51 protein-coding genes, 1 tRNA gene and 1 pseudogene (1 of these 53 running past the window's edge) are annotated in these 57,671 nt (G+C 50.5%); 20 read left to right on the forward strand and 33 right to left on the reverse strand.

Annotated elements, in window-relative coordinates:
* Positions 1 to 93 precede the first annotated feature (93 nt).
* From B4923_RS16395 to B4923_RS21365, 7 genes and pseudogenes are all read right to left on the reverse strand, one after another.
* Entirely contained in the window at positions 94 to 1,503 is a 1,410-nt protein-coding gene (locus B4923_RS16395) for an EmmdR/YeeO family multidrug/toxin efflux MATE transporter (RefSeq protein ID WP_109055559.1), read from the reverse strand.
* Positions 1,504 to 1,857: 354 nt separating this feature from the next.
* On the reverse strand, positions 1,858 to 2,292 hold the full coding sequence (locus tag B4923_RS16400) for a type II toxin-antitoxin system HicB family antitoxin (RefSeq protein ID WP_109055450.1): 435 nt from the start codon (positions 2,290 to 2,292) through the stop codon (positions 1,858 to 1,860).
* 300 nt (positions 2,293 to 2,592) lie between these two features.
* A complete protein-coding gene (locus tag B4923_RS16405; RefSeq protein ID WP_109055451.1) occupies positions 2,593 to 3,444 on the reverse strand; it encodes a hypothetical protein in 852 nt (283 codons plus the stop codon).
* Positions 3,445 to 3,711: 267 nt separating this feature from the next.
* A complete protein-coding gene (locus tag B4923_RS16410) occupies positions 3,712 to 3,975 on the reverse strand; it encodes a hypothetical protein (RefSeq protein ID WP_245929637.1) in 264 nt (87 codons plus the stop codon).
* Positions 3,976 to 4,082: 107 nt separating this feature from the next.
* Positions 4,083 to 4,367 carry a type II toxin-antitoxin system RelE/ParE family toxin gene (locus B4923_RS16415; RefSeq protein ID WP_012822666.1) on the reverse strand — a complete coding sequence of 95 codons (285 nt, stop codon included), beginning with the start codon at positions 4,365 to 4,367 and terminating at the stop codon, positions 4,083 to 4,085.
* Complete coding sequence (gene relB / locus B4923_RS16420) at positions 4,357 to 4,602, reverse strand: type II toxin-antitoxin system RelB family antitoxin (RefSeq protein WP_010286544.1); 246 nt, start codon at positions 4,600 to 4,602, stop codon at positions 4,357 to 4,359. Before relB ends, B4923_RS16415 begins: the two co-directional genes overlap by 11 nt.
* 195 nt (positions 4,603 to 4,797) lie before the next feature.
* Positions 4,798 to 5,020: pseudogene (locus B4923_RS21365) on the reverse strand (DNA primase); the annotation flags it as partial.
* 278 nt (positions 5,021 to 5,298) lie between these two features.
* Between B4923_RS21365 and B4923_RS16430 the strand changes: the two are divergent.
* The gene (locus tag B4923_RS16430) at positions 5,299 to 5,865 is read left to right on the forward strand and encodes a lipoprotein (RefSeq protein ID WP_109055452.1); all 567 of its coding nucleotides are present in this window, start codon (positions 5,299 to 5,301) and stop codon (positions 5,863 to 5,865) included.
* Between the two features lie 98 nt (positions 5,866 to 5,963).
* On the opposite strand, the gene B4923_RS16435 is transcribed toward B4923_RS16430, so the two are convergent.
* From B4923_RS16435 to B4923_RS16445, 3 genes are all read right to left on the reverse strand, one after another.
* Positions 5,964 to 6,040, reverse strand: a tRNA-Pro gene (locus B4923_RS16435).
* Positions 6,041 to 6,118: 78 nt separating this feature from the next.
* The gene (gene yejM / locus B4923_RS16440) at positions 6,119 to 7,879 is read right to left on the reverse strand and encodes an LPS biosynthesis-modulating metalloenzyme YejM (RefSeq protein WP_109055453.1); all 1,761 of its coding nucleotides are present in this window, start codon (positions 7,877 to 7,879) and stop codon (positions 6,119 to 6,121) included.
* Between the two features lie 14 nt (positions 7,880 to 7,893).
* Positions 7,894 to 8,124 carry a YejL family protein gene (locus tag B4923_RS16445; protein WP_109055454.1) on the reverse strand — a complete coding sequence of 77 codons (231 nt, stop codon included), beginning with the start codon at positions 8,122 to 8,124 and terminating at the stop codon, positions 7,894 to 7,896.
* 184 nt (positions 8,125 to 8,308) lie between these two features.
* On the opposite strand from B4923_RS16445, the gene yejK reads away from it, so the two are divergent.
* Positions 8,309 to 9,319, forward strand: a complete 1,011-nt coding sequence (gene yejK / locus B4923_RS16450) for a nucleoid-associated protein YejK (RefSeq protein WP_109055455.1) — start codon at positions 8,309 to 8,311, stop codon at positions 9,317 to 9,319.
* A gap of 116 nt (positions 9,320 to 9,435) precedes the next feature.
* Here the strand turns inward: yejK and rplY are convergent, their stop codons facing one another.
* The 3 genes from rplY to B4923_RS16465 all read right to left on the reverse strand — a co-directional run bounded on the left by rplY (position 9,436) and on the right by B4923_RS16465 (position 11,950).
* Positions 9,436 to 9,720 (reverse strand): 50S ribosomal protein L25, encoded by a 285-nt coding sequence (rplY, locus tag B4923_RS16455; RefSeq protein ID WP_109055456.1) that lies wholly within the window; start codon positions 9,718 to 9,720, stop codon positions 9,436 to 9,438.
* Positions 9,721 to 9,946: 226 nt separating this feature from the next.
* Positions 9,947 to 11,707, reverse strand: coding sequence for a DNA repair helicase RadD (gene radD / locus B4923_RS16460; RefSeq protein ID WP_109055457.1), 1,761 nt, complete (start codon positions 11,705 to 11,707; stop codon positions 9,947 to 9,949).
* Between the two features lie 3 nt (positions 11,708 to 11,710).
* On the reverse strand, positions 11,711 to 11,950 hold the full coding sequence (locus tag B4923_RS16465) for a YecH family metal-binding protein (protein WP_109055458.1): 240 nt from the start codon (positions 11,948 to 11,950) through the stop codon (positions 11,711 to 11,713).
* A 262-nt stretch (positions 11,951 to 12,212) separates the two neighbouring features.
* Between B4923_RS16465 and rsuA the strand changes: the two genes are divergently transcribed.
* From rsuA to B4923_RS16480, 3 genes are all read left to right on the forward strand, one after another.
* The gene (gene rsuA, locus B4923_RS16470) at positions 12,213 to 12,911 is read left to right on the forward strand and encodes a 16S rRNA pseudouridine(516) synthase RsuA (RefSeq protein WP_109055459.1); all 699 of its coding nucleotides are present in this window, start codon (positions 12,213 to 12,215) and stop codon (positions 12,909 to 12,911) included.
* A gap of 161 nt (positions 12,912 to 13,072) precedes the next feature.
* On the forward strand, positions 13,073 to 14,257 hold the full coding sequence (locus tag B4923_RS16475; RefSeq protein WP_109055460.1) for a Bcr/CflA family multidrug efflux MFS transporter: 1,185 nt from the start codon (positions 13,073 to 13,075) through the stop codon (positions 14,255 to 14,257).
* A gap of 419 nt (positions 14,258 to 14,676) precedes the next feature.
* Positions 14,677 to 15,021, forward strand: coding sequence for a YejG family protein (locus B4923_RS16480; RefSeq protein ID WP_109055461.1), 345 nt, complete (start codon positions 14,677 to 14,679; stop codon positions 15,019 to 15,021).
* A 111-nt stretch (positions 15,022 to 15,132) separates the two neighbouring features.
* Here the strand turns inward: B4923_RS16480 and yejF are convergent, their stop codons facing one another.
* From yejF to yeiP, 8 genes are all read right to left on the reverse strand, one after another.
* Positions 15,133 to 16,725 (reverse strand): microcin C ABC transporter ATP-binding protein YejF, encoded by a 1,593-nt coding sequence (gene yejF / locus B4923_RS16485; RefSeq protein ID WP_109055462.1) that lies wholly within the window; start codon positions 16,723 to 16,725, stop codon positions 15,133 to 15,135.
* A 1-nt stretch (position 16,726) separates the two neighbouring features.
* Positions 16,727 to 17,752 (reverse strand): ABC transporter permease, encoded by a 1,026-nt coding sequence (locus B4923_RS16490; RefSeq protein WP_109055463.1) that lies wholly within the window; start codon positions 17,750 to 17,752, stop codon positions 16,727 to 16,729.
* Positions 17,749 to 18,846: a microcin C ABC transporter permease YejB gene (locus tag B4923_RS16495; RefSeq protein ID WP_109055464.1), complete on the reverse strand. Its 1,098-nt coding sequence runs from the start codon at positions 18,844 to 18,846 to the stop codon at positions 17,749 to 17,751. The genes B4923_RS16490 and B4923_RS16495 overlap by 4 nt, the downstream gene beginning before the upstream one ends.
* A gap of 9 nt (positions 18,847 to 18,855) precedes the next feature.
* Positions 18,856 to 20,664: an extracellular solute-binding protein gene (locus B4923_RS16500; protein WP_109055465.1), complete on the reverse strand. Its 1,809-nt coding sequence runs from the start codon at positions 20,662 to 20,664 to the stop codon at positions 18,856 to 18,858.
* 487 nt (positions 20,665 to 21,151) lie between these two features.
* Complete coding sequence (gene mepS / locus B4923_RS16505; protein WP_109055466.1) at positions 21,152 to 21,733, reverse strand: bifunctional murein DD-endopeptidase/murein LD-carboxypeptidase; 582 nt, start codon at positions 21,731 to 21,733, stop codon at positions 21,152 to 21,154.
* A 561-nt stretch (positions 21,734 to 22,294) separates the two neighbouring features.
* The gene (locus B4923_RS16510) at positions 22,295 to 23,014 is read right to left on the reverse strand and encodes a phosphatase PAP2 family protein (protein WP_109055467.1); all 720 of its coding nucleotides are present in this window, start codon (positions 23,012 to 23,014) and stop codon (positions 22,295 to 22,297) included.
* Between the two features lie 41 nt (positions 23,015 to 23,055).
* On the reverse strand, positions 23,056 to 24,042 hold the full coding sequence (locus B4923_RS16515; protein ID WP_109055560.1) for a CobW family GTP-binding protein: 987 nt from the start codon (positions 24,040 to 24,042) through the stop codon (positions 23,056 to 23,058).
* 153 nt (positions 24,043 to 24,195) lie between these two features.
* Positions 24,196 to 24,768 (reverse strand): elongation factor P-like protein YeiP, encoded by a 573-nt coding sequence (yeiP, locus tag B4923_RS16520; protein WP_109055468.1) that lies wholly within the window; start codon positions 24,766 to 24,768, stop codon positions 24,196 to 24,198.
* A gap of 177 nt (positions 24,769 to 24,945) precedes the next feature.
* Here yeiP and B4923_RS16525 point away from each other — a divergent pair, with 177 nt between their 5' ends.
* Positions 24,946 to 25,200 carry a YkgJ family cysteine cluster protein gene (locus B4923_RS16525; RefSeq protein WP_109055561.1) on the forward strand — a complete coding sequence of 85 codons (255 nt, stop codon included), beginning with the start codon at positions 24,946 to 24,948 and terminating at the stop codon, positions 25,198 to 25,200.
* A gap of 18 nt (positions 25,201 to 25,218) precedes the next feature.
* Here the strand turns inward: B4923_RS16525 and B4923_RS16530 are convergent, their stop codons facing one another.
* Positions 25,219 to 26,397 carry a sugar efflux transporter gene (locus B4923_RS16530; protein ID WP_109055469.1) on the reverse strand — a complete coding sequence of 393 codons (1,179 nt, stop codon included), beginning with the start codon at positions 26,395 to 26,397 and terminating at the stop codon, positions 25,219 to 25,221.
* A gap of 336 nt (positions 26,398 to 26,733) precedes the next feature.
* Here B4923_RS16530 and fruB point away from each other — a divergent pair, with 336 nt between their 5' ends.
* The 3 genes from fruB to fruA are packed head-to-tail and all read left to right on the forward strand — an operon-like array spanning position 26,734 to position 30,504.
* Positions 26,734 to 27,867 (forward strand): fused PTS fructose transporter subunit IIA/HPr protein, encoded by a 1,134-nt coding sequence (gene fruB, locus B4923_RS16535; protein ID WP_109055470.1) that lies wholly within the window; start codon positions 26,734 to 26,736, stop codon positions 27,865 to 27,867.
* Entirely contained in the window at positions 27,864 to 28,802 is a 939-nt protein-coding gene (gene fruK / locus B4923_RS16540; protein ID WP_109055471.1) for a 1-phosphofructokinase, read from the forward strand. Before fruB ends, fruK begins: the two co-directional genes overlap by 4 nt.
* A gap of 16 nt (positions 28,803 to 28,818) precedes the next feature.
* Positions 28,819 to 30,504, forward strand: coding sequence for a PTS fructose transporter subunit IIBC (gene fruA / locus B4923_RS16545; protein ID WP_109055472.1), 1,686 nt, complete (start codon positions 28,819 to 28,821; stop codon positions 30,502 to 30,504).
* 92 nt (positions 30,505 to 30,596) lie between these two features.
* Here the strand turns inward: fruA and nfo are convergent, their stop codons facing one another.
* Positions 30,597 to 31,436, reverse strand: coding sequence for a deoxyribonuclease IV (gene nfo / locus B4923_RS16550; protein WP_109055473.1), 840 nt, complete (start codon positions 31,434 to 31,436; stop codon positions 30,597 to 30,599).
* A gap of 80 nt (positions 31,437 to 31,516) precedes the next feature.
* Entirely contained in the window at positions 31,517 to 32,593 is a 1,077-nt protein-coding gene (locus tag B4923_RS16555) for a YeiH family protein (protein WP_109055474.1), read from the reverse strand.
* Positions 32,594 to 32,913: 320 nt separating this feature from the next.
* Between B4923_RS16555 and yieE the strand changes: the two genes are divergently transcribed.
* From yieE to B4923_RS16570, 3 genes are all read left to right on the forward strand, one after another.
* Positions 32,914 to 33,786, forward strand: a complete 873-nt coding sequence (yieE, locus tag B4923_RS16560) for a DNA-binding transcriptional regulator YeiE (protein ID WP_109055562.1) — start codon at positions 32,914 to 32,916, stop codon at positions 33,784 to 33,786.
* A gap of 137 nt (positions 33,787 to 33,923) precedes the next feature.
* Positions 33,924 to 35,393: an amino acid permease gene (locus B4923_RS16565; RefSeq protein WP_109055475.1), complete on the forward strand. Its 1,470-nt coding sequence runs from the start codon at positions 33,924 to 33,926 to the stop codon at positions 35,391 to 35,393.
* Between the two features lie 596 nt (positions 35,394 to 35,989).
* Positions 35,990 to 36,985 (forward strand): 2-hydroxyacid dehydrogenase, encoded by a 996-nt coding sequence (locus B4923_RS16570; protein WP_109055476.1) that lies wholly within the window; start codon positions 35,990 to 35,992, stop codon positions 36,983 to 36,985.
* A 323-nt stretch (positions 36,986 to 37,308) separates the two neighbouring features.
* Here the strand turns inward: B4923_RS16570 and B4923_RS16575 are convergent, their stop codons facing one another.
* The gene (locus B4923_RS16575) at positions 37,309 to 38,229 is read right to left on the reverse strand and encodes an ABC transporter permease (protein WP_245929641.1); all 921 of its coding nucleotides are present in this window, start codon (positions 38,227 to 38,229) and stop codon (positions 37,309 to 37,311) included.
* A gap of 71 nt (positions 38,230 to 38,300) precedes the next feature.
* Positions 38,301 to 39,815 (reverse strand): sugar ABC transporter ATP-binding protein, encoded by a 1,515-nt coding sequence (locus B4923_RS16580; RefSeq protein ID WP_109055478.1) that lies wholly within the window; start codon positions 39,813 to 39,815, stop codon positions 38,301 to 38,303.
* 263 nt (positions 39,816 to 40,078) lie between these two features.
* On the opposite strand from B4923_RS16580, the gene B4923_RS16585 reads away from it, so the two are divergent.
* A complete protein-coding gene (locus B4923_RS16585) occupies positions 40,079 to 41,167 on the forward strand; it encodes an oxidoreductase (RefSeq protein ID WP_109055479.1) in 1,089 nt (362 codons plus the stop codon).
* 119 nt (positions 41,168 to 41,286) lie between these two features.
* Here B4923_RS16585 and B4923_RS16590 read toward each other — a convergent pair whose 3' ends face one another.
* The 4 genes from B4923_RS16590 to ptrR all read right to left on the reverse strand — a co-directional run bounded on the left by B4923_RS16590 (position 41,287) and on the right by ptrR (position 45,136).
* Positions 41,287 to 41,499: a KTSC domain-containing protein gene (locus tag B4923_RS16590; RefSeq protein ID WP_109055563.1), complete on the reverse strand. Its 213-nt coding sequence runs from the start codon at positions 41,497 to 41,499 to the stop codon at positions 41,287 to 41,289.
* A gap of 556 nt (positions 41,500 to 42,055) precedes the next feature.
* Positions 42,056 to 42,922: an S-formylglutathione hydrolase gene (gene fghA / locus B4923_RS16595; RefSeq protein WP_109055480.1), complete on the reverse strand. Its 867-nt coding sequence runs from the start codon at positions 42,920 to 42,922 to the stop codon at positions 42,056 to 42,058.
* Positions 42,923 to 43,071: 149 nt separating this feature from the next.
* A complete protein-coding gene (locus B4923_RS16600; protein ID WP_170116080.1) occupies positions 43,072 to 44,193 on the reverse strand; it encodes an S-(hydroxymethyl)glutathione dehydrogenase/class III alcohol dehydrogenase in 1,122 nt (373 codons plus the stop codon).
* A 76-nt stretch (positions 44,194 to 44,269) separates the two neighbouring features.
* Positions 44,270 to 45,136 (reverse strand): putrescine utilization regulator PtrR, encoded by an 867-nt coding sequence (gene ptrR, locus B4923_RS16605; RefSeq protein WP_109055481.1) that lies wholly within the window; start codon positions 45,134 to 45,136, stop codon positions 44,270 to 44,272.
* Positions 45,137 to 45,241: 105 nt separating this feature from the next.
* On the opposite strand from ptrR, the gene B4923_RS16610 reads away from it, so the two are divergent.
* The 4 genes from B4923_RS16610 (at position 45,242) to yeiB (ending at position 51,276) form a co-directional block, all read left to right on the forward strand.
* On the forward strand, positions 45,242 to 46,384 hold the full coding sequence (locus tag B4923_RS16610; RefSeq protein ID WP_109055482.1) for a YbfB/YjiJ family MFS transporter: 1,143 nt from the start codon (positions 45,242 to 45,244) through the stop codon (positions 46,382 to 46,384).
* Positions 46,385 to 47,239: 855 nt separating this feature from the next.
* Positions 47,240 to 48,931: a methyl-accepting chemotaxis protein gene (locus tag B4923_RS16615; RefSeq protein ID WP_109055483.1), complete on the forward strand. Its 1,692-nt coding sequence runs from the start codon at positions 47,240 to 47,242 to the stop codon at positions 48,929 to 48,931.
* Positions 48,932 to 49,222: 291 nt separating this feature from the next.
* The gene (folE, locus tag B4923_RS16620) at positions 49,223 to 49,885 is read left to right on the forward strand and encodes a GTP cyclohydrolase I FolE (RefSeq protein ID WP_109055484.1); all 663 of its coding nucleotides are present in this window, start codon (positions 49,223 to 49,225) and stop codon (positions 49,883 to 49,885) included.
* 230 nt (positions 49,886 to 50,115) lie between these two features.
* A complete protein-coding gene (gene yeiB / locus B4923_RS16625) occupies positions 50,116 to 51,276 on the forward strand; it encodes a DUF418 domain-containing protein YeiB (RefSeq protein ID WP_109055485.1) in 1,161 nt (386 codons plus the stop codon).
* A 37-nt stretch (positions 51,277 to 51,313) separates the two neighbouring features.
* Here the strand turns inward: yeiB and sanA are convergent, their stop codons facing one another.
* Positions 51,314 to 52,084: an outer membrane permeability protein SanA gene (sanA, locus tag B4923_RS16630; RefSeq protein ID WP_109055486.1), complete on the reverse strand. Its 771-nt coding sequence runs from the start codon at positions 52,082 to 52,084 to the stop codon at positions 51,314 to 51,316.
* Between the two features lie 228 nt (positions 52,085 to 52,312).
* The gene (rimO, locus tag B4923_RS16635) at positions 52,313 to 53,626 is read right to left on the reverse strand and encodes a 30S ribosomal protein S12 methylthiotransferase RimO (RefSeq protein ID WP_245929639.1); all 1,314 of its coding nucleotides are present in this window, start codon (positions 53,624 to 53,626) and stop codon (positions 52,313 to 52,315) included.
* Positions 53,627 to 53,886: 260 nt separating this feature from the next.
* Here rimO and B4923_RS16640 point away from each other — a divergent pair, with 260 nt between their 5' ends.
* Positions 53,887 to 55,056 carry a PQQ-dependent sugar dehydrogenase gene (locus tag B4923_RS16640; RefSeq protein ID WP_109055488.1) on the forward strand — a complete coding sequence of 390 codons (1,170 nt, stop codon included), beginning with the start codon at positions 53,887 to 53,889 and terminating at the stop codon, positions 55,054 to 55,056.
* A gap of 41 nt (positions 55,057 to 55,097) precedes the next feature.
* Here B4923_RS16640 and B4923_RS16645 read toward each other — a convergent pair whose 3' ends face one another.
* Positions 55,098 to 55,715, reverse strand: a complete 618-nt coding sequence (locus B4923_RS16645; RefSeq protein WP_109055489.1) for a glutathione S-transferase family protein — start codon at positions 55,713 to 55,715, stop codon at positions 55,098 to 55,100.
* A 165-nt stretch (positions 55,716 to 55,880) separates the two neighbouring features.
* On the opposite strand from B4923_RS16645, the gene B4923_RS16650 reads away from it, so the two are divergent.
* Complete coding sequence (locus tag B4923_RS16650) at positions 55,881 to 56,720, forward strand: MetQ/NlpA family ABC transporter substrate-binding protein (RefSeq protein ID WP_109055490.1); 840 nt, start codon at positions 55,881 to 55,883, stop codon at positions 56,718 to 56,720.
* 99 nt (positions 56,721 to 56,819) lie between these two features.
* Positions 56,820 to 57,671: the 5' portion of a methionine ABC transporter ATP-binding protein gene (locus B4923_RS16655; protein WP_109055491.1), read on the forward strand. 165 nt of this gene lie beyond the right edge of the window; 852 of the gene's 1,017 nt are visible here — the first part of the coding sequence; it begins with the start codon at positions 56,820 to 56,822; its stop codon lies off the right edge, out of view.

A 57,671-nucleotide genomic window follows, 5' to 3' on the forward strand; every position in this document is an offset into this window, starting at 1 on the left:
ATGGGGCGAAATCAATGCCACCTGCTATGCAGGTGGTTTTTTACGGCGGATATTGCGTCCGGTGGTGGGTGAACAGCGGCGCTGCGAGTTCGCTTAAGTCTGCGGTGGTTGCTGGGGACGGTAACGCCACAGCCAACGTCCGCTCGTCATACGACGATAGTAAAAAAAGCCGCGAACAATCCAGTCCAGAAACATCCCCATCCAGACGCCGATGACGCCAAATCCGAGCATGACGCCCAGGATATAACCGGCAATGATACGGCATCCCCACATGCCAGCCATGGCGATCCACATGGTATAGCTGGCGTCTTTTGCGCCCTTCAACCCCGCAGGCAGAACCCAGGATGCTGCCCAGATCGGCATAAAAAGCGCATTCAGCCAAATGAGATGTTGAACCACCTCGATCACGTCGGGTTCATTGGTATAAAACGCCGCCATATAGCGCGCGCCGGGGATGGACAGGATCGCAAGTATGCAAAGGCCGACATTGGAGAGCCAGAAGATATAGTTCAACTGTCGGGTAGATTGCATAATCTGCCCCTTGCCTAATCGCGTACCGACAATAATGGTTGCAGCAGAGCCAAGCGAGTTGCCGGGAAGATTTATCAGTGTCGCAATCGAAAAGGCAATAAAGTTACCGGCGATCACTTCGGTGCCCATGCCGGCGACAAAACGTTGAGTGATCAGCTTACCGACATTGAACATGACGGATTCAATACTGGCGGGGATACCGATGCTAAGCACTTCATACAAAATCGAGATGGTAAAAGGTGCGAAATAGGATTTAAACGGTATTCTCAGCGCGCCTTTAAAACCGTGCATCAGCGTCAGGATGACAAACAACGCACCAATATAGCGGGAGATGGTAATCCCGATGCCTGCGCCGATAAATCCAATACCATTCCAGGAGAATACGCCATAAATCAGCAAGCTACTGATAGCAATATTGAGGATATTCATACCGATGTTAATGACCATCGGTAGTTTGGTATTGCCCGCGCCGCGTAAGGCCCCGCATCCTACCAGCGTGATGGCTAATGCAGGGTAACCCCAGACGGTCCAGCGCAGGAAGGTTAACGCGAGACTTTTGACGTATTCGTCGGCCTGTGCAGCGATCAGGTCAATAATCGGTTCGCCGGCAAACTCAACCAGCACAACCAGCAGGAATGATACGAGAACGAGCAGAGAGATGGATTGGCGTGATGCCGAGCGCGCCTGTTTTCTGTTTCGCTGCCCCAGACTGAAGGCGACGACGACGGCGGTACCTAATGCCACCGCCGTAAAAAAGGCGATAATCAGCATGTTGAAACTGTCTGCCAGACCAACAGCAGCCATTGCTTCTTTGCCCAGCCAGCTCACCAGCAAGGTGCTGAACACCCCCATCAGGACAACACACAGTCCTTCGATGAAAATAGGGAAAGCCAGCGGTGCGATTTCTCGCCAGAATAGCACTCGATTTGAATATCGTTTTTTATACCAGTCTGTATCTTTAAGTTTGCTCATAAAACGAGCTTGGTGATATCCCAACGTTTCCCCGCTGAATTCAATAGAAAGCAGAACGATGCGCCAATCATCTGGTGCAATCCCCCGGTGCAAAGGGGGATTGGTGGCAATGGACAGTTAACAGAGTACCAGCAGCAGGATCGATGCTCCAGTGCATATTTACAGGCTATGACGGAAATTGATTGTTACAGTCTGGAGGTTATTTTATATTTTTCTTAATTTAGGCTAATCTATAATTTAAAATAATATACGCTATGGCCTTAGATGTTTGCCGGACTCAGCGACTATGGCGGAATGACTAAATTACGGATGAAAATGTCATGGAATACCGCGGTAAGCATTGAGTCCGATAAATTAAGAATCGACTTTTGCAATAGAAACAGCAACCTCATAACCGAGTAAATATAAAGCCTGCTCTAATGTTTCAATTTTTGACGCATGATTCACGTCTAATAGTCGGTCTATCTGCGGCCCTTTCTGATTAAGTTTGCGAGCCAGATCTGCTTTTCGTGTACCTGTCTGAATCATTGCGTTATGCAAAGCCGCCTTCAGGTTGACAAGCACCGGCAGGTGAATGCGTACTTCGTTGGGCTGCAACTCTGATGGCTTGGGAATCGGTATCCTTGCATCAATGTATTCTCCAATAATCCCCGTCAACCAACTGGCCGCTTCCAGGTCAATATCCTCTTCGGTGAATGCGGTGGATGTTAAGTTTTTGAAATCTCTATAGAGAATTTCATACTGTCCTGAATCTTCATTAAAACTCACTGATGCCGGGTAGGTGAACATGTAACGCCTCCGATTTATTGAAATCGATAACAGAATAGCATGAAAGTTATGTAATACAACATTTATGTTGTTTTTTTGATTGACAGTGAAGGGAGATTACAGTTTGGAATGTTATAACTGCGAGCTACGCCGTGCCCGGCACACGGCTAAATCTACCCATTGCGGGTTGTTCCGGTTAGTGGTGCTGAACTTCAGATTGAGAACCCAGTCCGATCGGTGATGTCGGATATTCTGCGATTGCTCCGATCGCACAATTCGGACTGAGTTATCCTTCAGATAATCATTATCTTGTGAAGTTATTTATCCTCGACCGTAGAGGACAAAATCGATGAGGTTGCCAAATTGGACGGGAAAGCTGTACTCAAACCACATGAAGAATTTCCCAGAAATAAAGTAGTAGGCAATCACTGATAGCAAGGTCACGTAGAGTATGTTTTTATTGGGATTCGCATACTTATTCGTTCTTCTTACAATCCAGGATTCTCCGGTGCTTTCAGACAGGAGGGCTTTCCTCGCCGCCAGAAAATAGATTGAAAAAAGTGTCACTCTGATTTCAACCAGAAATAACAAGAATACCCCCGCCAGATGAAAAACAAACCAGAGAGCATCTTGTTTATTGAAATAGTTGGGGAGTCCGTTGACGCCATATCTATTTATTATTTCCTGACTATACTGGAAATACCGTGGCGCATAATCTGGTGAGAATGCTTTGTTAACGAGAAACAAGTTAACCGCATAAAAGGCTGAAGCAAAAACCAATGAAACAAACCATGCGCTCCCACGGAGATATCCTTTATATAGGCCGTGCAACGTTCCTCCTGCCCATAGAGAAATAGAAAATATCGTTATGGATGAAAGCACATATAGCACTTCGCTTCTGAGGAACAAATATATAATTCCCAGGATAATAGAAAGAAAGCAAACGAAAAGAACAAGTTCCCGCTCATCCTGAGGGCGATAAGAGGGATGACTGGTTAGGTTTATTACATTGTTTACGGTAAGGATAACGACATTTCCTTGTTGATTTGTTATCGATGGGTTTTTATTTCTTATGGAATCGACCATAACGCCTAGTCCAAGCCCCAGCAGGGTAAAAAACAAAGATATATATATGTCCAATTCCTTTGACTGGATTGCCTCTAACAGACTCATATCTCCAGATACTCCTTTTTGTGGTTTAATCGCTATCAGCTGATATCCATATTATTATATTTTTAGAATGAGAGAAATTGAATTTATTGTTTAACGTATTATATTTTAATTGAATGTGTATTTTATTTTGTTGGTTGTATGCCTATATGTATGCCTAAAAAAGTCACTGAGTTTTAGAGCCATTTTGTCTTTGTAGTGTGAGGCGTAACTTTGCCTGACGATCTTCCAAGACCATCGTTTTTCGGGTGTATTGCCATGGAATCCCACCTAGCAACATAAACCCACTGTACCCAAAGAAAGAGATCTGTGCATCAACTCGCCGACACGTTCGGCCAGGAGCAGGTTTCTTGCACGTAGCAATTGCAGCGGTGTGAATTGTCCATTGTCAACAGCCAAAGGAAAGAATGCCTGGCGGCTGCGTTCTCCATGTTTCACCGTATTGTTGTTATTAACTGGTGCACCTGCGCCGGTTCGTTTGCCGCCCCAGCCGGACAATCTTGATTGTTGGCTATGTTTTTTCTTATCTTTCATTGCGAGTGGCGGTTAGTTGGTGGATGTACGTTCGTCCAAATCCAGAAAGTACGACGTTAAAGATATTCACCTGTGTATTTAGGCTTACTTTTGTGAAGTCTTATTGTTCACCATTTTGATGGTAAACGCCTGTGCGTATGAAAGACGCGCAGAATCTGGAGCATATTATCTTTCACACGGTAGGGGATGATGTAGGGATAGTGCGTTAACACAAGTTCACGCGTTCCGGGCACACGACCAGGTCTTCCCATTGCTGGCTGTTGCGGTAGTAATTCCGTTAACCTTTGTACTTCATCCACAAACTGGCTGGCAGCTTGTGGATCGTCTTGCGCAATATAGAGGTACTCGGCTTCCAAATTGGCTGCGGCTTTACGCAGCCATTTAATTTCCATGTCTTGCCGTACCTAATTTTTTAAATAGGTTGTTCATCTCATCTGACGAGACAAAATCACCCGCATCGGCTTCTTTTATGGCTTGCTCTATCTCTGCAATCTGCCAGGCTTCTCGCGCAAGATAGTCTTCAATGGCTTGTCCGGCCAGAAAAGAGCGGGTACGTCCCGTGGCTTTAGCCAGCGCATCAAGCTGCGCGGTTGTTTCATCATTCAATCGAACGGACATGACACCCATGCTACTACTCACTACATTGTGTATTTTGTATACATTATAGTTCTTCGGGTTAAGTGAGGCAAGTTATTACAAAACGATGTCTGGCCTTAATTCTCCGTCGTTCCGACCGCGCAAAAAACCTTAACATTTCTATACATGCAAACTAGCCAAAAAATTGATTTTAATTTGAATAAAATCAGGTATGGCGCGGCTGATATCGGCCAATACCAGAGCAAACGCAGCGGCATTGGCACCAGCGGCAATCTTGTCATTGAATATGGCGGGAAGGTGTGAAACACCAACGTATTGGTTCCTGGTTTTTTTACTCGGTAACCGGCCCGATTCTTGATTGGTAGATCGCGTTGGTCAGGATTGGGATGTGGTAAATAACGGATGTAGCCAAACTGATGCAAAAAGCATCGGCCCATGCTTTGGCTTCACACGATTGACAGCACATTCAGCCGATCATCGCATTTATGCGCTGCCACCGGGGATATGCATTCCAGTGGATAAGCCCGTTATCTGAGTTAGGGTTGTCCTGATGGATTCAACGTTACGGCGTTGAGTAAAAACAGCCGCGGCGTTTAAGTGTTCCAATTAACAGCAACTTTTGTCACTGCATATCAACCATAGGAATTCTCAACGGTAGCGGACAGTGACCTTTATTTGGGCTGATGATAGGATATTTCCGAATGTAACTACACACGGACGCAGTATATGAAAAAAATAATCTTTGCTTTAATTGGTGTAACTTTATTAACGGGATGTACAGTCAATCTCCCGTTCAACAATCGATTAGGATTTGAATCAGTAAAAGAAACACAGTCGGCGGTTCGACTTGAAAAACGGCCAAATGTGCATATCAAATGGGAACCAAACACTTTCCCGACGCGAATTGATATTCAGGGGGCTGACGGTTTTGTTGGTAGTGGCTCCCGCACAAGGGTTCCAACCGGAGTCGCGCTATCCGCTCGAATAGAAGAGGCTATATCTACGTTTGCAGATATATCAACGAGTGGTAAGCCACTAACTATAACGGTTATTGAAGCTAAGTCAGGATTCGAGTATTCAGCTGGTATGTTTAATATTACACCCGCAATTGATGTTGGAACTGTCTATTTGAAAGCGACTTTTGATCTTGATGGACTTACATGGTCCAATGAATATAGAGCGCAAAAGAAAGATCCAATTATTGGTGGGACAAGTCAGACCGGTATCCTTGAGGCTGCGTGGGATGATGTCGCAGTTCAAGTGGCTAAGGATGTGGCCAGTAAAATCAAGTAAAAGTACCGTTATTATCCTTTTATGCCCAGCCACCGAGCTGGGTTTTCTGTATACAAATAAAAAACCAACCGTAAAAGGTTGGTTTTCTTGGGGAAATTTGGTCGGCACGAGAGGATTTGAACCTCCGACCCCCGACACCCCATGACGGTGCGCTACCAGGCTGCGCTACGTGCCGATGCTATGGGCGCTTATACTACCTTTTCTTCCCTTGATTGCAATAGCTACATCGAACGACTGCTTTAGATTTAGGCAGTTAGTTCGCAATAAAGCGTCTTTCGTTGGTCAGAACCTGCAAAAGCAAGGCCAACTGGGGTTTTTCATCGTTCAGCCTGTTTCCATCCTGATCGTAAGCCCGATAGTTACCGTTACTCTCCAGCATGATGATTTTTTCTGGCGTGGTGATCATCAGCGATCCGCCATTACCGTTTGCCAGCCAGTTATTGCGTCGTTGGGCAGCGAACAGATCCTCGCCCTGAGAGTAATCATCGGTGGCGTTTTTAACGTGCAATAGGCGTTGCATCAGCGTGGTCATGACGTCCTTATGGTCTGTCATTTTGGTGATCGTTTGGGCCGGCGTGTTGGGCCAGTGAACGATCAGTGGTATTTGCCATTGTGAGCGACGGAAGATGTTTTTCTTGTCATCGTCAGGATGATTACTTTGCGTCGTAGTAATGACAATAACCGTTTTTTCCAGTTTGTTCTGTTCCTGTAGTGTGCGGATAATTTTACCAATCTGCAGGTCAACATCCTGATTGTCTGCCTGACTTCGCCGCGACCGCTCTGCGGTTGAAGCCTTGCCGGCATTGGCAGGTCCAGTGCTGTTCAGTTCAATATAAGCGAACCAGGGCGCAGAGTTATCATCACGGCTTAACCAATCCTGCCACTGCATGGTAATCGTGTTATCGCTCTGTTCTTGCGGGGCGGGCAGGGAGAAGTCGGACAGCAATGCCTGACGATAAAGGGCATTATTGAAACCGCTGGCCGAGAACAAACCAAACTGATAGCCCTGTTGACTTAAGGCGGTCATCAATGCTGAAGGTTTACGGGCGATTAACACCCCATCCATATAGGTCGTTGAAATACCATAAAAGAGATTAAACAACCCGGCATTGGGCTGTGTTCCCGAATCATAATGATCGCTAAAACGGATATTCTGCTCCGCGAAGCGCGACAGATTCGGCATGTCGTTAGGTATGCCGTTAATCTGTTCATTATTGATGATGACCATCAGCAAGTTGTAGCCACTGCCGCTGTCGTGGAACGTAATATCATTTAGCGGATATTCTACGGTCATCGCTTCAGGATTGCCTTGTTGGGACAATCGGCGCTGATATTCCTGCGCATCCAGCAAGCCATGTTTCTCCAGAAAGCGGCGGGCTGTCATAGGATAAGAGAGTGGCAGATTGGCGCGCTGCATGGTAATCGGGCGATAGAAATTGGCGTCGGCCCAGATGTACATCAGGTGTGAGGCGAAGAACGCCGAAATAAATACGCCAGCCAGCGGTTTGCCAAAGCTGCGGCGGTTCAGGCTGCGCAGTTTTTGCCAGCACCAGGTGCCAAACAACATTTCCACCATGAAAATCAGTGGAATACCGATAAACATCAATTGCCAGTCGCGCGCCAGTTCGCTTTGGTCCGGATTAACGACCAGTTCCCAGACAATGGCGTTAAGGTGCAGATGGAAACGAGTGAAAACCTCGATATCGACCAGAAGCAGCGTCAGTCCGGCGGTTGCCAGCGCGGCAGAAAGAAATCGCAGCAGGCGCTGCGACATAACAATAAACGTCAGCGGGAAAATAATCAGCAGGTAAGCGGCAAAGCCGATAAAGCTGAAGTGTCCCAGCCAGCTTACCAACGCATAAATTCGGCCAAACAAGGAAGAGGGCCAATCGACAACAAACAGATAGCGGCTACCCAGCCCCAGACTGAGCACAATATTAAACAAAGCGAACCAGTGTCCCCAACTGATCATCTGGGAAACTTTTTCACGGTAGCGCTGACGGTTGGTTACCATAATTTGGTCAAAAATTAATGAGCTTTATCTGCTTTTTTAATCGAAGCCTGTAATGCTTCGGCGAAAGAACGGGCCAGAACCTGACGTTGCTCAGGTGCGACGCTGGTATTGATCAGGTTGGTCACCATATTACCCAGTACCATCAAAGCAAGATCGGTTGGAGCATGGTGCTTTTCCAGAATATTGACCATCTCAGAAAGCAGTTGTTCAACGTGTTCGTCACTATAGCGGGATGATTGTGGCATAAAATGGCGTATCTCAAGCTGTTAAAGTCGCATATCTTACCGTATCGACTCATCCTTTTCCGCACTTTTATCATTTATCATTTTAGACTGCCTGTGCGTTTACAACAGGGAAGGTATGGCTTTTCAGTTGCGGCCACGCTGCTTCGGTGTTTGAATACGCACCTTGCCAAAAGGAGAGTTTATCATGAGTCTGGATATCGGCCAGATCGCTCTGCATCAGCTAATTAAACGTGACGAACAAACGCTGGAAATGGTGTTGCGTGATTCTTTACTGTCAACCAATGCGACAGTAGAGGAAATGATGGCTGAACTGCATCGCGTCTATAGTGCCAAAAGTAAAGCTTACGGTTTGTTTAATGAACAGAGCGAACTGGCGGATGCGCTCAGATCCTGCCGTAAAGGGGACGAGGACTTTCTGGGATTCACGCGGGCGGCGACCGGGCGTTTGCGTGATGAACTGGCCAAATATCCGTTTGCTGAAGGCGGTATCGTGCTGTTTTGCCAGTACCGTTATCTGGCGGTGGAATATTTGCTGATTGCGGTGCTCAATAGTTGCAACAGCATGCGTGTCAACGAACAGTTGGATATCAGCAGCACGCACTATCTGGACATAAATCACGCGGACATCGTGGCGCGCATCGATTTAACTGAATGGGAAACCAACCAGGAATCAACACGTTACCTGACTTTTCTGAAAGGACGAGTAGGGCGGAAAGTTTCTGATTTCTTTATGGATTTTCTGGCCGCATCTGAAGGGCTGGACACCAAAGCGCAAAACCGTGGTTTGTTGAAAGCGGTTGATGAGTATTGCGATGATGCGCAGTTGGATAAAAATGAGCGTCAGAATTACCGTCAACAGGTATACAGCTACTGTAACGAACAGTTGCAGTCGGGTGAAGAAATCGAGCTGGCGGCGCTGTCTCAGGAATTGCCCCCGTTGGGTGATAAAACGTTCCAGCAATTCTCGACGGAACAAGGGTATGAACTGGAGGATAGTTTTCCTGCTGACCGCAGCACATTGCGTCAATTGACCAAGTTTGCGGGCAGTGGCGGGGGGATCAGCCTGAATTTTGATGCGTTATTGCTGGGTGAACGTATTTTCTGGGATCCGGCAACGGATACGCTCACGATAAAAGGGACGCCACCGAATCTGCGCGATCAGCTACAGCGCCGTTTAACCGGTGGTAATCAGTAAGCGGATTTGAAGACGGGCAGGGAGCGCCCGTAGGTGATGGGCAGGATTGCCCGCCATAAAAAAACGCCGCAAAAGCGGCGTTTCCTTCCCGGCGTCCCGGATTGACTTCTGCGTGATTAAACGCGAATGAAGTCGATGTGAGTCAGTTTTGGCTTGAACACGTGACGCTGTACAGCCTGAACTTTGACCTGAATTTCCTTGCCGTCGATAGACAGGATCACCGTTTCACCGTAGAAGCCAGGTTTCAGTTCCTGATTTTTAACGATGTCATGATCCAATTCGATAGCAACCGGCGCTTCTGAACCACCATAAACGATGGCTGGGAATTTGCCAGCGATACGCAGGCGGCGGCTCGCACCCTTACCCTGCTCTTTACGTGCTTCTGCTTTGATAGTAATCATTTTTTTCTCTACTTAAGAAAGTAACCCTGCTACAGGCGACCCAGCAGCAAGTTGGATTGTTCAGCTTTTGCGGTACAAAAGCGGGCTGAATTTTAGCGGAATATGGCTTGCCGGGCAAACAAAACCGCGATATATCTTTCAAGTCGCGGGCGCGTTTTTTAACGTCGCGTTAGCGGCGGCTCTTGGGTACGGGCATGAATGCCCGTCATCAATCTGTTGGCTATTGTTAACCGCGCAGTTCATTGGCGCGTCGAAAACGTCCCTGATAGTCGAACATTTTTTCTCTCAGTTGCCAGAATTTCCCCTGTTTACGCGCGACGACAAAATCGGGAGCGCGTAATAGACTCTGCTGTGCCACGATGTCGTTCACCGTCTGCCAGACAAAAGGAACGCCGGGAGCGCGCTGATGAATCCGCAAAAAAACCAGCTGAAAAACATGACGTTGTGCTGACGTATGCAAACGAAACCGCTCACTGACATCCGCGCCGTCTTCATCATAATAGGTAATTTTCAGCCATTCGCCTTTGGCATCTTGTCCGGGCGTGAGCAGCATTCCGCTACAGCGTAAAACCAGGGCATCTTTTAATTTCAGCGCCGCTTTAAGCATATCGTCCGGATCGACCAACACCTCGTCGCACTGGTGGCAGCGACGAGCGGCAATATCGTTCTCCGCACCGCAATGGGGGCAGACTTTGAAGCGGAAACGGTAGTCGCACTGCACGCGCTGGGCATTGTCTCCCGGCTCCCATCCCTGACAGCGACGGCCGTAGTGTTCAATCACGCTGCCATCCGGCATTGCTTTTCCCCAGAACAAATTGGCAAAACCGCATTGTGGGCAAAAGACCTGGACGGGCTGGCTGCCGGCATGGGGTTTGCTGTTGCCGACTTCGGGCGTGTAAAGGTCATGCGGGTTGCCGGCATAATCCAGTATCAGGCAGTCCGTTTTCCCGGGGAAAAGACGTAAACCGCGGCCGACAATCTGCTGGTATAAACTTACCGATTCTGTTGGGCGCAGGATGGCGATCAGATCAACGTGAGGAGCATCAAAGCCCGTGGTCAGAACGGCGACGTTCACCAGATACCGCAGCTGTTGCCGCTTAAATGCCTCGATCAGAGTATCGCGTTCCGCCGCAGGTGTTTCAGCACTCACCAGCGCGGCCTGGCCTTCAGGCAAGAGCGAATAAATTTCGCGGGCATGTTCAACCGTGGCGGCAAAAATCATCACGCCCAACCGCGTTTGCGCATAGTCGATGATTTGGCTAATGATGTGTGGCGTAATGCGTTGCTGGCGTTTTAGTTCACGATTCAGATCGATTTCGCTGAATAAACCGTTGCTTCTGGTGGTCAGTTTACTGAAATCATACTGCACCACCGGCATATCCAACCGGTCTGGCGGTACAAGAAAACCATGCTTGATCATGTAGCGCAGCGGTAGTTCATAGATACAATCCCGGAACAAACAGTGCGCATCACCACGTATCATGCCGTGATAATGGTATTGATAAATCCAGCCTTTTCCCAGCCTATAGGGGGTGGCGGTCAGACCCAACAACCGCAACTGCGGATTGGTTTGTTGCAGGTGCTGGATGATCTGCTGATATTGACTATCGTCATCGTCACTGATGCGATGACATTCATCGATAATCAACAATGAGAAGGATTGCTCAAACTGATCCAGATTGCGGGCGACCGACTGGACGCTGCCAAATACCACTTTCCCCTGGCTCTGTCGCTGTTGCAGGCCCGCGGCGAAAATATCCGCTTCCAGCCCCCAGGCGCAGTATTTGGCATGGTTTTGCGCAACCAGCTCTTTAACGTGTGCTAAAACCAGCACCCGACCGCGTGCAAGTCTGGCCAGTTCGGCAATGACGAGACTTTTTCCCGCGCCCGTGGGTAGCACAATAACTGCCGGCTGGGTATGTCGGCGAAAATACTCCAGCGTAGCGGCAACGGCCTCACGCTGGTAAGGCCGCAGAGTAAAAGACATAACCTAGTGCTGACAGATTTTACTGGCGCTGGTTGTAAAGCCACTTTCGAGCGGAATAAATTTTCCGCGGTCAGCCAGAAACTGTACCAGCATGCCGGCAGTCATGTTCTCAGCGGAACAAGTATGAAAACGGGCCTCGCGGCCAAAACGTTTTTCAATGCTGGCAATCAACTGTTCGGTGGTAAAAGACTCGCCGGAGGCGATCATCATTTGCAAAACTTCATGACCGTGAATCGATGACATGGAGGACCTCTCAAAATGAACCATTGTCCCTATTATGCCCGTTGATAATGCCGGCGGCGAGCAAAGGGATAACATAATTGTTTGGTAGCGATAGCGACAAAACGGAATAGACGCCGTTGAATTCTAGGATGTCGGACAAAGCCTCGTTATACTGTGATATTCCGGCAGCAAATGCTGTTGCCTTTCTTCATTTTCATGACGCTGGCAGCGTATGTCTTTACCTGCATAAGTATCATGGCTCAAAACAGGCAGTTGATTTTTAATGCGATTGGACAAATTTTTATCTCAGCAACTGGCTATCAGTCGTTCACTGGTTGCGCGTGAATTGCGTGCTCAGCGCGTCACGGTGGATGGCGAAATCGTAAAAAGCGGAGCATTCAAAGTGTTGCCGGAGCATCAGGTGGCATTTGATGGTAATCCGCTGGAACAACAGAATGGCCCCCGTTATTTTATGCTGAATAAGCCGCAGGGCTATGTATGCTCGACGGACGATCCCGATCACCCGACTATTTTGTATTTTATGGATGTGCCCGTTGCACATAAACTGCATGCCGCAGGGCGTCTGGATATCGACACGACAGGGCTGGTATTGCTGACGGATGACGGACAGTGGTCGCACCGCATTACATCGCCTAAGCATCACTGTGAGAAAACTTATCTGGTGACGCTGGAACAGCCATTAAGCCCGGATACGGCCAGCCAGTTTGCGGCGGGCGTGCAGCTGCACGGTGAGAAAAACCTGACCAGACCCGCCGAACTGGAGAAGATTACCGATTATCAGGTTCGTTTGACTATCAGCGAAGGGCGCTATCATCAGGTCAAAAGAATGTTTGCGGCCGTCGGCAATCGCGTCGTGCAGTTACACCGCGAGCGGATTGGCGGCATTTGCCTTGACAGCGCATTAGAACCTGGCGAATACCGGGCACTGAGCAGTCAGGAAGTTGACAGTATCGGACGATAATTATTTACCTTGGCGTTTATCACGCGTTTTGTGTGGACGGATGACCTGTTATCCGCCACTGGCGGCGGGGAAGTGTGCCTCTCCGCCCGTTTTCTTCAATGTTTAGCCAATGCTTTTTATTCTATTCAGTTCATTATTTTCCTGAGCGGGAGCGACTTTCAGTGCAACAAAACCGACCTTCTTATTTTGGGTTGATTCTTATTCTCGGCTTGATCTCCATGCTCATGCCACTCGCCATCGACATGTATTTGCCTGCCTTGCCGATTATTGCAGCAGAATTTGGCGCGCCGGACGGACACGTCCAGATGACGCTCAGTACCTATGTGCTGGGGTTCGCCATCGGTCAAATGTTTTATGGCCCGATGGCCGACAGTCTGGGGCGTAAGCCGGTTATTCTCGTCGGCGTACTGGTTTTTGCTCTGACCGGTGCCGCTTGTGCATTATCTCAGACGGTGGAACAGCTGATTCAAATGCGTTTCCTGCACGGGCTGTCGGCGGCGGCGCCGGCCGTGGTGATCAATGCCCTGATGCGCGATATGTTTTCCAAGGATGAGTTTTCCCGCATGATGTCGTTTGTAATGCTGGTGATGACCGTCGCCCCGCTTATTGCGCCTATTGCGGGTGGGGCGTTGCTTGTGTGGTTTAGCTGGCATTCGATTTTCTGGACAATGTCGGGGGCGGCTTTTTTGGCCGTGATACTGGTTTTTTTCTTTATCAACGAGACGCTGCCAGCGGAGAAACGGCAGAAATTTCGTCTGCGAACCACCCTCGGCAATTTTGTCGCGCTTTTTCGGCATAAGCGCGTGTTCAGCTATATGATAGCCAGCGGCCTGTCATTCTGTGGCATGTTCTCATTTCTGACGGCGGGGCCGTTTGTTTATATCAATCTGCATGGTGTATCACCGCAACATTTTGGTTATTACTTCGCGCTGAACATTGTCTTTTTGTTCATCATGACGTTATTCAATAGCCGCAATGTTCGCCGTCTTGGCGCACTGACGATGTTCCGCATTGGTTTGCTGATTCAATTTACCACGGGCATCTTGCTGGTGGTGGTGTGTCTGTTTGATTTGGGATTCTGGCCATTAGTCCTTGGCGTTGCCGTTTTTGTCGGCTGTATCTCGATGGTTGGATCAAATGCCATGGCTGTCATTCTGGGCGATTTCCCTCATATGGCGGGAACGGCCGCCTCGCTGGCAGGGACATTACGCTTTGGTCTGGGCGCCATCACCGGCGTCATACTGTCTTTTGCGTCCTTCAACAGCGCCTGGCCCATGGTGATCTCCATGGCTTTCTGCTCTATGGTCGCCTTTCTGCTCTATCGCTACGCCAGCCGCGCGAACTAATCCGGATGAATAGACGGCAGGCGCAAGCCTGCTGTTTCGGTCCCGGCTCCAAATATCGTCTCTTTGGCAATATGCCGCTCATCACCTCGTTCAATATCGGATCTGAAGGGGGGATTATTTCTGTTTGTTCTAAATATGTAAAATATATGAATCAAAAGTGAACAAAAGGGCTAAAAGGGATTGAGAAATTAACGAGAAAAGGTTACATATAATCAGAAAAGAAGAGCAATTCGTGATCGCTCTGACATTAATAAACCTTGCAATCGTTTAAATCAGTTCTTATTAATGCCGGTTAAAATTACTTATGTTGATTTTTTGTACATAAAAAAAGTGGCAAAAGCTATTGCGGTCACGCTACTATGATAAATATGTTATTATTTTGTAAATTTGAAGTAAAACTTAACCTGAGGAAAACAGTAGTGGATAGTCTCCAGCTTTCGGTAGTTCATCGTTTGCCGCAAAGTTATCGCTGGTTATCGGGTTTGGCAGGCGTCAAAGTTGAACCGATTCCGCTAAGCGGCAGAGAGGAAGACAATAATCTGATTGGTCTTAAATTATTAAGCCATGACGGGGAGGTGGCATGGGAAATCATGCACCAGTTGAATCAGTCTCTGGATGAGATTCAGGTTGAATGTGCGGTTCTGGAATGGGAAGGCGAGCCTTGCCTGTTTTTACACCGCAATGATGAAAGTACTGCCATGTGCCGTTTGAAAAATATCGGCGTGGCGATTGCTGAGTCTGTCTCCGCACAATATCCGTTTTGAACAGCAACGTCTGCCGCCTGACGTTGCTGTCCTTTCTTTATTATTCGCTCCTCGATAATCCCTGAGATCGCGTTAATTGTCGCAAAGCCGCCGCCGTATGGCGCAGAGGCATCAGGATGAAAGCTGCAACAGTTCCCGCGTATAGTCTTTTTCCGGGTGGCTGAATACCCGCCTGCATTCGCCTTGCTCTATTACTTCGCCTTGTTTCAGCACAATGACCTGATGACAAAGCGCCCGCACCACCTGAAGATCGTGGCTGATGAACAGATAAGCCAAATGATGTTTTTGCTGCAACGATTTCAGCAGCGCCAGAATTTGGGCCTGTACCGTTCTATCCAGTGACGACGTGGGTTCATCCAGAATCAGGAGTTCCGGTTGCAGAATCAGCGCGCGGGCGATAGCAATACGCTGACGCTGGCCGCCGGAAAATTCTGCGGGATAACGATGCCGCGTCTCAGGATCCAATCCGACTTCTTCCATGGCGGTAATGACGCGTTGTTCCCGTTCCTGGTTGCTCAGTTTCTGATGGACGGTCAACCCTTCCGCAATAATCTGCTCGGCATTCAGACGCGGATTCAACGCCGAATTGGGATCCTGAAAGACGACCTGAATGCGTCGGCGGAAAGGTAGCATCTGCTTGCGGGTAAATTCATGCAGCGGCTGGCCGTCAAACCAGATAGCCCCTCTGGAATGAAGTAAGCGCAGCAGCGCCAACCCGGTGGTGCTTTTCCCGGAGCCGGATTCGCCCACCAATCCGATACTTTCGCCGCGTCGCAGGGAGAAGTTGATATTATTAACCACCTGTTTTTCTGCGACGGTGCGGCGTAACAATCCCTTCTTGATCGGGAAGGAGACCCGTAATTGCTCGACCCGTAGAATAGGGGCAATGTCATCTGCGATGGGCAGTGGATCGCCAGAGGGTTCAGCATCCAGCAACTGTCGGGTATAGGCGTGCCGTGGCGTAGAAAACAGATCCCGGCAGGTGTTGCGTTCTACGCATTGGCCCGATTTCATGACGGCGACGTTATCCGCGAGCTGCCGGACAATGTTCAGATTGTGGGTGATGAACAACAGACTCATCCCCAGTTCCTGCTTGAGCTCGTTAAGTAATTTCAGAATTTGCGCCTGTACGGTGACATCCAGCGCGGTTGTCGGCTCATCGGCAATCAGCAGGTCAGGCTGTGTCAGCAGGGCCATGGCAATCATGACGCGCTGGCGTTCGCCGCCGGAAAGCTGGTGGGGAAAATCACTCAGGCGGTTGTTGGCTTGCCGAATTCCCACGCGATCCAGACAGGTAATCACTTCACTGCGGGCGGCTTCATTACGCATGCCCCGGTGTAGCGACAGCACTTCAGTTAACTGTTTTTCGATGCTCTGCAATGGATTGAGGGACACCATGGGCTCCTGAAAAATCATGGCAATGCGATTTCCGCGGATTTGACGCAGCGTTTTTTCATCCGCATGCAGCAGGGATTGTCCGGCAAAGCGGATATCCCCCTGCTGATAGATAACCGGAGGGGAGGGTAATAGCCTGAGGACGGAGAGCGCAGTAACGCTTTTTCCCGAACCGGATTCTCCCACCAGCGCCAGTGTCTCACCCGCATTGACCTCCAGCGAGAGCTGGTCGACGACGCGCTGCTCCTGATTTCCACTGCGAAACGCAATGCTGAGATTATCAATCTGTAATAAAGGTGAACTGGACATATTAATGCGCCTTGCTGGGGTCAAAGGCGTCGCGCACCGCTTCGCCGATAAAGATAAGTAAAGACAGCACGATGGATAGCACCATAAATACGGTGATGCCCAGCCAGGGCGCCTGAAGGTTATTTTTCCCTTCCAGCAGTAGCGTACCTAGTGAAGGCGAGCCCATCGGCAGGCCGAATCCCAGAAAATCCAGTGAAGTCAGCGTAGTGATAGAACCGCATAGAATAAAAGGCAGATAGGTCAAGGTGGCGACCATGGCGTTCGGCAGCATACAACGATACATGATGACCCGATCGCTGACGCCCATGGCCTGTGCCGCGCGGATATAGTCAAAATTACGGGTACGGAGGAACTCCGCGCGCACCACGCCGACCAGGCTCATCCAGCCGAATAACACGGTTATCCCCAGCAGCCACCAGAAGTCGGGTTGAATCACGCTGGAAAGCAAAATGATCAGAAACAGGGTCGGCATGCCGGACCAGACTTCAATAAAACGCTGTCCCCACAGATCCAGCTGTCCGCCGTAATATCCCTGCGTCGCACCCGCGGTAATACCAATCAGACTGGAAAGAATCGTGAGCGCCAGACCGAACAGCAGTGAGATACGAAAGCCATATAGCACCTGCGCCACCACATCTTTTCCCTGACTGTCCGTTCCCAGCAGGTTCTGCCATGACGGTGGAGAAGGAAAGGATACGGTTGTGGCGTAGTTGATGGTGTCGTAGCTGTAGTGGATGAGCGGCCATACTGCCCAGCCATGACGTTCAATCCGCTGCACGATGTATGGATCGCGGAAGTCGGCGGTAGTATCAAACTGGCCGCCAAAGGTTGTTTCGCTGTAATCAACAATAAAAGGGGTATAGAACTGTCCGTTGTACTTCACCAGCAGCGGTTTATCATTGGCGATCAGCTCTGAGAATAAGGTAATGATAAAGAGCACCAGAAAAATCCATAGCGCCCAGTATCCGCGACGGTTACTTTTAAAACGCGCCCAGCGCGCCTGATTAATGGGGCTTAATCGGCTCATTGGCGTCCCTCAAAATCAATACGCGGATCAACCAGCGTATAGGTCATATCACTGACGATATTCAATAACAGACCGATCAGCGTAAAAATATACAGCGTACCGAACATGACGGGATAATCGCGTTGCAGCGTGGCGTCATAGCCCAATAATCCGAGACCGTTAAGCGAAAACATCACTTCGATCAACAGCGAGCCGGTGAAAAACATGCTGATAAAGGTGGCCGGGAAGCCGGCAATCACCAGCAACATCGCATTACGGAAGACATGACGATAAAGAATACTTTTTTCATCCAGCCCCTTGGCGCGAGCTGTCACAACATATTGCTTGCGGATTTCGTCCATGAACGAGTTCTTGGTCAGCATCGTCAGCGTGGCAAAACCACCAATGACCGACGCCAGTACCGGCAGGGCAATGTGCCAAAGATAGTCGGTAACCTTGCTGTGCCAGGGCAGGGTATCAAAATTGCTGGACACCAGGCCGCGCAGCGGAAACCAGTCAAGATAGCTGCCGCCCGCAAACAGTACGATTAGCAAGATGGCGAACAGAAACGCCGGAATGGCATAACCAACGATGATCAGCGTGCTGCTCCAGGTATCAAACGGCGTACCGTTTTTAACGGCTTTCTTGATGCCCAGCGGAATAGAAACCAGATAGATGATTAATGTGCTCCACAAGCCCAGCGTAATCGAAACCGGCATGCTTTCCTTAATCAATTGCATCACTGACGAGCCACGGAACAAACTGTCGCCAAAATCAAAGCGCATATAATCCCACAACAGCTTGAAATAGCGTTCGTGAATCGGCTTGTCAAAGCCGTAGCGTTTGGTGATTTCTTCAATTACTTCCGGGTCGAGGCCGCGTGAGCCGCGGTAGGTGTTCTCAATATTGGGTGCGCTGCCGCCAGCCGAACGCGCCATCCCGGCATCCATCCCGGTGTTGGCCGTGTAGCCGCTTCCATGACCCATCTCAATGGCGGCAATGGCCTGATCCACCGGCCCGCCGGGCGCAATTTGTACAATAAAAAAATTAATGGTGATAATCGCCCATAATGTCGGGATCACCAGTAAAAGGCGGCGTAATAGGTAAATTCCCACAGTCTCTCCTTAACGTCGCTCTGCCGGCAGCGTGGCGGCCCGTTTAACGTCAAACCACCATCCATCAAATCCGAGGGAATACGCCGGGGTAATGGCTGGCATGGCAAACTTGTTCCAATAAGCGAAACGGTCGTGATTGGAATACCACATGGGGATCATAAACTGATTCCAGGTCAGCACTCTGTCCAGCGCCCGTCCCAACGACAATAACGGCGTTTTTTGTCCCTGGTGCCGGGTAATCTCGTCAATCAGCGAATCGATGGCCGGATCGCTCACGCCGGGCGTGTTGTAGGTGGAGTCAATATATTGCGAGCCCCAGCGAATTTGCAGGTCGTCATTGGGGTAGAGAAAAGCGCGGTACAGTATTGCCGTCATATCAAAGTCACGCTTGCGCAGCCGGTTGTTAAACTGGGTGCTGTCGATATTCCTGATGTTCATCGTAATACCCAGCTTTTTCAGGTTTTGCTGGAAAGGTAAAACGTATTGGGAATTTCCCGCACTCGGCAGCAGCAGTTCAAAGGTAAACGGCTTTCCGGTCTGGCGGTTAATTAGTTTTTGATCTTTCAGTTCCCAGCCGGCGTCTTTCAGTAGCGCCAATGCTTTCAGCCAGTTTTCGCGATCGTAACCGCTACCATCGGATGAGGGCGGCTGATAGCGCGGGCCAAACACTTCCGGCGGCACTTTATCTTTCAATGGCGTCAGCCAGGCTAATTCCTCTGCGCCTGGCTCACCCTGCGCAGCATATTCGGTATTTTGAAAATAGCTGTCGGTACGCTGATAGGCATTGTAAAAGAGCGCTTTGTTCATCCAGTTAAAATCAAAGGCCAGCGTCAGCGCCTGTCGGACCCGACGATCGCTGAATAACGGACGCTGAATATTGAAAGCCAGCCAGCGGGTATCCTGAGCGGATTGATTTTCCTGATCTTGCTTAATGATATAGCCTCGGGAAAAATTGCCCCCTTCATATTGCGTAGCCCAATGTTTCGGCGAACCTTCTATTCGCAGATCGAATGCGCCAGCTTTAAAGGCTTCCAGCGCAACGCTTTCATCCAGATAGTAGTCGTAGCGTATTTTATCGAAGTTGTACTGACCTTTGTTTACCGGCAGATCGGCTCCCCAGTAATCATTCACGCGTGAGTAGGTAACATATTGCCCGATGCGGTAGGCGGTAATGCGATAGGGGCCGCTGGCCGGCGGCGGATAAGATAACGGTTCACTAAAGTTGTGATTTTTCCAGAATTTCTCCGGCATAATTGGTAGCGTGAGCAGGCTGAACATGCGGTTTTTATCGGGTTCGGGGAAATCAAAACGCACGGTAAGCGGGGAAATGGCGGTGGCGGTGACGCCTTTAAAATAGAGACGAAACTGCGGTACGCCCTGCGTCATGAACATGTTGTAAGTGAAAGCCACATCGGCAGCGGTAATCGGCGAGCCGTCGTGGAAACGTGCGCGTGGATTCATGTCGACTTCAATCCAGCGAAAATCGTGTGAATGGCGAGTTGTCTGCGCAACCAGCGGATAATAGCTGCCGGGCTCATCGTCGGATGTCACAAAAAGCGAATCATAGAGCCGCTCGGTTCGGACCGCCGCCACGCCGCGCAACGCGTAGCGGTTAAAGTTATCGAAAGTACCGAGAGCGCTAAGCGTGATACTGCCGCCTTTCGGCGCATCAGGATTGACATAGTCAAAATGGTGGAAGTTCGCACTGTATTTAGGCTCGCCCAACAAGGCAAACGAAGTGCTCTGTTCGACAGTGTCGGCATATCCCCCCAGATGCACGGCGTAAAACAATACGGCAGTAAGGACGCGTTTCAACATCTTAACGGTAATCTCCTGCGATTTGATATCAATTGCCTAATGGCCTGCGAGCAGGCGTAACGTTCAGTATACCCGTCGTCTTTCAAGCTACAGTATGCAAGTTGTCTTTTCACGACCTGAAACCTATTGGATGACGTGGTTTCTTACAGCATAAAGTTCTTGAAATAATTAGCATTACCATCAACGAACCGGATTTTGCCTTTTTACCACGAAACAGGCAGAGAAACCTACCATAATTGTGGGCAGGCGATATGCCAATCACTTGATCGTAACGTATTGTTTATTTGGTATAAGCATCAATATTGTGTATCGCTACAGCTCAAGGACCGGGCAGGGGGGGCCGTCAAAGAAGGTTGGACGTATTTTTAACGTGGTATGGCAGCCGGAGAAAATCCTGACATAAAAAAAGCGCCGCTTATTGCTAAGCAGCGCTCTTTTCGTCTCGTTTGGTCTTTATTTTACAGTACATCAAGGGAGTTAAAATCGGTTAGCTGTTAGTTCCTTTACTCAGCACGCGCCGCGCTTCCTGATAACGTTTGTTCCAATAAGCTTCACCCATATTGGAAATCATAACGCCACTGCTGGTTGATGCGTGAACAAACTGATCGTTACCGAGATAAATACCAACATGGCGACCCGTGGAACCGGCACGGAACAGAACCAAATCGCCGGGGCGTAATTTGGTGCGCTGGATCTTTTGGCCGATTACCTGCTGTTCATAAGTTGAACGCGGTAAATCCATACCAAACTGTTCACGGAACGTTCGTTGAACGAAAGCTGAACAATCAATGCCACGACGGCTGTCACCACCTAAGCGGTAACGAACGCCTTTCCAACTGGCATACTGGTTGAGTAATTTGGATTTGATATCCACATTACGAACTAATGCTTCAAATTCATCCTGAGAGGCTTGCAGTAAAACACTATCTTTGTCATTAACTGCATGCATATCAGTTTGACTTTTCTGATTGAATGCATTGTTACTACCACATGCAGAAAGCGTCATCGCTATTGCAATAGCAGGCAGCGCCCGCCAGATATATCTCAGAATCGGTTGAGATTTGACCATTATTGTTATGTTCCCTTGCTGTCCTTAACGATACCTACCGTTATGTAATAAATGCCAAACTAAAACGAGAGTCAGACTAAAACAGAGTTTCTCTTTCGCCAAACACTCATCGGTGAAAGTGTGCAAGAATGCACATTATTTCTACCGTACCGCTAGTCCATTGAGTGGGAAAAAGCAAACTTTACTGAGACTACCGTAACAATAAACAGGTTGCGAGAAGTTTTAAGCAATTTATTTATAAGATTTAATGATGTAATTAGCAAAAAAATGGCGATATGAAAAATTCCTAAATATCGATATTTTTTATTGAGAAGATGTGTCGGAGAAGACGATCGCTTTTCAATCCCGCAGTGGGTAGCATTTAGTAGCATAATTAACCAACCTGTTTTTGGCAGGGATGCACCGCGTTGTGATGTTTTTGCGTAAACAATCGACAATCAGAGCTTATAGATAGCGAGGTTTTGGTGATTAATTTCACTCACCAGACGCTTTTTCTGAATGAACAGAGCAGGCCGCCTGGTGAATGCCCGATCGCACTCGAAGTGGATTTCGAGCCCTGATTCATGATGAATGAGAGTCGTCCGTACAATATCGCTTCGGAAGCGCGCGATTCAGGAGGTTGATCGCGGCATCGCTGGCCGGGGTAAGCAACCACCAGCTTAATCCAACCAGCACGACGGATAATGAACCTACGGCAATATCAGTGAACCAGTGAGCGCCAATCATGATGCGGGGTAGTGAAAAAATCACCACAATCGCCACGCTGATGGCAAACGCCGTGCGAGTAAAGTAGCGCAGCATGAATGCGGCAAAGATTATCAGCATCATGCCATGATCGCCTGGAAAACTGTCGCTTGATGCATCTTTGGTCGGGATACCCGTCAGATCCGATACCCGGTTGATATCCGTAAAGTAGCGCGTCGGACTGGGATGCTGCACAGGCAGCAAGTGGCCTAACTGATTCAGAACCACCGCTGTTAACAACATAACGACGCCGATGATCAACAGCCGACGGCGTTCCGGCCGTGTCGCTTTCAGATAAAACGACAAATACAGCGATCCCATGGCGATCAGGGCGCATCCATCGAATGCCCGGTTATTGGTAATGGCCACCAGATGCAGGAAGACCGGGCTTTTAACCAGTTGCTGGTTAAAATAGAAGAAAATACTGCTGTCCAGCCTAAACCAGAACCCGTGATTCTGCGTCAGATACCAGGAAAAAAACAGGGCAACGCCTAACGCGTTAAGCAGTAGGATGCAAAAAAGATTACGCCGGGACATACGAGTAGCCACTCAACACAGAGTAAAATGAGTCTTACAGTTTATCCGGGCATAGTTAAACGAGCCTTTAACAAAGCGGCTTGCAGCGTGTTCCATTCAGCCGGTGATTCGTGAATGACTTCGATGCGGCTGTCGATCGGCGCCACGGATTTTGTCTCAATATGCAGATCATCGCCCTGACGATTGACGATGAGCGTGCCCTCCCGAATTCGCATCACGCCTTTCACCCGATTGACCGGCGATAGTCGCACCCAATCCAGCAGGGCCGCGGTGTCAAAGGTGGTATCTGGCGAGAAAATCCAGCCACAGGCGTGATAACCCTGGCCCTGGTTCAGCGAGCGACGCCAGGGTTCCCCGCCAGGCAATCTCAGCGCGGCCAGTCCCTGAGTCGATTTGTGGGAATGGTGATGTGCGCTGTCGGGGAGTTCGCGGAGGTTATGCCGCGTCCGATCGAGCAGGTGCAGGTCTATCTGCCCCTGACTGGCGTTGACGACAGGACGACCGTCGGCGTTTGCCCGTTGCCATTGTCGCAGGGCAGCAACATCGGCATCCAGATAGGTTTCCTGCTTGTTGGCGATAATAATATCGGCCGCGGCCAACTGATCGCGAAAGTTTTCATTCTCGGTATAACGGGAGTCGCTCAGTTGACGCGCGTCCAGCAGGCACAGCGTCGCCTGCAATGTCAGCCAGGGTTGATAACTTTCTCCGGTAAGCAGGGAGAGAATTTGTTTGGGATGACCGAGGCCGGTGGGCTCAATCAACAGACGATGAGGCTTTTTCTGCTGCAACAGCATGTTCAGACCGAGTTGCATGGGCAATCCATTCACGCAGCACATACAGCCACCGGGAATTTCCTTCACGAATGCGCCGCTGCCATTCAGCAGGGCACCATCAATACCGATTTCACCAAATTCATTGACCAGTACCGCCCAGACTTCATCTTCGGGCTTTTGTGATAGCAGATAGCGGATGGTGGTGGTTTTGCCGCTTCCCAGGAAGCCGGTGATGAGATTAACTTTAGTTAGCAACATGAACTCCCAAACGAAAGCGTAGCCGGAAAGTAAACCGTTACACTATATAGGAGATAAGCGCGGAGGTTAATTTATGTGGGCGATTGTTGATGATGTGAAAGGGGGAAAGAAGCAACACCGCCGGGAGATAGCGGTGTTGTCTGTCTGATATTACTCTGCGCGTCCCATGTAACGGCGCTCAGGAATATGAATCCGGATTTTTTCGCCTGCGCTCAGGTATTCTGGAACCTGAATGGTCAAACCGGTGCTCATGGTCGCCGGTTTGTTGCGGGCACTGGCGGATGCGCCTTTAATGCCGGGCGCCGTGTCGATAATTTCCATATCCACCGTTTGCGGTAGTTCCAGCGCAATAATCTGTCCGTCCCAGGTCAGCACCTGAATCCCCGGCATACCGCCTTCAGGAATGAACAGCAGTTCTTCTTCGATCTGATCTTTCTTGAAGTTATAAGGCGTGTAGTCTTCATCATCCATAAGGACATATTCGTCACCGTCAATATAAGAGAAGGTGACCGAACGGCGGGTCAGGGTGATGGTGTCGAGAATATCATCGCCTTTAAAACGCTCTTCAACCTTCAGCCCGGTACGGACATCAGAAAAACGCATTTTGTACAAGGTGCTGGCACCGCGGGCGCTAGGACTCTGGATATCAACATCCTTTACCAATAACAGCTTGTCGTTATAGTTCACGACCATACCGCGCTTAATTTCGTTCGCTCTTGCCATAAAAATTACCTGATTAGAAGGAGTGAGGTTTTTGTGGCGACAAGTTACTCGCGCCGCAGGATTCAGGCAAGCGGGAATTATCGTATACGTGGGGAATTAGGCATTGGCGTTTCTCTGGCGGGCTGTTATGGTGGCTCCACCTTCTCTGTTTTGGTCAGCCCACCGGAGTGTTTGCTGATGGACTGTCGACCCGATTGCGGCGCCTGCTGTATCGCACCTTCTATATCCAGCCCGTTGCCCGGAATGCCAAATGGCAAGCCCGCCAATACCCGATGTCTTCATCTGGCGCCCGATATGCGTTGCGGGCTGTTTCATTCTCCGCTCCGACCGGCGGTGTGCGCGGGGTTGCAGGCACGAGCCGACATGTGCTTCAGCAACCGGGAGGCGGCGCTGATCTATCTTATCAAACTGGAAATGGATACGGCTCCTTGATATGGGGTCCCTGTTTTACTAAGCGTCCTTGATGCGCCACATGCAATAACCCGCTCCCAGAGTCATCACCAGTGCAATAAAAAATACGGCGTGATAATTCCAGATTTCCGCAACAAGACCAGCCAGCGAGCCAGAAATAATCCAGCCCACGCGGGTGGTGTTGGTGAACAGCGTGGTGGCCGCCCCAGCCTGACCAGGCATTAAATCCTGAAAGTACAGCATGCCGATCCCTGCAAGGATGCCGATGAAAATGGCATTCAGCAGCTGTAATGCCAGCAAGGCTATTTCGCTGTCGAAAGACAGCAGGCCAACATAAAACAGCAGCCCCATGGAAATAGCCAGCCGCATGAGAAAGCGTTTGCCAAAGCGTCTGGCCACATATCCCGCGATCAGCATGGTTGGAATTTCCAGCCCGGCCGCGGTTCCCATCATGATGCCCGCCAGTTTTTCAGGTAGCTGAAGCTCATGCACCAGATAGAGCGGCATATTGATAATGTAGACGCTGTTACAGGTCCACATCAGCGTACAGGCAGTAAACAGCAGCAGAGTATCCCGGCGATTACTGCGCGGGGATTCAAGCGTCGCGCTTGTTTTTACCATGACTTTCGGCATGGAAGGCAGAAACAGTTTGACCAGGGTGCCGCAAAGCACAAAAACGACGGCGGCCGTCAGGTACATGGAGGTAAAGCCGAATCCCAGCGCAAGAGCAAAAGCGATTGGTGGCCCGACAACCCACGATAGGGAGATCTGCGCCCGCAGAATGGAACTGAACATGGCCGCTTCACGTCCGGTTCGATCCGCATGTTCGCGTGCCAGAGCAAACAGTTGCGGGTTGGAGGTTGAACCAAAGCTGCTGAACAGCACGCCCACAAACAGCAGAATAAAGTAATTGCGGTTCCAGGCGAATAGCACACAGGCCAGGGCGCCCAGCAAACAGCAGTGAAAAATCAGTGTCTTGCGATCGCCGCGGCGATCTGAATACGTCGCCAGTAACTGGCTGACGATAATGCCGATGACCGCGCTGCCGGTATAGAACATGCCAACCAGAAACGGCCGTACCTGCACTTCGTTTGACAGGAAAAGGCTGAGCGTAGGGAGCTGTAATGCACCGGCAGTTCCAGTGAGGAAGGCGATGACTAAAAACGCGGACGAAGTCAGATCAAGCTGACGTCGGGGTGTGTCAACGGGTGTATGCATAAGTTGATAGCGTTTGGAAAACAGGCAGAGGGTAAAATTGGACGCGTCATATTACGCCGCTTTGCCAAAAAACAGAAAACCTGTTTGTTTATTTTTCTTCAGCACCACTTCAGCCACAAACCATTTTTATTGCACAACAGCGGCGTATGGGGATTAAAATGTGCGTGATGTCAAAATTCTGTTATGCCGATTGTGCAGAATACTTGCATAAATGCCGTAATAGAAACAGACTCATTGAAACGTTTCAGCGATGTTTTTTTGAAACGACTCCCACAATAGACACATTTTTTTCTCATAAAAGCTGAAACGATTCAATTTCAGCAGGAGAGGAGAGCCATGTTCCAGTTGTCACAGCAAGATATTCATTTGGGCGCGACGGCCGGCAGCAAGCAGGAAGCCATACAGCTTGTTGCTTCAGCGCTGACCGACGCCGGATGCGTCAGCGCAGCGTATGTCGATGGCATGCTACAGCGCGAGCAGCAGACGTCCACTTATCTGGGAAGCGGTATTGCGATCCCTCACGGTACAACCGATACCCGCGATCTGGTATTGAAAACCGGCGTGCAAGTTTTCCAATTTCCTCAGGGCATTGCCTGGGGGGAAGACCAGACAGCCTACGTGGTTCTGGGGATTGCCGCGCGTTCCGATGAACATCTGGCGTTGTTACGCCAGCTCACGCATGTGCTCAGCGACGATCGCGTTGCTGCCCGTCTGGCGAGCACCGACTCGGCGGAAGAATTGCGCAGCCTGCTGATGGGCGAGCAGCAACTGGCCGATTTCCGTTTCGATACTTCGCTGATCTCACTGGATGTGGCAACGGACAACCTGCTGACGCTACAGGCGCTGAACGCCGGACGTCTGCAACAGATTGGCGCTGTTGATGCCGGTTTCGTCAGCGCGGCTGTCAGCAACAAGCCGTTGAATTTGGGACAAGGCGTCTGGTTTAGCGCCAGCGCCGAAGGGAACCTCAGCAGCGCGGCCGCGGTTGCCCGTCCAGCTGCGCCGTTCAGCGTCGATGATGAATCCGTGGCATTGCTGGTAACGGTAGCCGCCGCGGATGATCAGGCGCTGGCACCGATTGATTACCTGAGCAAACTGCTGATCGCCCAGAAAGCTGAACGCTTGCTGACGGCCGATGCAGCAACGCTGCTGGCGTTGCTGACCAGCGATGTCCCGGAAGAAAGTGAAGTGCTGACGGCAGAATTCACCATTCGCAACGAACATGGTCTGCATGCGCGTCCCGGCACGATGCTGGTTAATGTTATTAAGCAGTTCAGCAGCGAAATTACTGTTACGAACCTTGATGGCACGGGTAAGCCAGCGAATGGTCGCAGCCTGATGAAAGTTGTCGCGCTGGGAGTGAAGAAAGGTCACAGACTGCGTTTTACCGCGAGCGGCAGTGATGCCGAGCAGGCGCTGGCCGCGATTGGCGAAGCGATTACTTCTGGTCTGGGCGAGGGGGCAGCATGAGCAGGCGAGTTGCCACCATTACCCTGAATCCGGCTTACGATCTGGTTGGCTATTGCCCGGAAATTGAACGGGGCGAAGTGAATCTGGTTCAAACAGCAGGTCTGCATGCCGCAGGTAAAGGTATTAACGTTGCCAAGGTGCTGAAAGACCTCGGGATTGATGTCACGGTGGGTGGATTCCTGGGCAAAGACAATCAGGACGGTTTCCAGCAATTGTTCAGCGAGCTGGGCATTGCAAACCGCTTTCAGGTTGTGCCGGGGCGCACGCGAATCAACGTGAAATTAACAGAGAAAGACGGTGACGTTACCGACTTCAATTTTTCTGGTTTTGAAGTCACACAGCAAGATTGGCAGCGTTTTGTCAATGATTCGCTGAGTTGGTTGGGGCAGTTCGATATGGTCGCGGTTAGCGGCAGTCTGCCGGCCGGCGTCGAGCCTGATGCATTTACCGACTGGATGTCCCGTCTGCGTAGCCATTGTCCATGCATTATTTTTGACAGCAGCCGCGAGGCGCTGGTGGCAGGTTTGAAAGCGGCTCCCTGGTTGGTGAAACCCAACCGCCGGGAGTTGGAAATCTGGGCGGGGCGTAAATTGCCTGCGCTGTCCGATGTGGTTGATGCTGCACACGCGCTGCGTGAGCAGGGTATCGCGCATGTGGTGATCTCGCTAGGGGCGGAAGGCGCCTTGTGGGTAAATGCCTCTGGTGCGTGGTTGGCAAAACCGCCTGCTTGTGAAGTGGTAAGTACGGTAGGTGCGGGTGACTCCATGGTTGGGGGACTGATTTATGGCTTATTAATGCGTGAGTCCAGTGAACATACTTTGCGTCTGGCAACGGCGGTATCTGCACTGGCCGTGAGTCAAAGCAATGTTGGTATTACCGATCGTCCTCAGTTGGCCGCAATGATGGCTCGTGTCGATCTGAAACCCTTTAATTGACAGCAGGAGACAAACAATGAAAACGCTGCTGATTTTAGATAAATCACTGGGTCTGGCGAAAAGCCATCTGGTGAAGAACCTACTCGGCGCTGCCGCTGCGAAAGCAGGGCTGACATTTACAGAACAGGCTGGCGAGTCTGAATTGGTGATCATTCTGGGTGCGACTGCGGCGGCGGATAGCGCGTTGAATGGTAAACGAGTATTTGTGGGCGATGTGGAGCTGGCCGCCAGCCAGCCGGAAGCATTCCTGACGAAAGCGCAAGCTGAAGCCACACTGTATCAGGCAACGGCGTCAGCACCCGTTCAGCAAAGTACGGCCGCCAAACGTATTGTCGCGGTAACGGCCTGTCCGACGGGCGTGGCCCATACGTTTATGGCTGCCGAAGCGATTGAAACCGAGGCTAAAAAACGCGGCTGGTGGGTAAAAGTTGAAACTCGCGGCTCTGTAGGCGCCGGGAATGCGATTACGCCGGAAGAGGTTGAACAGGCCGATCTGGTTATTGTCGCCGCGGATATCGAAGTCGATCTGAGCAAGTTTGCCGGTAAGAAAATGTACCGTACCTCAACGGGACTGGCATTGAAAAAAACCGCTCAGGAATTGGACAAAGCGCAAGTTGAAGCCCAGGTTTATCAACCGGCTGGCAATGCGTCGGCGGCAAGCAGTGAATCCGGTCAGAAAGGCGCGGGTCCCTATCGTCACCTGTTGACCGGCGTATCTTACATGTTGCCGATGGTGGTGGCGGGCGGTCTGTGTATCGCGCTGTCGTTTGTGTTCGGCATCGAGGCGTTTAAACAGGAAGGAACGTTGGCCGACGCGCTGATGAAGATCGGTGGTGGTTCGGCGTTTGCTTTGATGGTGCCGGTACTGGCCGGCTACATCGCGTTCTCGATTGCCGATCGTCCGGGGTTAACGCCGGGTCTGGTCGGCGGGATGCTGGCTGTCAGTACGGGAGCGGGTTTCCTGGGCGGGATCATCGCGGGTTTCCTGGCGGGCTATGTGGCCAAATTCATCAGCAACAAGGTGAATCTGCCGCAGAGTATGGCAGCACTTAAACCCATTCTGATTATTCCACTGTTTGCCACGCTGATTACCGGTCTGGTCATGATTTACATCGTCGGTACGCCGGTGGCAAAAATCCTGACGGGGCTGACTGACTGGCTGCAATCCATGGGAACCGCGAACGCGGTAATTCTGGGGGCAATTCTGGGCGGCATGATGTGTACGGATATGGGTGGCCCGGTCAACAAAGTGGCCTACGTATTTGGCACCACGTTGCTCAGCAGTCAGATTTACGCACCGATGGCAGCGGTTATGGCGGCTGGTATGGTTCCGCCGTTGGCGATGGGGTTGGCAACGATTCTGGCGCGTAAGAAATTCAACGCGACAGAGCGTGAAGGTGGTAAAGCGGCATTGGTTCTGGGGCTGTGCTTTATTTCCGAAGGGGCTATTCCTTACGCCGCCCGCGATCCGATGCGCGTATTGCCATGCTGTATCATTGGCGGGGCGCTGACCGGCGCGCTGTCCATGGCGATTGGCGCGAAACTGATGGCGCCGCACGGTGGTCTGTTTGTTCTGATGATCCCGGGTGCGATTACGCCGGTTATCGGTTATTTGCTGGCAATTATTGCCGGAACGGCGGCGGCGGGTGTGCTGTATGCCTTGCTGAAACGTCCTGATGAGCAAATGGTGAAAGCCGCATAAAAGGTCTGAGCCTTATTGTAAAGACAGCGCCAGTGGACATCATGCCTGCTGGCGCTTTTTTGTATCTCAAGTCAGATAACGGAAACGTGTCTTCAAGCCTGAGATTTCAGCCAGGCTATCTCTTCTGCCCAGATGTCCGGATTAACGGTTTCCAGAATCATCGGGATACCATCAAAACGCGGGTCTTTCATGATATAGCTGAAGACTGTCCTGCCGATATTGCCTTCCCCGAGACTATGATGGCGGTCAACGCGGCTATTGAATTCGCTTTTCGCATCATTCAAGTGCATTCCCCGCAGGTAACGGAATCCGACAACGCGTTCGAATTCGGCAAAAGTCGATTCGCAGGTTTCTTTGGTGCGTAAATCGTAACCGCCCGCGAAAGCATGGCAGGTATCAATACATACGCCAACGCGACTTTTGTCTTCCACCCCCTCAATGATCGCGGCCAGATGTTCAAAGCGAAAGCCCAGATTACTTCCCTGTCCGGCCGTATTTTCGATAACGGCGGTGACGCCATCCGTCTGTGCCAGCGCGATGTTAATCGATTTTGCAATCCGCGCCAGACACTGGTCTTCATCAATCTGTTTCAGATGGCTACCCGGATGGAAGTTAAGCAAACTTAGTCCGAGTTGCTGGCAGCGGGTCATTTCATCAATAAAGGCGACGCGCGATTTTTCCAACGCGGCGGCTTCGGGATGACCAAGATTAATCAGATAGCTGTCATGAGGCAGGATCTGTGCCGGGGTGTAGGCATAGCGTTCACAAGCTGCTTTAAAACGCTCGATAGTTTCCTGACTGAGCGGTGCGGCCTCCCATTGACGCTGATTTTTGGTAAACAGCGCGAACGCCGTTGCGTTCAGTTCATGGGCACGGATGACGGCCTGATCGACGCCACCGGCAGCGCTGACATGGGCACCTACGTATTTCATGTTCTTCTCCTCTTGATGACAGAGGTATTATGGCATTGTCCGGCGGGTTACTGAGACGTTAACGAATAAATTTATTGCGGCTAGCGGAATAATTGTTCAACGGCCAGATTAATGCCGGCGCCGCCCGCCAGCAGCCAGAGAAACAAGATCAGCGCCAGCAGCAGCGGTTTTACACCTGCCTGACGTATCGCACTCAGACGGGTGGTCAGTCCCAGGGCGATCATGGCCATCATCAGCAGAATGTTATCCAGCTTGATCAATTCGTTCACCACGTCGGTGGAGAGAAGCTGGCAGGAATTGAACGCCGCGATGGCGACAAACCATAAGGCAAACCAGGGAAACATCAGGGAAACCGGTGCTGCCGATGAGCGTGTCTGTTGTCTGTTTTTCAAAACAAGACCAAGGGCAAGCAGAAAAGGGGCCAGCAGCATGACGCGCAGCATTTTACCAATAACGGCAATATTTTCTGTCTCGGCATTAATGGCGTGTCCGGCCGCCACAACCTGAGCCACTTCATGAATGGTTGAGCCCAGATACATGCCAAACGTCTGTGGCGTTAACGTTATCCAGTGATAATAAAGGTTAAGTTGGTATAGCCACGGATAAAGAAATATCGCCGCAGTACCAAAGATGACGACGGTGGAGACAGCGACGGCGATTTTATCGCCTGAGGCGTTAACCACCGGCGCTGTCGCCAGAATGGCGGCCGCGCCGCAGATGCTGCTGCCAGCGCCAATCAGGATAGTTGTTTCGCTATCGAGTTTAAATAAACGCCGCCCCAGCCAGCAGGCGAGTAGAAAAGTAGACGCGACGATCGCCAGATCGATGATGATGCCCGCGGTGCCAACGGTAGTAATTTGCTGAAAACTTATGCGAAATCCGTAAAGCATAATGCCCCAGCGCAAGAGATGCTGTTTTGCCCACTGCACACCCAGATCGCAGTAAGTATGTAGTCGGGGATAGAGGGTATTGCCGAGTAAAATCCCTGCCACGATCGCTAATGTTAGTGATCCCGGCCCCCACTGCGACACTTGCGGAATCGTTGCCAGCCAGAGAATAAAAAGCGTCATTAAACTTACCGCAGACAAGCCGGGGAGTAGCGTTATCACTCTGTAATGAGGTTTGATGCGTTGTTGCACCGCAGAAAGAGCAATCATTTTGTATACCTGTTCTGAGAATACCGAGCTGAGGGCTCATCCTATAATCAGAAGGTATAAAAGAAAAATTGATTATATATTTATAACCTATCGATATTTTAGATATAAGAACGATGCTTTACGTCGGTTGAACATTTTTGCATCCGTCCTGACGAGCGGTTCAATCCTCCAGAATTTCGGTCTCCTTGTATCCTCTTAATACGCGTTCCTGCATATGATGGCGCTGCCCTGGCGACCATAAGATGGTTGATCCCGTGAAATCTCCTGAGAAATTTATTAATATTCTCCTAACTATAGGTATTTTCGATAAAGAACCCACTATGCATATTACCTTACGTCAGTTGGAAGTTTTTGCGGAAGTCCTGAAAAGTGGTTCAACCACCCAGGCTTCGGTTGTACTTGCACTTTCCCAATCTGCCGTTAGCGCGGCACTGGCCGATTTGGAAGGGCAATTGGGTGTTCACCTGTTCGACCGCGTCGGCAAGCGGCTCGTTGTGAATGAACATGGGAGATTGCTCTATCCAAAGGCGTTGGCGTTGCTTGAACAATCCGTGGAAATTGAACAACTTTTCCGTTATGACAATGGCGCATTGCGTATTTATGCCAGTAGTACCATCGGCAACTACCTCTTACCGGCTATGATCGCCCGTTATCGACAAGATTTTCCTGAAATTCCACTGGAACTGCACGTTGGGAATACTCAGGACGTGATTGCGGGGATTTCGGGATTCAGCGTCGATCTTGGGCTGATTGAAGGACCGTGCCATCATACCGATCTGGTGACTCAACCCTGGCTGGAAGATGAGCTGGTGGTTTTTTGTTCGCCGGCGAATCCGCTCTGCCAGCAGGATGTTTCACTACAGGCTTTGGCCGATGCGCTATGGATTTTACGTGAACAGGGTTCAGGTACGCGTGAAGTGCTGGATCATTTGCTGTTGACTCAACTGCCACACTTCCATCTGGTGATGGAGTTAGGGAACTCGGAGGCGATTAAACACGCGGTGCGACACGGTATTGGCATCAGTTGTCTGTCCCGCCATGTGATTGCCGAACAGCTGGCAGCGGGAACGCTGGTGGAGTTGGCGGTGCCGCTGCCCAGGCTTACTCGTACGTTATATCTGGTTCATCATCGCCAGAAGCATATTTCAAATGTCTTACAGCGTTTCCTGAGTTATTGCCGTGAAACGTTATAGAACGCGTATTTTCTGTTGCTAATGATCGGGCTCGAGTTATGAACCTCTCTTATAACTCGACGATCTTATCTCTCCTGTTGAAAACGATTTGCTACAATCCCGCCTCGATTTTTTTGGCAAGAGCACGCAGGACACTAATGGCTCAGCAAGATATTCAATCTCAGGGAACATCCACCCTGCGCCGTGAGCTTAAAGCACGGCATTTAACCATGATCGCCATTGGCGGTTCGATTGGCACCGGATTATTCGTCGCCTCTGGTGCAACGGTTTCACAGGCCGGTCCGGGCGGCGCACTGTTATCTTATGCTCTGATTGGTTTGATGGTTTATTTCCTGATGACGAGTCTGGGGGAGTTGGCGGCTTTTATGCCGGTTTCCGGTTCTTTCTCAACCTACGGTGCGCGCTATGTAGAAGAAGGATTCGGTTTCGCGCTGGGGTGGAACTATTGGTACAACTGGGCCGTCACCATTGCCGTTGACCTTGTTGCCGCACAGTTGGTAATGGGGTATTGGTTCCCTGAAGTCTCCGGCTGGATCTGGAGCGCGCTGTTCCTGGCGCTGATGTTCCTGTTGAATTACATTTCCGTAAAAGGATTTGGTGAAGCGGAATACTGGTTTTCACTGATTAAGGTGACGACGGTTATTATCTTTATCATCGTGGGTGTCCTGATGATCACGGGCATTCTGCGCGGTGCTGAAAATGCGGGTTTCCATAACTGGCAGATTGGCGATGCGCCTTTTGCGGGTGGTTTCTCCGCGATGATCGGGGTCGCGATGATTGTCGGTTTTTCATTTCAGGGAACGGAGCTGATTGGGGTTGCCGCCGGTGAGTCCCAGGACCCGGGTAAAAATATTCCGCGGGCGATCCGTCAGGTATTCTGGCGTATTCTGCTGTTCTATATTTTCGCCATTCTGATCATCAGCCTGATCATTCCATATACTGACCCTAACCTGCTGCGTAATGATGTTAAAGATATTACCGTCAGCCCGTTCACGCTGGTCTTCCAGAATGCAGGTTTGCTGTCGGCGGCGGCGGTGATGAACGCCGTTATCCTGACTGCCGTGCTGTCGGCGGGTAACTCCGGTATGTACGCTTCGACGCGCATGCTGTTTACGTTGGCCTCAGAAGGTAAGGCTCCGCGTATTTTTGCCCGGCTGTCAAAAGGGGGAGTGCCGCGCAATGCGCTATATGCAACGACAGTGGTGGCGGCGCTGTGCTTCCTGTCATCGATGTTCGGCAACCAGACGGTGTACCTGTGGCTATTGAACACATCAGGGATGACCGGTTTTATTGCCTGGTTGGGAATTGCGATCAGCCATTACCGTTTCCGCCGCGGCTATGTGATGCAGGGACATGACCTGAATCGCTTACCTTATCAGTCGGGTTTCTTCCCGCTGGGGCCGATTTTTGCTTTTGTACTCTGTCTGGTGATTACGCTGGGGCAGAACTATCAGGCGTTTCTGGAAGATAAAATCGACTGGTATGGCGTCACGGCGACGTATATCGGTATTCCGCTGTTCTTACTGATTTGGTTTGGTTACAAATTGTATCGTGGCTCTCGCTTTATCAAATATCAGGATATGACCTTCCCCGATTACAAACAGTAAGCGGGCTGGCCGCCGCCGTTTCCGCGGCGAAGTTATACGTTTTTATCAGGTTGCTTCATTCAGGTGGAGCAACTTTTTTATCTCTCCTTGGCGATTTTACCGAACCCGGTGTTTATCCGGATGGTAATCATCATCTCGTTAGTTTGCTGCGTTTTTCTCCCGCTTTGAACGCCAATTGATACGGCGTCGTGCCATCAGTGCCAGTATAAGCCGTCATTCGCTATTTTCCCCGGTGTGTCAATGTTTGGGGTTGGAATGGGGCTGATTGAAAACCAAAACTACGTTTCTTTTTCTATTATCGACTGGCGGCGTGATAATGAATGAAATTCACCCTATTAAAAGTTGTTAATTACTTTAATGCTGTCTACGCTGAATGCTTGGCGGATCCTTGTATTTTATAGTTGACCGTCTGATTGTTAATTGGATGCGGTGTACGTGTTAATTAAATAATTGTTCTGCTCTCTTTTTTAGAGACACATATAAAGTTTAATAAGTTATTTTAGGGATGAGGATTTCTGTACTCCGTTCCAATGTATAGAATTTGTTACTAACGAAAGTGAGACTTCGGTGTATAAATAGTAATCAGGTTAAACACTATGCTAAAAATTACCTTTTTGGATAAAGGCGCGCTGCCTGAAACTATTTTCCTGAAAAAGAATAGCTTCAGGCGACCACAGTGCCGCCATGAATGGATTGAATATAGCTACACGGCTCCTGAGCAGGTTATTGCCCGGGCGAAAAATAGCGATATTATTATTACCAATAAGACCATATTGACGCGGGAAACGCTGGCGGCGTTGCCTGATTTGAAGTTGATTGCGGTAACGGCAACGGGGACGAATAACATTGATACCGTGGCCGCGGCTGAGTTGGGGATCGCGGTGAAGAATGTGCCCAACTACGCGACTCAGGCGGTTTCCGAGCATGTGATTGCCATGATTTTGGCGCTCAAACATAGCCTGATGGGATGGTATCGGGATCAGCTCAGCGATCGATGGACGAGCCAGACGCAGTTTTCCTACTTTGATTATCCGGTTAAGGATATAGCCGGTTCAACGCTGGGGATTATCGGCTCCGGGGCGATCGGACGTGAAGTGGCCCGCCTGGCGACGGCGCTGGGGATAAAAGTCGTTTTTTCCGAACGTAAAGAAAGTGCGCAGTGTCGTCCGGGGTATTTGCCGTTTGAACAAGTTTTACAGTCTGCGGATATTATTTCGCTGAATTGTCCGTTAGTGGATGAGACCCGATGTCTGCTGAATTCACAAACATTGGCGCTGTGTAAACCGACCGCGTTTGTTGTTAATACCGCCAGAGGCGGACTGATTGATGAAGCGGCCTTACTCTCGGCTTTGAATCAGCGCCGTATTGCCGGCGCGGCGCTGGATTGTCTGACCCAGGAGCCGCCAGCTAAAAACAATCCGCTGATGCTGGCGGCAAAAACGTTACCTAATCTATTGATTACACCACATATTTCCTGGACATCGGCATCGGCCCTGCAAACGCTGATGGAAAAAACAATTGAGAATATTGATGAGTTTGTTCAGCAACAAGGATATCCACAGATATTAATGAACGGAAATGGTGTTAAATAAGCAGAATTAATATGTCACTCATATTATTATTTACACCTTGATGATTGCGCTGCTGTTGCATTGCGATTGTTTTTTTATCGGGGATGGATATTTGTGGCTTGTGTCTGATATCGCATTGAAATCCTGAACTATTGAAACAATCGTGTCTATAGTTCAGGGAAAATAGCGCTATCGTTGTTATTTTTTCAGGCCGGGAAATAGCAGGAACCGGGAAAGGTATTATTGTGATAGTGTTGTTTTGATAATAGTAGCGGGTTAATAATAAATAAAAACGAGTTTCTCTATCTCACCACCTTTGCAGGCGGTGAGTGAACGTGATGAAATCAACGCTTTTGAATATAGGTTATCGCCAGCGCCAGCGCCAATACCAGCCCCTTGATGATGTCCATGGCATAGTAAGGCACTGAGAGCATAACCAGCCCGTTTTGCAATACCCCGAGAATAACCGCGCCTACCAATGTACCCAGCGCATTCGGCTTGCCTGATCCTGCTAATGAAAACCCGATATAGGCCGCCGCGACGGCATCCATCAGGTAGCCGCCGCCTGCATTGACCTGAGAGGAGCCAATACGGGAAGCCAGCAGAATGCCGCCCAGCGCCGCCAGCAGCGATGAAAAGACATAGGCCTGAACACGATAGCGGGCCGTGCGGATGCCTGCCAGTCGCGCGGCTTCCGGGTTGCCGCCAATGGCATACATTCTGCGTCCGTGTTTGGTCAGTGACAAATACAACTGAACAAGCAGCGTAACCACGAGCATGATCACGACAATAACCGGAACCTGCCCCAGTGTGGCAAAGAATTCAGGAATGATGCCTTCAGCCATTTCGCCACTTGGCAGCACCATATTTTGGGTGATGGAGCCGCCGTAGCTGTAGGTCATCGCAACGCCCTGAATCACAAACAGACTGGCAAGTGTCGCCAACATGTCCGGGATCTTGAGCACGACAATCAGAAATGCGTTGAACAGCCCGACCAGCGTGCAGAGTAGCAGTGTCAGCACAATGGCGCCCGTCGTACCCAATCCATGCCAGACGAACAGGGAGATCACCAATGCATTGGCCAATGAAGCCGTTGAGCCGACAGATAAGTCAAACCCGCCGACGGATAGCGAAATGGACACGCCGATAGCAATCACCGTTACGATGGCAATCGAACGCAAGATGTTAATGATATTGTAAGGGTCTAAAAAATTATCCGAGGCCAGTCCGAATAGTGCGATCAGGGCCACAACAGTAATCAGCATGCCCCACTTGTACAGAAACTCGAAGAAGCGATGGCGAAAGGGGAGTACCCCGTTAGGTGAAAGTTGGTGACTCACGCGGGAGTTCCTCCAGTTGAATATAATAGTAATGTTTCTTCATCAATATCTGATGCATCCAGTTCGGCGACGATACGACCGTCCCATAGCACGCAGATCCGGTCACATAAACCGACCAGTTCGGAAAATTCGCCTGAGGCGTAAATAATGCCTTTGCCTTGCCGCGCCAGACCGTCAATCAGTGTGAACAGATCCTGCTTCGCCTTGATATCCACCCCTTTGGTGGGTTCATCAAAAATCAGCACCTGAGCTTCGCTGCGTAACCATTTACCGATAGCGACCTTTTGCTGGTTACCACCAGACAAGCGGGCAAGCTTTTGCATCGGGCCGGTGGTCCGAATGGTCAGTTGCGCAATGATGTGCCTGGCCCAGCGAAATGCCTGTTTATGGCTGAATATTCCCCAGCGGGAAAAGCTGTCGCTGGCACTGACGCTCAGATTCATCGTGACTGATTCGTCAATAAAGATCCCTTCTTTGCGCCGCTCTTCCGGCACCAGCGCAATGCCTTGTTCAACCGACTGATGAGGGGAATGCGGTTTCCATGCCGTACCACGGTATTCGCCGTTGGCGACCTGGCTGGCGGTTGCGCCGAACAGGGCCTTACACAGTTCTGTTTTACCCGCGCCGGCCAGTCCGGCAAGGCCCAGAATTTCGCCTTTGCGCAGCGTCAGAGAGATATCGCGCAGCAGGGTTTCATCATGCAGGCCGGTAACTTGCAGCAATACCTCCTGGCCCTGTGTCACCCGGCGAGGCGGGAAAATATCATCCAGCCGATGGCCGAGCATCCGTTCAACGATTTGTTCACCGCTTAAGCCTTGCATCGGACCGCTACTGACAAATTCGCCATCGCGCAGTACGGTTAACGTATCGCAGATTTCGTTCAGTTCATGGATACGGTGGGAAATAAAAACAATGCCGATCCCGTCGGCCTGTAAACGACGAACAACCTGAAACAGACGCGCGCTTTCCGCCTGATCGAGCGGGGCGGTGGGTTCATCCAGAATTAAAAAACGGCATTCGTGAGACAGGGCCCTGGCGAGCAGAATCTGCTGTTTTTCGGCGAGAGAGCAATGGTCCAGACGCTGGCGTACATCCAGAGCGACACCGAGCTGGTCGAGCAGTGCCTGTGCCTGCCGGTACAGCTGGGACCAGTTGAGCACATGGCCCGTCTGCGCCAGCGTATCCAGCATGATATTTTCAGCAACGGACAGCGTGGGAACCAGCGCCACATCCACCTCTTGCTGTACCAGATGAATGCCGTATCGTTTGGCTGCGCGCGGCGAGTGAATATCCACCGGTACGCCATCAATCATGATGTCGCCACGATAGTGACTGTAGGCGCCGGACAAAATGGTCATCAGTGTTGATTTGCCCGCGCCGTTTGCGCCGGTTAACGCATGAATGGAGCCACCTTCCAGCGTGAAATTAACCTGCTTTAATGCGTTAAAACCAGAGAATGAGATAGAAATGTTTCGCATTTCCAATCGGGTTTGTTGGGTGGTAGACGTCATGGTTCGGTAGCGCTCTCGGCGGTAAATATCGTCAGAAAACGGGTGTGAAAGGTATCACATAACTGGCAGAATTTAATACAGATTAAGGGCAGGGAAAGCCCTGGGATATGAATTTAAAAGCATAAGATAAGTAAAAAAATTCTTAAACCGCATCAGGTAAGTGAATAAGATGGCATGACTCAGGGGCGGGCATGTAGGACGCCCGCTTCCGTCGGTTTCTATCAATGGTTGCACAATGATAAAAAGCATAGGAATTTCAGCAAATGAACACAACGGCAATCCGTGTACAGGTCGGTCCGGCCAACTATTTTTCTTTTCCCGGGGCAATCGATAAATTACTGGCGTTCTATCCTCCGGCTGTTTTGAACCATGCCCTGTGGATATACGGGGAACGCGCCCTGGCGGCGGCGAAGCCATTTTTACCCGCGGAATTTAACGCCGGTACTGCCCGGCGCGTACTGTGTGGCGCACACTGTAGCGCAAGCGAAGTGGCCCGGCTGGCGGCGGAGGCTGGAGATAACTGTCAGGTCGTGATCGGCATTGGCGGCGGCGCGGTGTTGGATACCGCCAAAGTGGTGGCCCGGCAGGTTGGTGTTCCGTTGGTCGCCATACCGACGATTGCGGCGACTTGCGCGGCCTGGACGCCGCTGTCTGTTTGGTACAACGATGCCGGACAGGCGCTGAATTTTGAAATATTTACCGATGCCAACCATCTGGTACTGGTTGAACCCCGCATTATTCTGGCCGCACCGCCAGAATATCTACTGGCAGGCATCGGGGACACGTTGGCGAAGTGGTATGAAGCGATGGTGCTCAGTCCGCAGCCTGATACGTTACCATTGACGGTTCGTCTTGGTCTGCAAACCGCGCTGGATATCCGGGATGTGTTACTGAAGCAGAGCGTTTCGGCAATGGAGGCTGTCGCGCGCGGCGAACTGACGCCGGCGTTTCTTGATGTTGTGGATGCCATCATCGCCGGTGGCGGTATGGTCGGCGGGCTGGGTGAGCGCTATACCCGGGTGGCCGCTGCACACGCTGTACACAACGGGCTGACGGTACTGCCACAGACTGAACAATTCCTGCATGGCACAAAAGTCGCTTACGGCATTCTGGTGCAAAGTGCCTTGCTGGGCGATGACGCCACGCTGCGTCAACTCCACGACGCGTTCAAAGGGTTGGGTTTGCCGACATCGCTGGCAGAGCTGGAAGTGGATATCAACGATCGCGCTGCGATTCAGTCGGTGATTGCACGAACGCTGAAACAAGGTGAGTCAATTCACTATTTGCCACTGGCACTCGATGAACATGTCATGCTGGACGCGTTGAAAAAGGTCGAAGCGTTGGCTGGCTGACGGAAAGGTAATGGGCGGATTATCCGCCCAATTTCCATACCCATCATCTTTCATGACTGAACGACTCGGCCCACCGCAGGGCGGGCAGGATGCCCGTCATAACTCTACCGGACGGATGATTACTGTATTTTTTCGTAGGCGAACGAACTTTTGATGTAGCGTGAGTAATATCGGTATTTGTTCGTGCTCGACATTAACTCTTCATAGATCATCCGCGCCACGCCTGAGTATTGATATATGCTGCCATTCAGCAGTTCAATTTCCAATAGACTCTTTTCCGCATCGTATCCGATAGCAAACAATTCTGATGATGAAACCCGTTTTCTTTGCAAAATCAATCACTCCTAAAAGATCAATGCCACACTCCAGACGGCGAAACAGCCTATTTTTATTAGACGCCTTACAGCGTGAAGTTACCGTCTTCCAGCCCTTTAATACTGGTCCGGTATAATACGCTACTCGTTCATCAAGAAAAGTGCGATATTTATATACTCGTCATACTTCAAGCTGCATGTGCGTTGGCTGCGCTTAGTCACCCGAATCACTTACTTGAGTAAGCTCATCGGGGTTCCTGCGCTTGCCGCCTTCCTGCAACTCGAATTATTTAGAGTATAGGCAGCCGTTGCCGGGTAATGAGCAAATTTGTCGACCCGGCGGGGTTGCCGTGATTGGGTTCGCTGTTCATCCTGAATATAAGCGCGTTGATACGCCGTTAACCGCTCAATCCGTTCGATATACTGGCCGCCATGCAGAACTGACTTGCATTTTCACCAATATCAGCGGTACCGCAATTTGTATATCGGCATCGGTGAGCCGATCTCCAGTAAACCAGTCATATTCTTCCCGCAATTTGTCACTGGGCTGAAACGCTGGAAGCGTTTTTCAACCTCACTTGTGAGGGTGATCGGGGATGGCCGGTAATAAATACTGGGCGTGAAAGCGCAGATGATCCTCAATAAAGCTGGCAATGAAGAAATAGCTGTGATCGTAGCCAGACTGCGTGCGCAACGTCAGCGGCCACGCGTGTTGCTGAGCCAATTCAGCCAGTTTCGCCGGCTGTAGCTGGTCTGGTAAAAACTGGTCACAGTCGCCTTGATCCACCAGTATGGGGAGCTTATGTTGGGCGCTGGCCAGTAAATGGCAACTGTCGTACTGCCGCCATTGCGTTTCATCTTTGCCCAGATAGTTCTCGAACGCCTTGCGTCCCCAGGGCACCTGGCAGGGATTGACGATTGGGGCAAAAGCCGATGCGGAGAGATACTGTTCTGGATTACGCAGGGCCAGCATCAGCGCGCCGTGTCCACCCATAGAATGTCCGCAGATGGATTGCCGTTCGTTCACATTGAAGTGTTGCTTGATGATGGCGGGTAATTCCTGACGGATGTAATCATACATCTGATAGTGTGCGGCCCAGGGCTGCTGGGTGGCGTTAACGTAAAATCCCGCGCCTTGTCCAAGGTCGTATCCTGCATCATTGGCAACGTCCTCTCCCCGCGGGCTGGTGTCCGGCATGACCAGAACCAGTCCCAGCTCTGCCGCGACGCGTTGGGCGCCGGCTTTGATGGTGAAGTTCTCGTCGTTACAGGTGAGCCCGGACAGCCAGTAAAGCACGGGCGGCGGGGTATCATCGGGCGTCGGCGGCAGGTAAATGCTGAATGTCATGTCGCAGTTCAGCGTGTCAGATAGATGGCGATAGCGCTGCTGCCAACCGCCAAACATTCGGTGTTCTTCCAGAAGTTCCAGTGACGGGATCATCTTCGTGCTGCCTCCTTATATATTGGATACATCCCCTCATCATCCAGGTGCCAGTGTGTTAGTGGCTATCCCAGTCACCCGATCCGGCGGGGAAACTGGGAAAGCGTATGGCGGACCTTGAAATCAACAGGGTAGGGGTAATGACGACTTTAGCTGAAATGGATAACCGAACGAATCGATTTACCTTCATGCATTAAATCGAATGCGGTATTGATCTCGTCCAGCGTCATGGTATGGGTGATGAAATCGTTCAGTTGGAATTCACCGTCCATATAGCGTTGTACAATGCCCGGCAATTGGCTGCGGCCTTTTACGCCACCGAAAGCGGAACCGCGCCATACGCGGCCGGTAACCAACTGGAAAGGGCGGGTGGAAATTTCTTCGCCTGCGCCGGCAACGCCGATAATCACGGATTCGCCCCAGCCTTTGTGACAGCACTCCAGCGCGGAACGCATGACGTTTACGTTTCCGATACATTCAAATGAGAAATCAACGCCTCCGTCGGTCAGTTCGACGATCACATCCTGAATCGGCCTGTCATCGTCTTTGGGATTAATCAGATCGGTGGCGCCCAGCTTGCGTGCCAGTTCGAATTTGCTGGTATTGAGATCAATCCCGATGATACGGCTGGCGCCGGCCATTTGTGCGCCGATAATGGCTGACAGCCCGATGCCGCCGAGTCCGAAAATCGCTACCGTATCGCCTTTTTTCACTTTGGCCGTATTGATCACCGCGCCCATGCCGGTAGTCACGCCGCAGCCCAACAGGCAGACTTCTTCCAGCGGCGCTTCTTTACTGATTTTAGCCAATGAAATTTCCGGTACGACAGTGTGTTCTGCAAACGTCGAGGTGCCCATGTAGTGAAAAATAGGCTGGCCGTTTTTAGAGAAACGGGTGGTGCCGTCCGGCATCAGACCTTTACCTTGTGTGGCGCGAATAGCCTGACACAGGTTGGTTTTCCCGGAACGACAGAATTTACATTCGCCACATTCAGGGGTGTACAGCGGAATAACGTGATCGCCAACGGCCACGCTGGTTACGCCTTCGCCGATCGCCTCAACGATACCGCCGCCTTCATGACCCAGAATCGCGGGGAAAACGCCCTCGGGATCTTTACCCGACAGGGTATAAGCATCGGTATGGCAAACGCCAGTGGCAACAATGCGCACAAGAACTTCACCTTTCTGAGGTGGCATCAAATCGACTTCTTCAATCGTCAATGGCTGGTTTGGGCCCCAGGCGACAGCGGCGCGGGTTTTGATCATTTGCATGGTGTAACTCCTCTAGCGGCAATATGTTGCGTAAACGTTTAAAATTGGTTATTGATTAATCTCAATAAGCATGATGTCAGGTTGACGATTGTTCAATGATGAGCTTTTTCAGCGCTTCAACATTGGGGCCAAAAGCGTCGCGCCGCCATATTAACCAGGTGGCGGTATCTGCGATTTCTTTGGGCAGCGCATGTCTTTGTACCCGCTCATGAGCGGGTAATAATTCAAGTACGGAAGCAGGGATGAGCGCCAATCCGGCTCCGCTGGCAACACAGGCAATCATGGCATGATATGACTGGATTTCCATGATGTTGCCGAGCGTGATCCCATCCTGCCTGAACCATTTTTCCAGACGAGAACGGTATGAACAGCGTGGTGGGAAAGTGAACAACGTATCGTCTTTGGCGTCCTGTGCATGGTGGATGGGGGAATGATTGATATCCGAGATCAGCACCAGATGTTCAGGAAATGATTTGCAGCCGTTCAGTTCATCGTAGGAAACCGGGCCATCGACAAATGCCGCAGCCAGCGTTCCGGCGCGAACCCGATCGACAATTTCCCCGGATGTACCGGTCGTCAGTGAAAGCGCCACGCCAGGATAACGCTGATGATAGGCCGCAAGCAGGCCTGGTAATCGGGTCGCGGCCGTACTTTCCATTGAGCCTAACGCAAAATTACCGGCGGGTTCACCAGTACGGGTCATGCTGATGGCTTCTTCACTGAGAGCCAGAATACGTTGCGCATAGCAGAGAAAGTTGTGCCCGATAGGGGACAACCGCAAGCGATGTTTTTCGCGGATAAAGAGAGCGGCTCCCAGCTCCTGCTCAAGTTGCCGGAGACGGGTCGTCAGGTTTGAGGGGACGCGATGCAACTGCTCTGCCGCCCGAACGACTGAACCCGTTTCGGCAACAAGACAAAACATGCGTAGTTGAGTCAGGTCCATGATTTTCTCTTTTTGTGACTAACTTTGTTTTAATTATTCACTTTTTGTGAGTTTAGCGATAAGTCACTCTGTTCGCAACTTTTATGTAACACGTAAGGGAAAGGGATGGCTTTAAGAATAGCGTTAAGCGGATTTTTGATGTTGGCCGTTGCGATGGGCATCGGACGTTTTGCTTTCACGCCGCAAGTACCACTAATGATAGCTGAACATCAGTTGACGCTTACCAGCGCCGGCATCGTAGCGGCGTTAAATTATCTGGGATATCTGGCAGGCGCCTTTGATGCCATGCAGGCCAAAAACCGAATCACGCTGCGGTTGTGGGGCGGAGTATGGGGCGCCGTGTTTTTGACATTGCTGTCCGCGGCCGTTGATGATGTCTGGTGGCACAGCCTGATTCGTTTTCTGATCGGGTGGGCGAGTGGCTGGGCGATGGTGCTGGTGGCGGCATGGACGAACGAAAGTCTGGCACATTATGGTCGGCCTGCGCTCAGTGCTGCGGTCTTCGCTGGTCCGGGCGTAGGGATATTTATCAGCGGCATGCTGGCGGTTGGTGCTCACGGGCTGGCATTGAGTGCGTCACAGGCCTGGCTGGTTTATGGCGCGTTGGCGCTCATCGTCGTCAGTGCCGTGAGTGGTAATTTGCCGCGTGGCGGGAAATCAGCCCGACAGACCATGCCTGTCGAATCGTTGACGTTGACACCGCGATTAAAGCGTTTGGTCTGGAGCTACAGCCTGGCAGGATTTGGCTATATCTTACCCGCGACCTTTCTTTCACAGATGGCGGCTCAGCGTTTTCCCGGTAGCCTGTTTGCACAGTTTGTCTGGCCGCTTTTTGGCGGTGCGGCGGTATTAGGCATTGTGATTGGCATTGCCACCCGTCAGGTTTCGACGACGCATCAACGTCTGGCGTTGACGCTGTGGGCGCAGGCTATCGGCGTGTTGTGCGCGGTCAGCTTCTCCGATATCAGTGGACTGATCATCGCCTCATTACTCACGGGCGGTGGATTTCTGAGCGTTGTACAACTGGCGTTACAGTATGGCCGTGAACTGGCGCCGCAGCATGTGCGCTATATGGCGGGGTTACTGACAACGGGCTATGCCATTGGGCAATTGGTTGGGCCATTGGTTTCGTCGATGTCTGCTGCATTAACGCACCGTCTTGAGCCTGCGTTGTATATTGCCTGCGTCGGATTGGTTATGGCGGGAGCATTAGTCTGGCAAGTAAAAGCGGAACGAGGGGGAGAATAAATAATCTTTTCATTAATCAATCGATGGGAAAGGGAAAAAGCGATTATAGAAAGTTATTTCATAAATTTCTTTTTGTTTTATTAAAAAACCAATAAAATCATACACATAAATTATTTTGTTTTTACCTATCAATGAAATTAATAGAAACAATTTTATTTCAATCCTGATTTAAGTTTTGATATTTAATATTAAACGTCCTGTCAGGACGTTTAATAAAAATTGAACAACGGGATCATCTATTCTGAATATTGTCATTGACGATAAGTGGAAGCGATGTTTCAGCTGACGTCAGGAGCGCGTATTTATTGCGGTATGGAAATAATTACGCTGTAAATTAACGATGATGGCATTGATTATTAATAGCTGCCTATCTATTTGATAGGCGTTTTTTTACAAACAAAAAAGAAAAACGGGAGGATTCTTCGCTTCCAATGAGGTTATTTTCTTACGCGACGCAATATAAGAATTTTCCCAGAAAAAGGCATGTCGAATAAGTTAGAAGGCGCAGATGGGCATAGTTAAAAATAAATAGGCAAAATAATTAGTTACATAGAAGCCGAATGACTGCTATCAAGCAATAGTTACCAGCTATTGTTAAGTCATCTTCTATCGTATTTAGTGATCAAAATAAGTAAAGTGCCGGCTTTATTGGCCGATAATATAGATGCGTAACAGAGAAGTGTGCCAATTGTGTAAGAAATGTATATTTTCTGTCACGAAGGGAGGTATTTAAACCGGTGAGGTTATTCACTCATCATGAAATTATGCAATGCCAGTTGGTTTTCAATAAAAAGTGTGCACTCAGGTTTAAAAAAGCACAGATGAAAATCGCTAAATAATTTATAGGAGTCTGCTGTGAACTTTTTAAAAAATATCACCATCAGGGCCATGCTTTTAACAATATTGGGAATATTCTTACTCTTGTGGGGAGGCGTATCCTTCTATATGTCATCGTCGCTGAGTGAAATGACAAGATTATTAGAATCAGGGGAGGTACAGAAAAAGAACGCCAACACGTTAGCCGATGGTAATGATCAATATTTTCGTGCCGCGATCCGTTTGGTTCGGGCAATGGATTATACCCAGACTGGCGAAACGGCCGAGGTTGGGAAATGGCTTGCCTCCGCGGAAGCGGGGATAAAAAGTACCTCGGATAGGCTGGCGGAATTTAAAGCGGCCGATCATGGCGGCATTGATAAGGCCACCGTCGAAAACATGGAAAAAGCCTGGGTACAGGTGATTGATGACGGGTTAAAACCGTTGCTTGTCGCGGTTCGCGATAATCGTCCTGATGAATTTCGGCATCTCTTCCGGGACGTTTATCCTGTTCTGAGTATCGAATTCGGCGACAAAATGGATAAATATCAGGACAGTGCGATCGTGTTCTCCGGCTCATCGCTATCCCAGGTGTATGCATTAGTCGATTGGAATAAAAACATCCTGCTGGCTGCGGCGGTGATTGGGTTACTGATTCTGCTGCTTACAGACCGTTACCTGGTTAACTATTTGGTCAAACCGCTGAATATGATCAAGGGACATTTCCATGTATTGGCCGACGGTCAACTGGGATATCCGCTGGAAGAGTTCGGTCGGAACTGCGTTGGTCAACTGATTCCCTATTTGAAAGACATGCAAAGAAGTCTGATCAACACGGTCACCACGATCCGCGATAGCTCCGGTTCCATTTATCAGGGCGCGAGTGAAATCAGAAGTGGTAACAACGATCTGTCGGCCCGTACCGAGCAACAAGCGGCGGCGTTGGAACAAACGGCGGCCAGCATGGAGCAGTTAGGCGCAACCGTGAAACAAAACGCCGAAAATGTGCATCAGGCAAGCAAACTGGCCCAGGATGCCTCGATTGCAGCGAAGAAAGGAGGAGAGGTCACGACTGATGTGGTGGAAACGATGGCAAGTATTACCACCAGTTCTAAAAAAATTGCGGATATTACCAACGTCATTAACGGTATCGCTTTCCAGACCAACATTCTGGCGTTGAACGCAGCCGTTGAAGCGGCAAGAGCAGGTGAACAAGGGCGCGGTTTTGCCGTTGTCGCCGGGGAAGTCCGTAATCTGGCGCAGCGCAGTGCGCAAGCGGCCAAAGAGATTGAAGGATTGATTGCCGAGTCGGTTGAGCGTGTCAACATGGGGTCACACCAGGTTACACAAACCGGTGAAGCAATGGAGTCCATCATTATTGCCATTACGCGAGTGAATGACTTGATGGGTGAAATTGCGTCGGCGTCGGATGAACAGAGTCGCGGTATCAGCCAGATTGGTCAGGCGGTGACGGAAATGGACGGGGTGACGCAACAGAATGCTTCCCTGGTTCAGGAATCTGCTGCGGCAGCGGCGTCTCTGGAAGATCAGGTTCGTCAGTTGACCGAAGCGGTCTCCGTCTTCCAACTTGCCGCTGGCGAAAAACGCCAACATAGCGAAATCCAACAGCCAGGTAAACCAGCTCCAACGTTGAAACCGGCGCTGCTGGGGGTCGGAACAGGCAGCAGCAAAAAAAGTAAGAATGATAATGCTAACTGGGAAACATTCTGATTAAGCCGATGGTGAAAATCATCCATTAAATCGGAATCCGAGAGGCACTGGGCGAAGGCTCAGTGCCTTTGTTGTTCGTAGCGATACAGGTATCAGGCGAATCGGTTCCGGATGATAACCTGAATCTATTTCAACAATCATGACATACAATCACTGGATAATCGTTTCTCTCTCAACTACAGTGTTGACGGCGTTTGGGCCGGACCAACACGCCACTATAGGAATTGATTCTGATAGGCGTTCGAGCACCTAACGAGATCGGTTCTAAGTAACACCTGCAGGAGAATAATAATGTCATCATTGAGTAAAGAAGCCGTCTTGGTGCACGAGGCGCTGATGGCGCGTGGTCTTGAAACGCCGCTGCGTGGACAATTGTTGGATCGGGAAACGCGTAAACAGCGTATTACCGAACATATGACGGAAATCATGAATCTGTTAAGCCTCGATTTAGAGGATGACAGTCTGGCAGAGACACCGCATCGAATTGCTAAAATGTATGTCGATGAAATATTCTCCGGTTTGGATTATGCCAACTTCCCGAAAATTACCATCATTGAAAACAAAATGAAGGTGGATGAGATGGTCACCGTGCGTGACATCACATTGACCAGCACCTGTGAACACCATTTCGTGATGATTGATGGCAAAGCGACCGTCGCTTATATTCCGAAAGACGGTGTGATTGGTTTATCGAAGATTAACCGCATCGTACAGTTTTTCTCACAGCGGCCTCAGGTTCAGGAGCGTCTGACGCAGCAGATCCTGATTGCGCTGCAAACATTGCTGGGCACCAGTAATGTGGCTGTTTCGATTGATGCCGTTCATTATTGTGTCAAGGCCCGGGGCATTCGTGATGCCACCAGCGCCACGACCACGACATCACTGGGCGGATTGTTCAAATCCAGTCAGAATACCCGTCAGGAATTTCTGCGCGCGGTACGTCACCATAACTGATCGCGCGTCTTCTGAAATAAACGCGGGAATGGCATATCCCGCGTTTATTTCATTCTAATCCCCCGCTGCTTTAATATTTTCTTTACCGCTCATTCACTGAGTCTGGCTGTCTGATAGGCATACGGATGTTTTTGCCGGCGAGAAATCGGTTGAATATGCAGAAAATGCGTATGATTTCTGGCGTTCTGTTAATACAATCGATATTCCGGTGATTTAATGACATAAGTGCTATGCCTTCTCAACCCATGCTGCCATCACGCATTGCCACGCTGGATTTCGTCCGGGGCGTTGCCGTACTCGGCATTCTGTTACTCAACATCACGGCATTTGGTTTGCCTAAAGCGGCTTACCTTAACCCGGCCTATCGCGGACTACCTTCTCTGAGCGATGTCTGGACATGGGCGGTGATGGATCTTCTGGTGCAGGCAAAATTTTTGACCCTGTTTTCCATTCTGTTTGGAGCGGGCTTACAGCTGCTATTGCCGCGCGGGAAACGTTGGGTCCATGCCCGGCTTTTCTGGCTGATGCTGATTGGGCTGGCACATTCTATTTTCTTCTGGGATGGCGATATTCTGCTGGATTATGGCCTGATAGGATTGGTGTGTTACGGCATGATCCGCCTTGCTGATGACAGTCGTGCTTTACTGCGCACGGGTGCTGTCATGTATCTGGCCGGCATTGGTATCCTGTTTGTACTAAGTCAATTGCTCAGCCTGCAGCCGGGACGTTTCTGGCTGCCCAGCGCGGCCGATATCGCTTATGAGGTTTATTGGCAAACGTCGGGAGGCGCGGAAGCCTGGAGTAATCGGGTCAATTTACTGACGGAAAGTCTCCTGTCATTAGGCGTACAGTATGGCTGGCTGCTGGCCGGTTCGATGTTGTTGGGCGCAGGATTGATGCGCAGCGGCTGGTTGAAAGGGGAATTCAGCCAGAATCATTACCGGAAAGTCGCGCTGTGGCTTATTCCTCTGGCGTTAGCGATCAACAGTATCGGCGTGGTCGCGCAGTGGCTGGTGCAGTGGGAATATCAGTGGAGCGGCCTGCTGCTGCAGATCCCTCGTGAGCTAAGCGCCCCGTTACAGGCGGTGGGTTATCTCGCACTGTGCTATGGCTTTTGGCCGTCGCTGTGTCAGTGGCGCATAACGTATTGGATTCGTGATATTGGCCGCATGGCGCTGACCAACTATTTGCTGCAAACCCTCCTGTGTACCGCGCTGTTTAATCATCTGGGCTTCTTTATGCATTTCGACCGTTTGCAACTGGTGGCTATCGTTCCATGCATTTGGGTTGTGAATCTTGTTTTTTCCCACTATTGGTTACGTTATTTTCAGCAGGGGCCGATTGAATGGCTCTGGCGCAAACTCACCGCTGTTGTTGCCCGAACGGCATAGCAAAATTTGCCGGGGAAGATGTGTAAACGGACTTTGACTAAGGCGTGGTTTTTTCTGTTGTCAGTTGCGGTTTTTCTGGCGTCTTGCCGTTATTGGATGTCGAAGGGGCCAGATTGATGATTTGTTCAGGTGGAACCGCAGGGTAATCAGGCGCGTTATCCGGGATTTTATGCTCTGCCGGAATAGGAATCTGCGGTCCCAGAAAACGAGGTTCCCGCTTCAGAATATACAGATCAAACAACGCGCCTAATCTGGCGCCAAATTCCCGCAAGCGCACCGTCATCATATTTTTGGGAGAGGGGACGGCATAACACTGCGCCTGGATACCCAAATGCAACGCGATAAATAATGCCCGCTCACAGTGGAAACGCTGGGTGATGATCGTGAAATCATTGGTATCGAATACTTTCCGCGTTCTGACGATGGAGTCCAATGTCCGGAATCCGGCATAGTCCAGCACGATATCGGCAGGGGGAACGCCGGCGGAGATGATATCGCGGCGCATGGTCATCGGCTCATTATAGCTTTGCAGCGCATTATCGCCGCTCAGCAGCAAATAGCTGATTTTGCCGCTGTTATAGGCATTCAACGCACCCTGAATACGGAACAGATAATATTGATTGATGACACCCGTCCGGTAGTATTTCGCGGTTCCCAACACCACGCCGACCTGCCGCTGCGGCAACTCTTGCAGCTCATCATAAATAAAAGGAGCGGTTTTCCAACTGATCCAGCGATCGAGAGCAATAGCAGACAGCATCAGCACGCCAATGGTAAGTAACAGGCCGATTATCAGGCGTTTCCACATGCTTATGCCTCAGGCAAGGCTATTGGGATAGTCATAACCCAAGGCTACTTTACCTGAAAGGGGGAAGCAAGGCGCAGGCAGCACGGGCGGCGTCTATTGATTGATTTTTCAACGATGATGCACAAACAGCGGGAGAAAAATGCCGGGCGAATTTTTCAACGTCGCCCGCCATAATAAAATACCGGTCGTTTGAATCATCAAGCGACCGGATAATGGCTGGAGTATCCGTTAAATCCGACTACCCCATAGATCGTATTCGTCAGCGTGTTCGATTTTTACTTTCACCACGTCACCCACATTGACGTCGGTTTCACCATTCAGATAGACCGCGCCGTCGATTTCCGGGGCATCGGCCATGCTGCGTCCGATCGCGCCTTCTTCATCGATTTCGTCGATCAAAACCAACAGTTCGCGACCAATTTTGTCCTGTAGACGCTGGGCAGAAATTCTTTGTTGCAACTGCATGAAGCGATGGTAACGTTCTTCTTTAACGTCTTCCGGCACCTGATCCGGTAGCTGATTCGCGGTTGCGCCTTCCACCGGGCTGTATTTGAAGCAGCCGACGCGATCCAGTTTGGCTTCCTTCAGGAAATCCAACAATATCTGGAAGTCTTCTTCAGTTTCGCCGGGGAAACCGACGATGAAAGTTGAACGCAGCGTCAGATCCGGGCAAATTTCCCGCCAGCGTTTGATGCGCTCCAGCGTTCTTTCAACCGCGCCGGGGCGTTTCATCAGTTTCAGAATACGCGGACTGGCATGTTGCAGCGGGATATCCAGATACGGCAGGATTTTCCCTTCGGCCATCAGCGGGATCACATCATCTACGTGCGGGTAGGGATAAACATAATGCAGACGCACCCATACCCCCAATGAAGACAGTTGCTCACACAGGCTCACCATGCTGGTTTTCACCGGTTGCCCGTTCCAGAAACCGGTACGTTGCTTCACATCGGCACCGTAAGCGGAGGTATCCTGGGAAATAACCAACAGCTCTTTTACGCCGGCATCGACCAGGCGCTTTGCTTCATCCAGTACGGAACCGATCGGGCGGCTGTCCAGGTCGCCACGCATAGACGGAATAATGCAGAAGGTGCAGCGATGATTGCAGCCTTCAGAAATCTTCAGGTAGGCGTAATGACGTGGTGTCAGCTTCACTCCCTGCGCGGGGATCAGGCTGGTAAACGGGTTATGCTCGGGTTTGGGCACGTATTGATGCACGTGTGACAACACCTGCTCATAACTGTGAGGACCGGTAATCTCCAGGACCTTTGGGTGTACTTCGCGGATTTGGTTTTCTTTGGCGCCCAGGCAACCGGTAACAATCACTTTGCCGTTTTCATTCAGCGCTTCGCCAATGGCTTCCAGTGATTCCTGCACTGCACTGTCAATAAAACCACAAGTATTGACGATCACCAACTCGGCATCATTATAACGTGGAACGACCTGGTAACCTTCAGTACGCAATTCGGTCAGGATCCTCTCGGAATCCACCAGGTTCTTCGGGCAACCGAGGGAAACAAAGCCGATTTTCGGCTGCTGCATAACATTGCTCATAGCTTAAAAAGAGTTCAATTATTAGAGTGTCAGGGCACGGATTGTACAGAGATCTTCTTAGGATTTATACAGATCTTGTACTGCGTTGGAGGTGGTCGTATACCGGAATTCTGGCTTTAACCGGAGCAGGGTTTCGGGGGCTGGGTTTCCACTCTTCTTTCAACAAATGTAAACCTGCCCTGGTTTTTTTGCACAAATATTGTCCGGCACCTAAATTTACAGAACTTTTGTTGAATGGAGACAACGTTATGCTTGATCACTCGGTGCCTCATAACGCGATACGTCATACGTTCCTGTCTTTATCGTGGATCAGTCAGCTCCGTTGGCTATTGACAGGGATTTCTTTATTGTTCTCCGGTTATTTGCTGGCGGCGCAGCCCAGGGTGACGGAGTTGCAGGATAAACTCGATCATCCGTGGTCATTGGCTTTTCTGCCGGGCGAACAGGGTATTTTGATTACCGAAAGAGCGGGTAATTTGCGCCGTTGGCAAGCAGACGGCGGCCTTTCTGAACCCATTCCCGGCGTGCCGAAAGTGTACGCCAAATCGCAAGGGGGATTGCTGGAAGTCACGCTTTCTCCCGATTTCGCCAGTAATCGACGAATTTATCTGAGTTTTGCCGAAGAGGGCAGTGATGGAAAAGCAGGGACCGCCGTAGGATATGGGCGCCTGTCTGAGGATTACAAACAGCTGGAAAATTTCACCGTTTTCTTCCGTCAGGAACCCAAACTGTCTACCGGTAATCACTTTGGCGGCAAACTGGTGTTTGATCGACAGGGACATCTGTTCATTGCGCTGGGCGAGAATAACCAGCGTCCGACCGCGCAGGATCTGGACAAACTGCAAGGCAAAATAGTGCGTTTGACCGAGGAGGGGCAGGTGCCGGCGGACAATCCTTTCGTGAATACCGCCAATGCCCGCCCGGAAATCTGGTCATACGGTCATCGCAATCCACAGGGACTGGCCATGAATCCGTGGACTGGCGTGCTGTGGGAAAATGAACACGGTCCGAAAGGCGGCGATGAAATCAATATCCCTCAGGCTGGTAAAAACTATGGCTGGCCGGTGGCGACTTATGGCATCAATTATTCCGGACTGAAAATTCCTGAAGCCAAAGGCGAGCAGGTTGCCGGGATGGAAAACCCTGATTTCTACTGGAAGAAATCGCCAGGGATCAGCGGCATGGCGTTCTACAACAGCGATCGTTTCCCGCAGTGGGAAAACTCGCTGTTTATTGGCGCACTGGCGGAGAAAAATCTGATCCGCTTGACGCTGGATGGTGACAAAGTCACTGCGGAAGAACGTTTATTGCAGGATCGCAACGAGCGTATTCGTGAAGTGCGGCTCGGGCCGGACGGATATCTCTATTTGCTGACCGATCATGATAATGGCAAGCTGCTGAAAGTGGGCTTGGAGTAGCAGTGGACCACAGGCACCGGAAGGTGCCTGCGTCAAGCCGATCACGTCAGGGGGATCATCACCGTTTCACGGTAGGCCGGGCGCTCAGTGAGCTGCTGATACCACCGTTCCAGATTCGGATGCGGCTGACGAACAATATCCATGTTAAACCAGGCATAGGCGATACACCCCAGCGGGATATCGCCAATACCAAACGACTCGCCTGATAGCCACGGTTGCTTTGCCAGCGCCGCATCTACAATCGACAGTAAACGTTCGCATTCGGTTTTGCTCTTCTCCACCAGCGCCATATCCCGGTTTTCCGGTGCGGTACGTACCAGACTGATAAAGACGCCGCCAAATGAAGCCGCCAGCGTACTGGTCCAGTCCATCCATTTTTCTGCGCTCGCCCGGGCACCCGCATCGGCAATATACAGCGAATCCTGCCCGTACTGTGCCGCCAGATAGCGCACGATAGTATTGGATTCCCACAGCACCAGGTCGCCATCCTTCAGGCAGGGAATCAAACCGTTAGGGTTCATTGCCAGATAGTCGGCATCGCGGTTACGTCCAAACTGACCGCCGGCTAAAATATGTTGATAAGGCAGCGCCAACTCTGCGGCGCACCAGCGAACTTTCTTCACGTTGGTCGAATTTTCACGACCCCAAATCGTTACCATAGCTAACCCCACTCGATGAGAGAAGAAAATCTATTCTGCCATTGACCACACCGGCCGGAAAACGATCGGCGGATGCGAAATAATGATATGCCTTTTTAGTCTTTATGATTTAACTTGTCATTCTTAATAATGACGCAAGTTATCTTTAGACAGGAACGTTACGTAATGAAATTCACTCATTCAATGAGAGCGGCTTTGAGCATCGTGCTGTTGGCTACGGGGATTCAGTTGGCCTCCGCCAATAGTGACCCGAAAACTATCGTCTTCGGTGTCTCGCCGGGGCCGTATGGCGACATGGTCAATCAGGCGATTAAACCGGAATTGGCAAAAAAAGGCTACAAAGTGGTGGTGCGCGAATTCAGCGACTATGTGCAGCCGAATCTGGCCTTGGCCAATGGCAGTATTGACGCCAACCTGTTCCAGCATACGCTGTATATGGAGAAGTTCGCCGCCGATAAAGGACTGAAAATATCCCGCCTGATCATCGTACCGACGGCCAGTATGGGTCTGTATTCCAACAAGATTAAATCACTGGATGAGCTGAAAAAAGGTGACGTTATCACCCTGTCCAACGATGCCACCAATCTGGCTCGCGGTCTGCGTTTTCTCCAGTCTCTGGGGCTGATTACGATTAAAGCCGATATCGACGCCACCAAGGCATCAGAAAAAGATATTGTTGAAAATCCGCGCGGGTTGGTATTTAAACCGCTGGAAGCTGCACAGTTGCCGCGTACGCTGGATAGCGTCACCGCATCGCTGGTTAACGGTAACTTTGCGTTTGCTGCCGGATTGAAGCTCTCTTCAGCGATTAAACTGGAAACGCTGGACGAAAACCTGAAAAACGTCGTCGCCGTGCGTACCGACGATCTGGACAAACCATTTGTGCAGGATATCAAGACGGCTGTTGAATCTCCGGCGTATGCTGCTGTGATCGATCAACCTGATTCGATGTTCAGCCAGTTCCAGAAACCGGAATGGATGAAAGCGCAGACGGCAGCCCAGTAATAGCGCAAGACGTCACGGCGATTTGCCGGTGATGCAAGGTGTCTGGCCGGTCTGTGACCGGCCTTCTTCTTTTCCGCGTAGGTCAGGAGTTTGCGGATAATGATTCAGTTAGACGGAGTATGTGTTGATTTCCCTCAGGGAAAACAGCAGGGAAATCGCGCTGTTGATAATGTGACATTACACATTCGGCAAGGCGAGGTTTACGGTATCGTCGGTACCAGCGGCGCCGGGAAAAGTACGCTGTTACGCACCATCAATTTGCTACAGCGTCCCACGGCGGGGACGGTGCGGGTCAATGGGGTCAAAGTCAGCGACCTGAATGGCAAAAGCCTGCGTGAACAGCGGCAGAAGATCGGTATGATCTTTCAGCATTTCAATTTGATGCAGACGCGAACGGTGGCAGAAAACGTGGCTTTCAGCCTGAAAGCCGCAGGGAAATCCTCAGATGAGATTGCCCGGCGGGTGCCGGAAATCTTGAATCTGGTCGGGCTGTTCGACAAGGCGGCGGCATTTCCGTCGCAGTTGAGTGGTGGGCAAAAGCAACGGGTCGGCATTGCCCGGGCGATTGCCAATCATCCAGAGGTACTGCTGTGTGATGAACCAACGTCTGCGCTTGACCTGGAAACGTCTGCTTCCATTCTGGTTCTGCTTAAAGAGATTAATCACAAGCTGGGCATTACAATCGTGCTGATTTCTCATGAAATGAGTGTGATTAAATCGGTCTGTGACCGGGTGGCGGTGATGACGGGAGGCAAGGTGGTGGAAGAGGGTGATGTTTTCGATATTTTCGCCGCACCGCAGCATCCGTTTACCCGTCAGCTGGTATCGCATACGCTGAATCTCGAATTGCCTTCCCGATTGCTGGAGGATTTGCAAGGCACCCTGCTGAAGATCCTGTTCGTTGGTGAATCCGCAGAGCAGCCAGTGCTATCTGATGTTGCGATCCGCTAT

Source organism: Brenneria roseae subsp. americana, assembly GCF_003115815.1.
GTDB classification, from domain to species: Bacteria; Pseudomonadota; Gammaproteobacteria; order Enterobacterales; family Enterobacteriaceae; genus Brenneria; species Brenneria roseae.

Excerpts from the sequence above, each read along its gene's own strand:
- B4923_RS16395 (WP_109055559.1), bottom strand. The coding sequence starts at position 1,503 with ATGAGCAAACTTAAAGATACAGACTGGTATAAAAAACGATATTCAAAT.
- B4923_RS16400 (WP_109055450.1), bottom strand. The coding sequence starts at position 2,292 with ATGTTCACCTACCCGGCATCAGTGAGTTTTAATGAAGATTCAGGACAG.
- B4923_RS16405 (WP_109055451.1), bottom strand. The coding sequence starts at position 3,444 with ATGAGTCTGTTAGAGGCAATCCAGTCAAAGGAATTGGACATATATATA.
- B4923_RS16410 (WP_245929637.1), bottom strand. The coding sequence starts at position 3,975 with ATGAAAGATAAGAAAAAACATAGCCAACAATCAAGATTGTCCGGCTGG.
- B4923_RS16415 (WP_012822666.1), bottom strand. The coding sequence starts at position 4,367 with ATGGAAATTAAATGGCTGCGTAAAGCCGCAGCCAATTTGGAAGCCGAG.
- relB (WP_010286544.1), bottom strand. The coding sequence starts at position 4,602 with ATGGGTGTCATGTCCGTTCGATTGAATGATGAAACAACCGCGCAGCTT.
- B4923_RS16430 (WP_109055452.1), top strand. The coding sequence starts at position 5,299 with ATGAAAAAAATAATCTTTGCTTTAATTGGTGTAACTTTATTAACGGGA.
- yejM (WP_109055453.1), bottom strand. The coding sequence starts at position 7,879 with ATGGTAACCAACCGTCAGCGCTACCGTGAAAAAGTTTCCCAGATGATC.
- B4923_RS16445 (WP_109055454.1), bottom strand. The coding sequence starts at position 8,124 with ATGCCACAATCATCCCGCTATAGTGACGAACACGTTGAACAACTGCTT.
- yejK (WP_109055455.1), top strand. The coding sequence starts at position 8,309 with ATGAGTCTGGATATCGGCCAGATCGCTCTGCATCAGCTAATTAAACGT.
- rplY (WP_109055456.1), bottom strand. The coding sequence starts at position 9,720 with ATGATTACTATCAAAGCAGAAGCACGTAAAGAGCAGGGTAAGGGTGCG.
- radD (WP_109055457.1), bottom strand. The coding sequence starts at position 11,707 with ATGTCTTTTACTCTGCGGCCTTACCAGCGTGAGGCCGTTGCCGCTACG.
- B4923_RS16465 (WP_109055458.1), bottom strand. The coding sequence starts at position 11,950 with ATGTCATCGATTCACGGTCATGAAGTTTTGCAAATGATGATCGCCTCC.
- rsuA (WP_109055459.1), top strand. The coding sequence starts at position 12,213 with ATGCGATTGGACAAATTTTTATCTCAGCAACTGGCTATCAGTCGTTCA.
- yejF (WP_109055462.1), bottom strand. The coding sequence starts at position 16,725 with ATGTCCAGTTCACCTTTATTACAGATTGATAATCTCAGCATTGCGTTT.
- B4923_RS16490 (WP_109055463.1), bottom strand. The coding sequence starts at position 17,752 with ATGAGCCGATTAAGCCCCATTAATCAGGCGCGCTGGGCGCGTTTTAAA.
- B4923_RS16500 (WP_109055465.1), bottom strand. The coding sequence starts at position 20,664 with ATGTTGAAACGCGTCCTTACTGCCGTATTGTTTTACGCCGTGCATCTG.
- mepS (WP_109055466.1), bottom strand. The coding sequence starts at position 21,733 with ATGGTCAAATCTCAACCGATTCTGAGATATATCTGGCGGGCGCTGCCT.
- B4923_RS16510 (WP_109055467.1), bottom strand. The coding sequence starts at position 23,014 with ATGTCCCGGCGTAATCTTTTTTGCATCCTACTGCTTAACGCGTTAGGC.
- yeiP (WP_109055468.1), bottom strand. The coding sequence starts at position 24,768 with ATGGCAAGAGCGAACGAAATTAAGCGCGGTATGGTCGTGAACTATAAC.
- B4923_RS16525 (WP_109055561.1), top strand. The coding sequence starts at position 24,946 with ATGGACTGTCGACCCGATTGCGGCGCCTGCTGTATCGCACCTTCTATA.
- B4923_RS16530 (WP_109055469.1), bottom strand. The coding sequence starts at position 26,397 with ATGCATACACCCGTTGACACACCCCGACGTCAGCTTGATCTGACTTCG.
- fruB (WP_109055470.1), top strand. The coding sequence starts at position 26,734 with ATGTTCCAGTTGTCACAGCAAGATATTCATTTGGGCGCGACGGCCGGC.
- fruK (WP_109055471.1), top strand. The coding sequence starts at position 27,864 with ATGAGCAGGCGAGTTGCCACCATTACCCTGAATCCGGCTTACGATCTG.
- fruA (WP_109055472.1), top strand. The coding sequence starts at position 28,819 with ATGAAAACGCTGCTGATTTTAGATAAATCACTGGGTCTGGCGAAAAGC.
- nfo (WP_109055473.1), bottom strand. The coding sequence starts at position 31,436 with ATGAAATACGTAGGTGCCCATGTCAGCGCTGCCGGTGGCGTCGATCAG.
- B4923_RS16555 (WP_109055474.1), bottom strand. The coding sequence starts at position 32,593 with ATGATTGCTCTTTCTGCGGTGCAACAACGCATCAAACCTCATTACAGA.
- yieE (WP_109055562.1), top strand. The coding sequence starts at position 32,914 with ATGCATATTACCTTACGTCAGTTGGAAGTTTTTGCGGAAGTCCTGAAA.
- B4923_RS16565 (WP_109055475.1), top strand. The coding sequence starts at position 33,924 with ATGGCTCAGCAAGATATTCAATCTCAGGGAACATCCACCCTGCGCCGT.
- B4923_RS16570 (WP_109055476.1), top strand. The coding sequence starts at position 35,990 with ATGCTAAAAATTACCTTTTTGGATAAAGGCGCGCTGCCTGAAACTATT.
- B4923_RS16575 (WP_245929641.1), bottom strand. The coding sequence starts at position 38,229 with ATGCTGATTACTGTTGTGGCCCTGATCGCACTATTCGGACTGGCCTCG.
- B4923_RS16580 (WP_109055478.1), bottom strand. The coding sequence starts at position 39,815 with ATGACGTCTACCACCCAACAAACCCGATTGGAAATGCGAAACATTTCT.
- B4923_RS16585 (WP_109055479.1), top strand. The coding sequence starts at position 40,079 with ATGAACACAACGGCAATCCGTGTACAGGTCGGTCCGGCCAACTATTTT.
- fghA (WP_109055480.1), bottom strand. The coding sequence starts at position 42,922 with ATGATCCCGTCACTGGAACTTCTGGAAGAACACCGAATGTTTGGCGGT.
- B4923_RS16600 (WP_170116080.1), bottom strand. The coding sequence starts at position 44,193 with ATGCAAATGATCAAAACCCGCGCCGCTGTCGCCTGGGGCCCAAACCAG.
- ptrR (WP_109055481.1), bottom strand. The coding sequence starts at position 45,136 with ATGGACCTGACTCAACTACGCATGTTTTGTCTTGTTGCCGAAACGGGT.
- B4923_RS16610 (WP_109055482.1), top strand. The coding sequence starts at position 45,242 with ATGGCTTTAAGAATAGCGTTAAGCGGATTTTTGATGTTGGCCGTTGCG.
- folE (WP_109055484.1), top strand. The coding sequence starts at position 49,223 with ATGTCATCATTGAGTAAAGAAGCCGTCTTGGTGCACGAGGCGCTGATG.
- yeiB (WP_109055485.1), top strand. The coding sequence starts at position 50,116 with ATGCCTTCTCAACCCATGCTGCCATCACGCATTGCCACGCTGGATTTC.
- sanA (WP_109055486.1), bottom strand. The coding sequence starts at position 52,084 with ATGTGGAAACGCCTGATAATCGGCCTGTTACTTACCATTGGCGTGCTG.
- rimO (WP_245929639.1), bottom strand. The coding sequence starts at position 53,626 with ATGCAGCAGCCGAAAATCGGCTTTGTTTCCCTCGGTTGCCCGAAGAAC.
- B4923_RS16640 (WP_109055488.1), top strand. The coding sequence starts at position 53,887 with ATGCTTGATCACTCGGTGCCTCATAACGCGATACGTCATACGTTCCTG.
- B4923_RS16645 (WP_109055489.1), bottom strand. The coding sequence starts at position 55,715 with ATGGTAACGATTTGGGGTCGTGAAAATTCGACCAACGTGAAGAAAGTT.
- B4923_RS16650 (WP_109055490.1), top strand. The coding sequence starts at position 55,881 with ATGAAATTCACTCATTCAATGAGAGCGGCTTTGAGCATCGTGCTGTTG.